This is a genomic window from Ruegeria sp. BHSA163 (assembly GCF_059613365.1).
In genome coordinates, this window is record NZ_JBXWSJ010000002.1 from 170,578 (window position 1) to 223,500 (window position 52,923).

A 52,923-nucleotide genomic window follows, 5' to 3' on the forward strand; every position below is an offset into this window, starting at 1 on the left:
CCTCTAATAGTGAAGCAACTTCGTCGGAAAGACTTTGAACATTTCTTAAAGGAAAAAATACACCAGTATAAACTAAGAATTCCTTTGAGCCATCTTGATCAGCCTCGTCGGCTACCATCAAATACAATTAAATCTCCTTAAACATCCAACTCTTCCACAAACCGCGCGTTCTCCTGAATGTATTGGAACCGCAGTTCGGGTTTTTTGCCCATCAGGCGTTCGACAAGGTCTCCGGTCTCACCGGGTTCGTCCTCGTCTATGGTGACCCGGATTAATTTCCGGGATTTGGGGTCCATCGTGGTTTCCTTCAGGTCCTTGGCATCCATCTCACCCAGACCTTTGAAGCGGGATACGTCAATCTTGCCCTTGCCGCCCAGACCTTTTTCCATCCACTCGTCACGCTCGGCCTCGTCCAGGCAATAGACGCGTTTCGCGCCTTGGGTCAGGCGGTATAGGGGTGGGCAGGCAAGGTACAGGTGGCCTGCATCGATCATCGGGCGCATCTGGGTGAAGAAGAACGTCATCAGCAGAGAGGCGATATGCGCCCCGTCCACATCCGCGTCTGTCATGATGATAATCTTGTCATAGCGCAGGTCATCGACATTGAAACGGGTGCCGAGACCCACGCCCAGCGCCTGCGTCAGGTCATTGATCTCGGCATTTGTGCCCAGTTTCGAACTGGCCGCGCCCAGCACGTTCAGAATCTTCCCGCGTAACGGTAGCAGGGCCTGAGTTTTGCGGTCGCGTCCCATTTTGGCCGAGCCGCCAGCCGAGTCGCCTTCGACAATGAACAATTCCGTACCGTCGCGGGTCTGCGAAGAACAATCCACCAGCTTGCCGGGCAGGCGAAGTTTCTTAGTGGCGGATTTGCGGGCGGTTTCCTTTTCCTGACGGCGTCGAAGGCGTTCTTCGGCCCGAAGGATGAGAAAGTCGAGAATCGATCCGGCGGATTTCGTATCGGCAGCCAGCCAGTTGTCGAAATGGTCACGAACCGAGTTTTCAACAAGCCGCTGCGCCTCGACCGTCGCTAGACGGTCTTTGGTCTGGCCCACAAATTCCGGTTCTCGGATGAAACAGCTGACCAAAGCGCAACCACCGGTGATCAAGTCATCGCGCGTGATTTGACCAGCTTTCTTGTTGTTGATCAGTTCACCGTACGCCTTAATACCCTTAAGGATCGCCGCCCAGAAACCCGCTACATGCGTACCGCCTTCGGGTGTTGGGACAGTATTACAATAGGACTGGATGAACCCATCGCGCGAGGGTGTCCAGTTGATTGCCCACTCGACCTTGCCGGGGGCGCCGAACTTTTCCTGAAAATCCACGGTTCCGGCAAACGGCTGATCGGCATAAGTGGACGATCCGTTCATCGTCTCGTTCAAATAGTCCGACAGGCCGCCAGGGAAGTGAAAGCTTGCCTCGGTGGGGGTTTCGCCATCGTCGATAGCTGATTTCCAACGGATTTCCACGCCCGAAAACAGATAGGCTTTGGAACGTATGGATTTGAAAAGACGCGCGGGTTTGAACCTGTGATGCCCAAAGATTTCTTCGTCCGCGTGGAAGGTAACTGTTGTACCGCGCCGGTTTGGGGCGGCCCCAAGTTTTTCGACCGGGCCCAGAGGGACGCCTCGCGAAAATCTCTGCTCGAACAATTGTTTGTCGCGAGCCACCTGAACAACCATCGAGTCGGACAAAGCATTGACCACAGATGCGCCAACCCCGTGCAAACCGCCTGACGTTTGATACGCTTTGCCTGAGAATTTGCCGCCCGCGTGCAAAGTGCAAAGGATTACTTCCAAAGCTGACTTGTCAGGGAACTTTGGATGCGGATCTATCGGTATTCCCCGACCATTGTCGCGAACAGTCAGTGCGTAATCCTCATGCAGCTCTACTTCGATCCTGTTGGCGTGTCCCGCCACGGCTTCGTCCATCGAATTGTCGAGGATTTCAGCGACCATGTGGTGCAGCGCACGTTCATCCGTGCCGCCGATATACATGCCAGGACGTTTGCGTACAGGTTCAAGTCCCTCAAGGACTTCAATCGAAGAGGCGTCATAGGCGGCAGTGGCTTCGGGCGTCAACAGATCGTCTGGCATGGGTGCTGCTCTTACTTATTTGTTTCCCACATTATGGCAGGTGATGTGGTCTGGGGGAAGGGGGGCGCGAGGTGTTGTGGATTTGTAACCGCAAAACATCATTTTCGACCTATGGGTCGTTTCCTGATAGCTTGGAAGGAACACTTCACCTTGATTGCATCGGAGACTTCATATGAGTACGAACGCTTCTGGATTCATTGGTGACATACCTAATCACTACGACAAGGGTCTGGGTCCAAATATTTTTGAGGATTATGCCAATTACCTTGTCGAAGCGTGTTGCAACGAAACAGTACTATCCGCGATCGAACTGGCGGCGGGAACCGGCATCGTCAGCCGAAAGCTGCGAGACAGCTTGTCTAACGAATGCTCCTTGGTTGTTACCGACCTTAATGGACCGATGCTGGACGTAGCAAAAGCGAAGTTTGGCGCGGGAGAAAGCGTAAAATTTTTAGTGGCAAATGCTATGGATTTGCCAGTTGAAAGCGCAAGTTTCGACCTCGTGGTCTGTCAGTTTGGCGTAATGTTCTTTCCAGACAAGGTTGCCTCGTTTCGCGAAGCCCTGAGGGTTGCGAAACCCGGCGGCCGCTATGTTTTCAACGTTTGGAGTCCAATGGAGGAAAACCCCTTCTCTAAAATGGCAAATGATGTAGCGGCGAGCTTTTTCCCCGATGATCCGCCGGGGTTCTACACAGTACCATTTCACTACGGCGATCCGAAAGTGGTATTGGCGGACCTGGCGAATGCAGGATGGCAAGAAGTCGAATATGAGACCATCCGATTGGAAAAGCTCATAAAGGATCCGGAATCTTTTGCCCAGGCCTTGGTGTTTGGCAATCCATTGATCGATGAGATAAAGGAACGGGGTCGCGTTTCACCCGAAGAAGTAGCCAAGAAAATGCTGGCTTCGATACACCGCAGTTTTGGTGCAACGGATATGAAAATGCCACTGTCTGCTACGACATTCGTGTGTCGCAAACATGGGGCCTGATTGCTTTGCCATCCTGCGAACCAGTAGATAACCTATTGTAAAAGCAGAATTTCAGAGATTGTATTGTCGCTGAATCTTCGGGGCGCAGTAGTGTTTTCTCAAAGCAGGCACTGGGAAAGAAAGGACATAGATTGACTTGGATAGAAACCATTCCTTTTGACAGGGCAACAGGCAAACTTAAGAAGCTGTACGACCGTATCACTGGCCCTGACAACAATGTCGATAATATCATGATGGCGCACAGCCTTCGGCCGCACTCGATGGAAGGTCATATGGCTATTTACAAGTCAGTCTTGCATCATTCTGGCAATAGGGTGCCCAAATGGTTTCTTGAGGTTCTCGGTGTTTGGGTGAGTTCGCTCAACTGCTGTTCCTATTGCGTCGAACACCATTTTAACGGGCTTCGACGTCTGCTAGCGGACGACCCTCGCGTTCGCGAAATTCGGATTGCGATTGAGGCCGGTGAGCCCGAGCAGGCACCGATAGACACGGCGCAGGTCAAGGCTATGAAATATGCGCGCAAGTTGACAACAGATCCAGCTGGAATGACCGAGGCAGACGTCGACGCTCTGCGCAAAGTTGGTTGGGATGATGGCGAAATTCTTGAGATCAATCAGGTTTGCGCTTATTTCGCCTATGCCAATCGCACGGTATTGGGTTTGGGATGTTCGACCGAAGGGGACGTGTTGGGGCTGTCCCCGAACAACTCCGATAACCCGGAAGACTGGGGTCACCGCTGAGCATCTCGTTTTGTTGGCTCAAAATTTACTTCAGCCAGTTAAAAATCTCTTTTGCGACCAAATCTGGTTTTTCGTGGTGAAGCCAATGGTCTGTGCCGGGAATTGAGACGCGAGTAAGGTTTGGCGCAAAAGTTTCCAGCCCTTCAGTTGATTCGGGTAGCAGGGCTATGTCATCGTCCCCCCAGAGCAAAAGATGTGGGCAAGGAACTTGCAGGCGGTTAATTGGCAATTCCGGTATATCGGTCTGCGGCTTTCCCGGTTTTGCAACAACAAGAGGCGAAGCACGGTACCAGTTCAACATAGCCTCAAGTCGACCTGGTCGAGCCCATTCATCGCGGTATTTGACCATTCGATCTTGAGTGAGCCAATCCAATCCCATGCCGTGACGAAAGAAATGTTCGAGTTTAGAAAAATTATCCTCTGACAGCGCAGCGGCGGCGTCGGGAGCCCGCAATCGATTGATGTATTGAGATGCTCGAGTTTGCGCCTTGCCAGCTGCTAATGCGCGTTGAAATGGCGCTGGGTGAACCCCATTCGCTACTATTAGGCGATCCACCAGTTGACCCCTGAACATTGCAAGGCCGTAGGCGACTGAAGCCCCCCAATCATGGCCCAGAACATTTACTGGTGATTTGAGGGTCGAAATCAGAGCCGCCATATCCGCGACAAGATGTGAAAGTGTATAGTTTTCTACGCCGTCGGGTGCCCAGCTTTGTCCATATCCGCGTTGATCAGGAGCAATGCAATAAAACCTATCGGCCAGAAACGGGGCAAGATCAGACCAGGCACCGCCGTATTCTGGAAATCCGTGCAGCATGAGTAGCGGAGGATTGTCTTCGCTTCCCCAAGTTCTGACAAAAAATGGCCGTCCGTTCAGATCGACGAATCTGCTGTCCATTGTTGGCCTTCAAATACTGTGTCGCGGTTCCGACGTTATTTCGTGATGTTAGTGTAAATCAACTTGGTGCAATCAAGCGACAGAACAGGTTCTGGAAAAACATGCTGCCTGTGAAACTTCGCAATAACGTAGTCTCAAATTGAAATTTAATCGATCTGCTCTTGTCCCGCGGTTTGGCCGGGAATATGGCTGAGACGATGAACAAGACCATGACATATCCCGGCCATTTCCGAGCCATTGCCATTTTGGGTTTGCCGTTGGTTGGCGGGCACCTAGCCCAATTCGCCATAGGACTTACAGACACTGTTATGTTGGGGTGGTATGGGGTCGAGGCTTTGGCTGCTGTGACCCTGGCTAGCAGCTATTTCTTTGTGCTTTTTTTATTCGGTGCCGGGTTCGGTTTGGCGGTCATGCCAATGGTGGCAACTGCTGCGGCGGAAGAAAATGAAACTAGTATTCGTCGCTCAACCCGCATGGGGCTTTGGCTTTCCCTTATTTACGCAGCACTAACGATGCCATTGCTCTGGTGGTCTCACCCGATTCTTGTAGCCCTGAAGCAAGAGCCACAGGTGGCACAAACCGCTTCGGAATATTTGCGTGTAGCAGGGTGGGGAATAATTCCCGCTCTACTAGTGATGGTTTTGAAATCGTACCTCGCCGCACTCGAGCGTACTCAGATCGTTCTTTGGATAACCGTCGCAGCAGCGTTGGTGAACGCTGTTACTAATTACGCGTTGATTTTTGGTAATTGGGGCGCGCCGGAACTGGGTGTTATGGGTGCTGCAATTGCCTCAGTCGTAACGCAAATTGTTTCCCTGCTTTGCGTGGTAATCTACGCGGTACGCGTATTGCCCGAACACAGCTTGTTTCAAAGGTTTTGGCGTCCTGATTGGGAGATGTTCGCAAGTGTTCTGAAACTGGGTGTACCCATCGGCCTGACGCTTTTGGCCGAAGTTTCATTGTTTGCGACTTCTGCCTTTATGATGGGGTGGATAGGTAAGGTTCCGTTGGCCGCTCACGGCATCGCGCTAAATCTCGCCTCGGCTACGTTCATGATCCATTTGGGGCTTTCTAACGCGGCTACGATCCGAGCCGGCAACGCTTTGGGTCGTCGTGACCGGGCACATCTGGAAAGAGGTGCAATTGCTGTGACGGTAATGTCATTGGCCGTGTCTATCCTGACGATTATCCTATTTTTGACCTGCGCCGAGCCGCTTATTTCCTTGTTCATGGAACCAGATAACCCGCAGCGCACACAGATTTTGGCGATCGGTTCGGGTCTTTTGGCAATGGCTGCTTTATTCCAGTTGGTGGACGGTGCACAGGTGATCGCGTTGGGTCTGTTACGCGGACTACAGGATGCGAAAATCCCTATGATAATGGCCGCGCTCAGTTACTGGGCTGTGGGTATCCCCTCGTCCTATTATTTTGGATTCGTTCAGGGGATGGATGGTATTGGAATATGGCTGGGTCTTGTGCTTGGGCTGGCATGTGCCGCGGTTTTGCTTATGGCACGGTTTTGGCTGCGCTCTGTCCGCACTGTCGCAGCCTCGGCAGGATAGGTTAATCAGTCTTTCGCAACCGATCCGCTTTTTTCCTTACAAGTACTGAGCGAAGGTCGTGCATCGCCATCAACAAGTTGTCTGTTATTTCTTCAAGCTGATCTTCCGTAGCCTTTGATTGCGCCCATTGCGCCGTCAAGTTCAGGTGATCGACAGCCCGATGGATATCGTCGATGTCCCTTCTTTCCAAAAGGTTCTTGCGGCTTGCCACCCATCGCGCGATTTCTGCGTTATCAGCCTCGGACAATATACGTTGCCCGTGTGGTTTGACCTCACCATTTCGAATGTTGATCACAGCAATCTGGTCCATTTCGATCCGACGCTGGCGATTTTCGGTGTCGATCTTGAAAACCACGGCGCCATTTTCACGTACCCGAAAGTAATATTCTGGCAACTCGGTTGACATAATAATACTCCGTCAGGTCAGTGCTGCGCAAAAGCGTTGAATCCGCAAGCAAGCCTCTTTCAGCGCTTCGTCAGAGGTCGCATAGCTAACCCGGAAATTCGGAGACAGGCCAAATGCCGCTCCAAACACGACCGCTACATCTGCTTCTTCCAGCAGGGCTGATGCAAAGGTTTCATCATCGACGATGACCGTCCCCGCTGGCGTGGTTTTCCCGATTAATCCCGAAATCGACGGGTAAACGTAAAATGCGCCCTCGGGTGTTGGGCACGAGATACCTTCCACTGCATTCAACATCTCCACGACAAGGTCGCGGCGCCGTTTGAAAGTTTCATTGTTCGGCGCCAAGAAGTCCTGTGTCCCGTTTAGGGCTTCGACTGCTGCCCATTGACTGATCGAGCACGGATTCGACGTAGATTGAGACTGAATTTTTCGCATCGCGGCTATGATTTCAACCGGACCAGCCGCATACCCTATACGCCAGCCAGTCATGGCATAGGCTTTGGACACGCCGTTGCACGTGAGAGTGCGGTCATAAAGACGAGGCTCAACTTCTGCCGGTGTGCAGAATTCGAAGCCATCATAGGCCAGATGCTCGTACATATCGTCGGACATGATCCAAACGTGCGGGTGACGCATCAGCACATCAGTCAACTCTTTCAACTCTGCCCTACTGTATCCGGCTCCGGTGGGGTTTGACGGTGAATTGAAGATGAACCACTTGGTTTTGGGTGTGATTGCTGCTTCAAGTTGATCTGCAGTCAATTTGAAATTGGTCTGAAGAGATGTTTCAGCAATCACAGGAGTTCCGCCCGCCAGAAGAACCATATCGGGATAGCTGACCCAGTAAGGGGCGGGAATTACCACTTCGTCTCCTTCGTTCATGGTGGCCATCAGTGCATTATACAGCGTCTGCTTGCCGCCAGTCCCGACTGAAATTTGTGCAGGTGTGTAATCAAGCCCATGATCTCGCTTCATTTTAGCGCAAGCGGCCTGTTTCAGTTCAGGAATTCCGTCAGGAGCGGTGTATTTCGTTTTTCCCGCTGCAATGGCTGCAACTGCTGCGTCTTTGATGTTCTGAGGAGTATCAAAATCCGGTTCGCCGGCGCTTAGACCAATGACGTCGCGCCCAGCGGCTTTCAACTCGGCTGCCTTTGCTGTCATCGCAATGGTGGGCGATGGTTTTACGCGTGACAATGTCGCAGACAGGAAACTCATGGGCGGCCTCGGTTTGTATGTTCAGCCTGACTGTCATAGGGTGCGCCCGAACAACGATCAAGCCAAAGAAAAATACGAGTTGGAGGCTCTGATGAGCACGGAAAACGACTGGTTCGGACCAGACGCAGCGACCTTTGGGGACAGGCTGGCCGGCGCACGTGAGGCTGCGGGAATGACCCAGTCGGATCTCGCTCGTCGGCTGGGGGTAAAAAAGTCGACTATCGCGGCGTGGGAAAATGACTTGTCCGAACCACGCGCGAATCGCCTTTCAATGATGGCGGGCATGGTCAATGTTTCGATCATGTGGCTATTGACCGGCGAAGGTGAAGGAATGGACGAACCCTTCGATGCCGATGAAGAGCGACCGGAACTGGCAGGCGTCGTAGCTGAACTACGTGCGATCCGCGGCGAGATGCGGGCAAGTGCTGAGCGAGCCGCCCGACTTGAGAAAAAACTTCGGCTGATGTTGGAAGAGACAAAGTGAACGAAACCAGAGAGACGCGGATCAAGCGCATGAAGATGCGTTCGATGCGGCGCGGTATTAAAGAGATGGATTTGATTCTGTCTGCTTACGCTGATCGAAACCTGCAAAATATGGATGCTGTGGGGTTGGCGAACTATGACGCGCTTCTGCAAGAAAATGATCAAGACCTTTATCAATGGGTGACCGGACAAACCTCACCACCTGAACAATTTGTCGATTTGGTCGCAGACATTTCAAAGACATTTCAAAAATAATGCAAAATTGGCTTAACTGAATTTTGGGAATTTCCTCTCATCCTGCCTGAAACAGTACGATTGAATCGGAGGGTTAGATGAGTATGGAAATGCAGGTTTCAGTGCCAGGAACTAAAGGGTTCATGACCAGCTATCTTGAGTCGCTTGCTTTGGTAGAGCGTCTGCACCGTTTGCTTTTGGATGTCATCAAGGATGAATTCGAGCGCGTCGGTGTGTTGGAGATCAACGCTGTTCAGGCCTTATTGCTGTTCAACATCGGTGATCATGAGGTAACAGCAGGGGAGCTGAAAAGCCGTGGATACTATCAGGGCAGCAACGTTAGCTACAACCTGAAAAAACTGGTGGAAATGGGTTATATGCATCATCAACGATGCGAGATTGACCGCAGGTCAGTCCGGGTGCGGCTTACGCCTAGAGGACGTGAAATTCGTGACGTTGTTGCAGAGCTTTTTGCCCGTCATGCAGAAGGTCTGCAAAGTCGCGACGTATTGGGCCCCGAGGTGATAGATGAGATCACTGGATCGTTACGCAGAGTCGAACGATATTGGACCGATCAGATCCGGTATATTTATTGATTTGGCAAGCTGAGCTGTGACAGGCTCAGCCCCTTAAGTTCACGGATCAGTTTGCGGGTCATTGCTGCCTCGTAGTCGTCAAATCCCAGCGCCACCTCAATAAACGCGTTGGGACCCAAAATAACCCATGTTTTGTAGTATGCAGAAAGTTCTCCTACTTGAACGTAGCGTTTATCGCCATTGTTCGGATCATCGGCTCCGACCACCAGTCCGTTTATCGTTATTCCGGCCGTTTGAAGTGCAGATTTGACTTCGCGCGGGTGCGGTCCGAGATTGTGCTTGCCGTCACCGGACAGGTCCAGCGTACGTTTCCAACAGTTACCTTGATCTGCAAGAAGGTTGGCTCCGAAAAGCATTGCCGACCCAACAGCAGTGCCAAGCGGTGCGTTGCTACGTGGCGATGCCTCCAGCGTTTGCGCAATTTTCAAAATGTCATCTGGCGATTGAACAGTGGTCCATTCTATCAAAACGCGTTGGTGTCTTGGTTCGCTCCATTCAAAAACCGCCAATCGAACTGGTGCCTCGGGGTTTGACAGGATCAGTTGCATAACCTCTGGCTGTCGCATCGCGGCGGCTAACCCGTTCAGTTGTAAACGATATTCGGACCCATCTACTGAACCTGAAACGTCCAATCCTAAAACCAAGGCCTGGCGGCATTGGGCGGACAGAGATCCGGCCAAAAGGCAGAGGAAAAGAACCATTATCCGCATCATTGAACCGTCGTTTTCCGCATCTCGCTTAGCTGAAAACTCTTCAACTCACGCTCTAATTTGCGGCGCATGGCACGTTCGAAATCTTGAAATCCGTCAGCGATTTCAAGAAAGGCTCCGGCGCCGTGCAGGACGTTTTCCCGAAAGAACGGAATAAGATCGATCTCGCCTTCGAAATCTGCAGCATTTATGACCAGCCCATTGACCGTGATGTTGTGAAATGGAAAGTGTCGATATGCGATTTGCGGCGCATAACCATCGTTATTCTTGCCGTCACCAGAAATATCTATGGTTTGATACAAGCACATAGGTGCGCGCTGCATAAGTGTCGCGCCGTACGCCAAGGCATGGCCCATAGCGGTCGGAGAGTCCTGCGCTGAACGTTCTGACGCGCTGATCTTTTGAGCGACGAATAGAAGGTCATCCTGGGAATCCACCAAATGCCAGTCCAACAGCAAAGTTTGGTTGAAACTCCCTGACCATTCGTAGACTGCCAAAGCTACCGGTGATGGATTCGACAAAAAGGCGTCAACAACCTCCGGAGCGATCAGGGCTGCAGCCAAGCCGTGTCTTTGTAATGCGTCTTCCTGGGCATCTACTGACGTCGAAATGTCAATGGCTAGCGCCAGCGCGAGGCGACATTGTTCGGCTTGGACCGGGCCGGCCAAACCGACCAGCCCAATGGTTATCAATCTGGGAATCACCAGTGGCCGACGCTTTCCATGCTCACCCAAGGCTCGGCCGGTGCTAACGAGTCGCCATTCTGTAATAGCTCGACTGAGATATTGTCAGGCGAGCGAACAAAGGCCATACGCCCATCCCGTGGGGGACGGTTGATTACAACGCCATTGTCCTGAAGATGTTGGCAGGTCTCGTAAATATTATCGACGCCATAGGCCAGATGACCAAAGTGGCGGCTGTCGCTTGGCAAGTCGGCGTCACCATCCCAGTTGTAAGTCAGTTCGATCGGCGCATCCTCTTGCCCGGGTGGCGCCAGAAAGATCAATGAAAAACGGCCAGCTTCGCTGTCGTAGCGGCGTGTTTCCTTCAGGCCAAGCAATTGGTAAAAAGCAAGGGATTTCTCTAGGTCCTTCACGCGAACCATAGTGTGAAGATATTTCAGCCCCATCGTGGCTTTCCTTATGTCAATTTAGATTGGTTGCAGCTTAGCGCGCAGCGGGAGCGTGTCGAGAGGGCAAGGGAAATACAATTTAGATGTTACTTCGCGAGCCGCACATATCGCGGTTTCGAAGGCGCTTGTATCGATATATAGTGGTCGGCGACTCATTTCTGGAAAGGACCGTTTCATGCTGCTGTCTTCCGAGCAATTAGCCGAAATCGAAGAACAACGTGCGCAGGTGACACAAACCCGCCGCGTCGTTTCTGAGGGTATGGAAGACCACCTGTACACAGCGCATCAGGTTCTGGATCACGGATTTGTCCGCGTAATCGATTATATGGGTGACGACGCTGCAATCTGTCAGGCTGCTCGGGTGTCATATGGCAAAGGCACAAAGTCGGTGCAGAATGACGAGGGGTTGATCCGCTATCTTATGCGGCATTGGCATTCGACACCGTTTGAAATGTGCGAAGTCAAGTTGCACGTCAAGCTGCCGGTCTTTGTCGCTCGTCAATGGATTCGCCATCGTACTGCTAATGTGAACGAATACTCAGCGCGGTATTCGATACTTGACCGTGAGTTCTATATTCCGGCGCCGGAGCACATTGCCGCGCAGTCTGCGGTTAACAACCAAGGCAGAGGGGAGATGTTAACCGGCGAGGAAGCCGCACGTGTTCTTGAGATACTCAAAGCCGACAGCTCCCGCTGCTATGATAACTATGAAGCTATGATCGGGCAGAACGGGCAGCAGGGTCTTGCGCGCGAACTTGCTCGGATGAACCTGCCTGCGAACATCTACACGCAGTGGTATTGGAAAGTGGATCTGCACAACCTGTTCCATTTTCTTCGCCTTCGCGCAGATCCGCATGCTCAGTACGAGATTCGGATTTATGCTGAAACCATGTGCAAAATAGTGGCGGATTGGGTTCCTTTTGCTTACCGCGCCTTTGAAGACTACCGTCTCGGGGCGGTGAATCTATCCGCACAGATGGTTTCATGTTTGCGCCGGATGCTGTCAGGTGAAGAGGTTACTCGGGAAAACTCTGGAATGACTGCGCGAGAATGGCGAGAGTTCGAAGATGTGATTCGAGAGAGCTGATTTCGCATATCATTTGTCTATACGTTTTGTCATGAACCTGTTACATTAGGTTTATGAGGACATACAAAGTTTTCACGTGCTTACTCCTTGCGATGATGCTTGGGGACCATGCTCAAGCGAAATCACCAATTGCGGAAATTATCTGTGAGCCTACTAGCCGTATGCATGACAAGTTGACCCGCCAATTCGGGTCGCACAGGGTTGCAACAGGCGTCCGCAGTCCCGAGCAGGTAATGGAAGTTTGGACGAGCAGGTCAGGTGCTTGGACAATGGTTATCACTTATGCAAATGGCACATCCTGCATCGTGGCAATGGGAGAAGATTGGCTCGCTCATAAAATCGAAGAGCCTGCACGCGGTTGAACCCGGGTAAGACGGTTAACGGCCAAATCGGGGCCGCTAACCTTGCTCAAAAATTCTCCGCCAAAGGCGGAAATGCAGTCATAATGGCTTCAAATCAGCCGCCATTTGGCGTCCGTCGCGTCCGTCCTGCAACTCATACGCGACTTTTTGATTGTCTGCGAGCCCGGTCAAACCGGAGCGTTCAACGGCTGAGATATGAACAAACACGTCTTTGCCGCCTTCATCGGGGGCGATAAACCCATAGCCTTTGGTTGTATTAAACCACTTCACGGTGCCAGTTGGCATTTCCCGTGTCTCCTTTTACCTTCACGTTTTCCCCTAAATTGACGGGGTAGTGGTTGACGCTACCGCAACGCATCACTGTTTCGCCCAAACGAGACGGCCCGAATTGCGTGTTTCGTCTTTTTCAACATTGCACGGTAATGTAAAAAATCAAGAATAACTGGGTTAAGATGATATTATTGCCCAATTTTTAACTACCACGGGAACTTCCAAAAAATGCGCCTATACGGTCTGAAAACTTGCGATACTTGCCGCAAGGCCTTGAAAGTTATTTCAAAAATTGAATTTGTAGACGTTCGCGCTCAAGGCGTTCCGGACGAAGTGATGCAAAAGGCCCTCAAAAATTTCGGCAAAGCTTTGCTCAATACGCGATCAACTACCTGGCGTGAGCTGGATGAAAAAGCTCGTCAGCAGCCGATAGAGGTGTTGTTGCAGGAATACCCGACTCTGATGAAACGCCCACTGATCGAGTCAGATGGCAATCTGTTCCTTGGATGGACAGAAGAAACACGCAAGGGTCTTGGCGTTACATAAGCGGTTGCATATGTAGGTCCGACAACTTTGGAGAGTAGTAGATGCGTAACGCCACTATGGTTTTGGGCGTAATAGCTGGGCTTGTCGGTATGATCGTCGGGTTTTTTAGTTATGGGTTTGTCGAATTCATTGACCAGTTTGGCGAGATAGAAGGAATCGCCGAGCAGGTTGAAAACCCGCAATTGGTGCAAACTGCCTCCATCCTGGCACCTTTACTTGCCATCGCAGGTGGGGCCATGGCGCACGCAAGGGCACTGCTAGCTGGGATGTTGTTGCTGATTTCCGCAGCGGGCATGTACTACGCCTTTGGATTTGGCGTTTTTACTATGTTCCCCATAGCTTTTGCTGGTGTAGCAGGGCTCCTTGGGCTGGCCGCAGGAAAACCGGACGAGCCCAAGGCGCATTTCTAAATTATTTAAGGCGTAGGACTCGATCCAGCGAAATAGGACCTGCGCCGTTGATCGCAATCACAAGGAACAAGAAGGTCCACATCACTCTTTGATCCATCAGTGTCACGGCATTGTCGAACAATCCGCCAAGCTTCACGCCGTGTCCGTTAACGTCGACCAATGTTTGGACCCAAACAAACCCGATCATGCCAAGGGCAGCCAGCCGAGTAAGCAGACCAACCAACAGAAGCGCCGGTAAGACAAACTCAGCTACCGTGCCGAAAAAAATCACTATCCTCTGAAAAAAGGTCATTTGGGTGACATCATACAGTACGGCCTCGGCGGCCTTGGGGAAAATCTGACCGAACGCGCCAGCAGACGGAGAGAAGATTGATCCGTCAATCTTCAACATGGCCGAGTTCCAATAATAAACCAACAGAACGGAAATAAAGACCAGCCTCGCCAAGGTCGGCGTCAACCAACCAGAGGCCAAGTCTACCTTTTCCATTGAGTTGTTGTAGCTTGAGATCAGAGCATTCATGTCCCGGGCCTTTCAATATTCACTGATGTTATTGCGCCGCCCTGCAAAAGCAGCGCCAGAGTGCTTCCGAGGTCAAATTCAGGGGTTTCGGTCACGGTGATTTCGAATGCTTCGCCGATTGACGTCCCGTTCTGGATTAGGTCAATCCAAATCACGCCTCCTTCAGATAGAAGGCCCGGTAGGGGGTCGAACTCAGGTCGTGTAACCAGAATATCTTGCGCTTGGGACTCTGGCTTGGCTGCATTTGGTTGCGTATTGTACCGCCAAATCGAATAGATCGGCCAATCTGATGACAGAACCTGAATAGCTGGTGCCAGTGTCAACCTCGCTTGCATCAGGTCTTCTGGTGGAATGGCAAGCGATTGGGGGTCAATGGCCGTGCTGTCAGCGGCATGGTAGGCACGTCGCATGGCCAACTCTAGACGCGCAACATCTGGCAGGTAACCCAGATGAGATAATTGCGCCATTCCACCCAGAAACTCCGGAAACTCCTCGCCGTAGAACATCATCAAAGGTGAGGAGGGCGGGTGTTGCCGCAAGAATATTCCCGCTAGGCCGTCCATATTCTGTTTGCCAAGCAGTTTGGTGACGACAGGAAAAGCTTGTTGCATTGCCTCGGTAAGCGACACTGCCACGTTATTACGATAAACACTGAAACGGCCTCCCGCCGGTTGAGCCTTTGCGTCGATCAAACCCTCGGGTACGGGATGGGTGGCATCCAAGATGGCCGCGCTGAATGCTGTTTGCGAAACACTCATGCCGGAACCCGTTCTAGGGCCGCAAGCGCTCGGTCCGCTTCCGCTTGTAGGATAGGCCAGTCTGGAATGTCAGTGTCCCACTCTACCAAAACCGGTTTCGGACCAGATTTTTCCAAAACGTAGTCAAGCAACTTCCAAACAGGATTGGCAACCTCTCGCCCATGGCTATCGATCAAAAGAGGATGACCGTGGTCGTCTTTGTCTTCGTCATGGCCGCCAAGGTGGATTTCGCCAACTTTATCCAATGGATAAGCGTCGATATATTCTTGTGGTGAAAAATCCAGATTGGTGGCCGATACGAAAACGTTGTTCACGTCTAAAAGCATCCCGCATCCGGTCCGGGATACGATTTCACGTAAAAAGTCAGGCTCGGACCAAGTGCTTTCTTCAAATGCCAGATAGCTGGACGGGTTCTCTAGCAACATTTGGCGTCCGACTGTTTCCTGAACCTGCTCAATGTGTTCGCAGACCCTTGTAAGGGTCGCGCCAGTGTAAGGCAGGGGCAGAAGGTCGTTTAGAAAATGACTGTTATGGGTTGACCACGCTAGGTGCTCGGAAAAGCTGGCTGGGTTTAGCCAACCCACCAGATGCTTCAATCTGGCTAGGTGGTCCAAATCCAATGGGGTTTCTCCACCGATTGATAGGCCAACACCGTGCACGGAAATGGGAAACTGCTTTGATAAATGCCGCAGCTGCGCCAACGGCCTGCCACCATCCCCCATATAGTTTTCGGCGTGTATTTCCAGCCAAGCCACGGGCTGTGCGTTTTCAAGGATTTGCGAGAAATGTTGCGGTTTGTAGCCAACACCAGGCGCGGCGGGCAAACGGTTTGACCTGAGCGCATCATCTAACATAAGCAATTCCCTTGATCACGAAGAAGGGGGCGGACGACGCTGCCCGCCCCCGACAATTCGCTTAGTCGACTTTATGCCGGCAGGTCGCGATCCAGCGGCTCAAGAGAACCCTTACGGTTGTCCGGCAGTTCGATATCTGCACAGGTTCCTGCATCGACCAGAGTCCAGGCGTTACCTTGATAATCAACGGTCGATGTGCCCGCACAAGTCGTGCCGGGGCCTGCGGCGCAATCGTTTTGTCCGGCCAGCGAAACGCCATAGCACTTTTCTTTGGCTTGAGCGGATGCGGTTGTTGCAGCGCCTGAAACGGCTGCTGCTACGGCACTTGCGATAACCAGGGTTTTTGCGGTGTTCGACATCTCGTGTAATCCTTTTGATGACTGCGTATGTCTGCTTGTGACATGACAAAAGTAGTGGCTTAGGCGTGTCAGGTGAATTCACGAGCCCGTGTCTCACAACCCCGTCAAAGATCGTCATGTATTATCGCAGGTTAACACATTGTTTTTTAATTTAAAAATAGAAAATGTTTCAATCCGACCCCAAATTGGGGTCGGAATATTAGCCTATTTCCAGCCGATTGTTACAACAGGTCGGGCGGCGTCGCGGCTTGCGACAACTCATTTGTTACAGTGTCAAGCGGTTGCACATGCGTTTGTTTTTCGCCCAACCGCCGGACGCTTACGGTGCGATCATCCACCTCGCGATGACCGACCGCCAGAATGACAGGAACTTTGCCGACCGAATGTTCGCGAACTTTGTAGTTGATCTTTTCGTTGCGGATATCGGCCTCGGCGCGGACGCCTGCGACTTTGAGAGTGTTGACCACCTCTAACACGTAGTCATCCGCTTCGGATGTGATTGAGGCAACGACAACTTGTCGAGGAGCCAACCAAAACGGAAGCTTGCCAGCATGCTCTTCGATCAAAATACCGATGAAACGCTCGAACGATCCCAGACACGCACGATGCAGCATGTACGGACGGTGCTTGGATCCATCCGCGCCAATGAAAGTCGCATCGAGGCGTTCTGGCAGGTTCGAGTCGACCTGTAGGGTGCCGCATTGCCAGGTTCTCCCGATTGCATCGGTCAAGGTGAACTCAAGCTTTGGTCCATAGAATGCTCCTTCACCTTCGAGTATTTCAAAATCGTACCCGGCAGCCCTGCAGGCATCTCCAAGGGCTTTTTCAAGAAAGTCCCAACTTTCATCGCTGCCAATGCGCTTTTCAGGCCGCGTTGAAAGTTTGATGTTCCAATCGTGGAAGCCGAGATCGGCGTAGACCTTTGATAGGAACGAGATGAATTTCGCGGTTTCGGGTTCAATCTGATCTTCTGCGCAGAAGATATGACCATCATCCTGCGTGAACCCACGCACACGCATAATCCCGTGTAACGCGCCCGACGGTTCGTACCGCGCGCACGACCCAAATTCCGCCATTCTGAGCGGCAGGTCGCGATATGATTTTAAACCTTGATTGAATACCTGAACATGGCAGGGGCAATTCATGGGCTTGAGCGCGTTGATAGCCTTTTCGCGTGCATGTTCTTCGTCGACCTCAACAATGAACATATGCTCTTGGTACTTATCCCAATGGCCCGAAGCTTCCCAAAGTTTGCGGTCGACAACCTGCGGGGTGTTCACCTCGACATAGCCATCACGTTCCTGCATCCGGCGCATATAGTCCTGCAGAGTGGTATAGATTTTCCAACCGTTAGGGTGCCAAAACACCTGACCCGGCGCTTCTTCCTGCATGTGATAAAGGTCCATCTCGCGACCTAGCTTGCGGTGATCGCGTTTGGCGGCCTCTTCCAACATGTGCAGATGGGCCTTGAGCTTTTCCTTACCGGTAAAGGCTACGCCGTAGATTCGCTGTAGCATCGCGCGGTCACTGTCACCGCGCCAGTAGGCGCCGGCAATAGACATCAGCTTGAACGCGTCGCCCGGAACTTGACCTGTGTGCTGAAGGTGAGGGCCGCGACACAGGTCTTGCCAGTCGCCATGCCAGTACATGCGCAGCGGTTCATCCCCGGGAATGGCCTCGATCAGTTCGACCTTATAAGGCTCGTTATTCTGAGTGTAGAAATTCACCGCACGCTGACGATCCCAGACTTCTGTGGTCACGGGGTCGCGTTTGTTGATGATTTCCTTCATCTTTTTCTCGATCAGACCCAGATCTTCTGGTGTAAACGGATCCGCGCGGTCAAAGTCATAGTACCAGCCGTTCTCGATGACCGGACCGATGGTTACTTTGGTGTCGGGCCAAATTTCCTGAACGGCACGGGCCATAATGTGAGCCAAGTCGTGACGAACCAGCTCATTGGCCTGCTCCTCATCCTTCATGGTGTGGATGGCGATCTGAGCATCTGAATTAATAGGCCATTGCAAATCCCAGTGCTTTCCGTTCACCGTTGCCGAAATGGCTTTCTTTGCAAGAGAGGTGGAGATATCGGCAGCGACTTGCGCAGGGGTAACCCCAGCGTCATAGGATCGTGAGTTGCCATCAGGAAAAGTTAGGGAGACTGACTGTGAGTCCAAGGCCATGGCTGGCTCTCCTCGTCGGTTTGGCGCCCACTGAACGCCCGGTTGCGGGTTATGAATGTTCGGCTGATTTGGCAGGCGCACAAGCGCATGTCAAGGGAAGATGCCGATAGTACCCCGACCCGCTATCGCAATCGGACCAATACACCAATCACTCCTCGGGATGTATTTGGGTACAGGTCGCGGATCCCGGCAATTGCACTTAGGGGTAGGGCGTGCATGATGCGGAAAACACAAAGAGGATTTTATGGCAGCTACGGAATTTCTGCAGACGGCGCAAGGAAGGCGATTGGCTTATCACAAAAGTGAAGGGACAGGGCCAACCATTGTTTTCCTTGGGGGCCTCAAATCGGACATGGAAGGCACCAAAGCGGTGCATCTTGAGGCTTGGGCCAAATCGCGGGGGTATCCGTTTTTGCGTTTCGATTATTCAGGTCACGGAGAGAGTTCCGGGGCATTTACGGACGGATGTATTGGGGACTGGCACGAGGATACAATCGCGGCCATGAGGTCTCTGACGGATGGCCCGCTTATAGTAGTGGGATCCTCGATGGGCGGATGGCAGGCCCTGCTTTTGGCGCGCGTGTTACCTGATCGAATTTCTGGAATGGTGACAATTGCAGCCGCACCGGATTTTACCGAGGATGGTTATTGGGCGAGTTTCTCAGATGAGCAAAAAGCCGCGTTGGAAACCGTTGGCCATGTTGAATTGCCGTCGGACTACATGGAACCCTACATTATTACCAAGCGGATGATCGAAGACGGTCGTCAGCATCTGATTTTGCGCGAACCACTTGATCTGACGTACCCAGTTCGATTTTTGCAAGGCACCGAAGATACAGCAGTGTCAATTGAGACCGCAGTCCGACTGTTGGAGCATGCAACCGGACCTGATATGCGGCTGCTCTTAGTCAAGGACGCAGATCATCGGTTTTCGAACATGCGCTGTCTTGCCTTGATAGAACAGGCCGTGGAAGACGTGATGAGGATTGATGCGTGAGGGTTATAGGACGGTCTTTGCTGGCCCTATTTTGCTTGAGTGCGGTAATCTACTTTTTTGGACCGCGCGAACAAGTAGACCTGAACCCCAGCTTCGATCCACGTAAATTTGGCGAAGGCGTTCAAGTTTACTTTGAGAGCATTGAATCAGCTTTCGACGACATAGTGCCGGGTGTCGAAAAGCGGGTGATCTGGCAGCCTGGTTTCAAAGAACAACGAACTCCGTTTTCTGTTCTTTACGTTCACGGTTTCTCGGCTACTTCTGAAGAAATTCGCCCGGTACCGGATATGGTTGCAGACGCCCTTGGCGCAAATCTGGTGTACACGCGTTTGCGCGGCCACGGTCGTAGCGGTCGTGCGATGGGTGAAGCTACGGCTTCAGGCTGGATGCAAGATATGGCCGAGGGGCTGGCTGCCGCCCGAGCTGTTGGAGACAAGGTAATTTTAGTTTCGACCTCGACTGGCGGAACACTTGCCTCGGCCGTTTCAGTGAACCCGGAATTAAGCAGAGATGTGGCCGCCATGGTTATGGTTTCACCGAATTATGGCGTGAACACGGTTGGAGCTTGGATTCCAACTTTACCGTGGGCCAGAAACTGGTTGCCGTTTTTGATGGGGCAGGAACGGAGTGCTTCATCGACAAATTCTGCGAAAGAGAAATATTGGACTCTTACTTATCCGTGGGAAGCTGTGGTGCCTATGTCCGTCTTGGTTGATGCAGTCTACGCTCTGGACTTCGCAAAAGCACAGGTCCCGGCATTATTCTGGTTTTCTACCGACGATCAGGTCGTTCGTCCCGACCTGACGCAAAAAGTTGCCGCAGTATGGGGATCACCTGCAACAATCAATGTGGTACAAATGGGGCCTGAGGACGATCCTTTATCTCACGTTGTTGCAGGTGCTTTGATGTCTCCTGGTCAGACAAACGCTACCGTTGCGGGCATTTTGGATTGGCTTGCAGGATTGGGAATAACCTGAAGGCGCGTTCATGAGAAAACCCGGCAGCATGTGGAGTTTAGAGACGCTGGGCCGCGTTCGATTGTCCCGCCATTTTTTCATGCGGGATTTTCTGTATTCCGAGATCGGTAACTTTCACGAATTGCAGAATATTCCTGAAAATCCAGACCTCGCCATCGAAACGGGCAAAGCTCTGTGTGAAACCCTTCTGGATCCGCTTGAGGAAACGTTCGGACGTATCGCTGTTCGATCAGGGTATCGGTCGCCCTCACTCAATCAGTTCGGAAATGAAAACCGCCTCAATTGTGCCCGAAATGACAATCCGCTGGAATGTCATATATGGGATCGCGGCGAGGGGGACGCGCGGATTGCTGGCGCTTCAATTGTTGTGCCGTGGTTCGCGGACCGTTTTCAGCAGGGGCGCGATTGGCGTGATCTGGCGTGGTGGATACACGACCATTTGACATATTCTGAAATCTGGTTTTTCCCAAAACTCTGCGCCTTTAACCTTGTATGGCGACCTAATCCGCTGCGTCGTATCGACAGCTATATTGCGCCGCGCGGTTGTCTGCTCCGTCCGGGTGCTTTGCCTGATGACAGTCTCGAACAACGGCAGGCCAGATACTCAGATTTCCCTGCATTTCGCGGATTGCCATTGCCTTAAAGTTTCGCATGCCGATCGAACCAAGGACCAACACCCAATATTGAAAACCAAAACGTAAAGTCGTTGTTAAACCGATGCCGCAAGGCTTCGGGCCATTTGCATGCTGTGGTTTAGCACTATTTTTGGTTCCGCCTGTAGCGGCCATCTAAGTAAACTAATCGTAGAGGCCAACACGTTGCTCTTGGCTAAGAACGATCGGCACAACAACCGGAATATTGGATTCAACATCGAAGAACGGGGTTTTCTTCCAACGGCCGGTCAATCGGGACCTAACGACGCGGGTTACCAAGCGCAAAACCGCATGATGCAGACCTTTGTGCGATTGCTTTCCTTCGGGGCCGGGGACAAATCCCCTGGTCAATACTGGCCCTAATGCATCAGAGTTTGCCATTCGCTTTACGATGAAACCCACAAACGGAAATTTTGGCGTTCGTGCTGTTGTGGCGAGGGGTGCGTTGCAGCATTTTGCGTACCAACGGAGCATACCATTGTGGCTGAGCTTCATTAAGGCCAACTGTTCCGACCCTGTGTCAAAGATCACGTCTTCGGGTGTTGTTTGCAAAACTTCGACAGGCCCCGGCGCCGGGTCGGGTTGCCCAAAATACAGTTGCGCGGCCCGGCAATCATGACAGAAGCACTCTGCGTGGGTTCCTGATGCGACACCTTGTGCGGTTATGTGACCGCGCATTGTGCCACATGAGCAAGAAAAAGCGACATCACAAGCCGAAGACCGGCTCATGACTATTATGCAACCTTGTTCTTGTTTGCGGCGCGACGCTTAGGTTTGCGGCTGTTTTCATTCATGAATTCGATGACCAGTGGGCGGATGTTGTCACGCCAGCTGCGACCCGCGAATATACCGTAATGTCCTGCGCCCGGCTCGACGTGGCTGGCTTTTTTGTTTTGGGGAAGACCAGAACACAATTCTAATGCTGCGATACATTGTCCTGGGGCCGAGATGTCGTCATTCGCACCCTCGACAGTTTTGACCGCAACATCGGTGATTTTGCCAATGTCGACCTTGTGACCGTCAACGACAAATTCGTTTTGGGCAATTTCACGTTCTTTAAAGATACGCTCGACAGTGGACAGGTAAAATTCGGCGGTCATATCCATTACGGCTAGGTATTCGTCGTAGAACCGGTTATGCGCGTCCTGATCCGAAGCCTCACCTCGAATAACCCTATGAATTTGATTGGAAAACGCCTTGCTATGACGTTCGGCATTCATTGACATGAATGAAGCAAGCTGCAACAGGCCTGGATAGACCATCCGTCCAACACCCTTGTACTTGAAGCCGACCCTCTGGATCATTGTCTCTTCAAGTTGCCCCATGGTTACGCGCCGTCCGAAATCGGTTACTTCTGTTGGGGTCGCGTCAGGATCGACCGGCCCACCGATCAGGGTCAGTGTGCTGGGTTGAGCCTGTGGATCCAATTCCGCCAGATAGGCTGTGGCCGCGAGTGCTAGGGGGGCAGGCTGACAGACCGCAACAACGTGTGTTTCCGGCCCGAGCTCTTTCATAAAATCGACAAGATAGAGGGTGTAGTCTTCTACATCGAACTTGCCTTCGGACACAGGAATGTCCCGCGCATTATGCCAGTCTGTGATGTAGACCTCGCAATCGACCAGCAAACTTTTGACCGTCGAGCGCAAAAGGGTGGCGTAGTGACCGGACATTGGGGCAACCAGCAAAACCTTGCGTGGTTGTTCCTCTCGGCCATTGACTCGAAAATGGACGAGATCTCCAAAAGGACGTTCAAGTACTGTGGTCGCTTCTACCAAATGGTCTTTTCCGTCCTCGCATGTAAAGGTACGGATCCCCCAGTCCGGTTTTGCGACCATGCGCTGAAATGTTCTTTCAGTAACCTCACCCCACGCCGCCATCCAGTTGAAAGCCGGATTTGGAACCATCGAAAACTGAGGGTACGAGGCAATCGCGCTGGCCGTAGCACCAAGCCATTGATTGGTGTTACGAATGGTTTCCATCATGTCATATGTCATCATGTAGCGCATAAGACGGGCCTCCTGGGTGTCAGCCTGAAAATTCGGGCCATTCGTCGCTTTGCCCTACAACGAGGACGACGTTATTCTGCATGGCAGCAAAGTTAGGGGGGAATTGTTAAAATGACAACTAGCGATGGCCAAACGCCTGAAATGACCGAAGAACATATTGATCGACTTAAAGAAAATTTGGAAAAGGTCGAGGCTTTGTCTAAGCGGCTGGTCGAAGTGATGGCTGGAAAAAAAGGTCACACCTCTGCTTTGGACGGCCCGAATCAAGAGCTTTTTGCAAAGGCAGCAACTGCATATTGGGCAGATGCATGGCAGAACCCCGCCAAGTTGTTGGAACAACAGATAGAGTTTTGGGGAAAATCAGTATTGAATTTTGCTGAGGCGCAGCAAGCTTTGACAACTGGTGAAGTTGAAGACGACGACAATGCCCCAAAAGATCGGCGGTTTTCCAATCCAATGTGGGAAACCAACCCCTATTTTCGCTTTATTCGTCAGCAGTACCAAACCAATGCCCAAGCGATTGAGCAAGCAGTCGCTTCGGTGGATGACCTTGATCAAAAGGATCTTCAGCGCTTGAGGTACTTTTCCCAACAGATAATCGACATGATGGCGCCCACGAATTTTCTGGCGACCAACCCTGACGCGCTGGAAAGGGCGGTCGAAACAGAAGGGCAATCCTTGATCAAAGGTCTGGAAAACTTGGTCTCGGACTTAGAAGCGAATGATGGAGAACTGGTGGTTAAACTCGCGGATGAAACCGCCTTTCAGGTTGGTGGAAACATAGCTACGACACCGGGTGACGTGGTTTTCCGCAATCAAATGATGGAATTGATTCAGTACAAACCGGCAACCGAAATGGTACACGAGACGCCGATTGTTTTGTTCCCACCTTGGATCAACAAGTTCTACATTCTGGATTTAAAGGCGCAAAACAGCCTGATCAAATGGGTGACTGAACAGGGCTATACAATATTTGTTGTCAGCTGGGTAAATGCAGACAGCTCACACGCTGACATTGGGTTGGAAGACTATATTGAAGAGGGCTATCTAACCGCGATTTCCGAGGTCAAGAAGATCTGCAACGTGAAACAGATCAATGCCGTTGGGTACTGCATTGCCGGAACGACGCTCAGCCTGACCCTTTCTCTTATGAAAAAGCGTGGTGACAAATCGATTAAGTCCGCCACTTTCTTCACTACATTGACAGATTTTGGCGAGCAGGGGGAATTCACCCCGTTTCTGCAAAACGATTTTGTGAATGGCATTGAAGAACAGGTTAATCGGGACGGCATCCTAAAGGCTTGGATCATCGGGCGCACCATGTCTTTTTTGCGTTCCACGGATCTAATCTATACCCCCGCGATCCGCAGCTACATGATGGGCGAGACGCCACCTGCCTTCGATCTGCTATTTTGGAATGGTGACGGCGCTAACCTTCCCGGGCGCATGGCGATGCAATATCTGCGGGGCTTGTGCCAAAGCAATGATTTCGTCAGCGATGGATTCAAGATGCTGGGTCATAAACTGCACATCAAGGATGTAGATGTGCCGTTAATGGCGATTACATGCGAAACCGATCACATCGCCGCATGGAAAGATTGCTATCGCGGAGTTCAACAAATGGGGTCCCGGTCCAAGACCTTTGTCGTCTCAGAATCCGGTCATATCGCAGGGATCGTGAACCCACCCAGTAAGAAGAAATATGGTCACTATATCAATCCGGATATGAAGGCCGACGCTGAAACCTGGTTGAAAGAAGCCGACTTTCATGAAGGATCCTGGTGGCCGTTGTGGGAAGCCTGGTTAAAAAAGCGATCCGGAAAACAAGTGCCAGCCCGTGAAGCAGGTGATTCGGAACATCCTTCTTTAGGACCCGCGCCTGGAACTTATGTTTTGGTCAAGGCAAGCCGCTGAATTTATTTCAATATTTTAATATTTTCTGCATCGCAGCAAAAAATACTTGAAATGCTGCGATGCGGCATACATATTGTCCTCAAGCTGATGAAAACCGGGGTGGGCCCGGACCGGCTAAGAGGATTGAGACAATGGCAAAGACCCAAGACTTTACCGCAGTCATGAAAGACATGATGGGCGCATTTCCGGTGGACACCGGCGCTCTGGAAGACGCATTCAAATCGACCGCTTCGTTGAACGAAAAGCTGTCGGGTGTTGCTCTGGACGCGGCTGAAAAGTCGGCAGAGATTTCGAACAAGTGGACCAAGGAAACGCTGGCCAAGCTGACCGAAGTATCCAAAGCAAAGGCTGAGCCTGCTGACTACGCCAAAGCTGCAACAGATTTTGCCAGCGCATCGGCCGAAGTGGCGGCTGAGAACATGGCTGCCTTCGCCGAAATCGCGAAAAAAGTGCAGACCGAAACCGTCGAGCTTCTGATGGCCGCTGGCAAGAACGCAGCAGAAGACGCAACCGCTGCTGTCAAGAAAGCAACAAACGAGGTCACAGCTGCTGCCAAAAAAGCAACTGCTGCCAAGTAAGGTAAGTACGCGATCCGCACCCATCCCTCCCATTCGGTGCAATCGTGCTGGGCAGGTCCTTTGACCTGCCCTTTCTTTTTGTTCTGCACTCGCATAATCTGTGCTGCAATGCATCATCCTTGGGGAGGGTAAACGGTGTCAGAACAAGAAAATCCGCTGTTGATCAAACGGTATGCCAGTCGGCGGCTGTATAACACCGAGACCAGCGATTATGTCACACTCGAAGACATTGCTGGCTTTATCCGCGACGGACGCGAGGTTCAGATCATCGATCTGAAAACTGGTGACGACCTGACGCGGCAGTACCTTCTACAAATCATTGCGGAACATGAAAGCCGCGGCGAAAATGTTCTGCCGGTTAACGTACTAAACGACTTGGTGCGCAGCTACATGCTGCCAGGTGGGGGTATGATGCCGCAGTTTTTACAGAGCTCGTTTGAAATGTTGCGTGAAAGTCAGGCCAAGATGATGGAAAATATGAACGCAATGAATCCAATGTCCCAAATGCCGGGTTTCGAGGCAATGCAAGCGCAGCAGCAGGCCTTTTTGAAAGCGATGACAGGAGGCTTGTCGGGAGGTTGGTCAGGTCCGGGTGACGAAGACTCTTCAGAGGCTCAACCGAAGGAAGACCTGGATGACATTAAAAAGCAACTGGCCGAATTGCAGCAAAAACTGTCCAAGCTTAGCTGAGTTCACGAAGTGCGTCTGCTTGCCCTAATTGCGGCGTCGCTTTTTTCAGGGCCAGCGTTAGCTCAGGGTACATATTCCACGGTTTGGGAACCTGTGTGTACTCTTGGCGCTAACGCGCAAGCAGGGTGCGAAGATATACGCGCCCGTGAGATATTGGATGCTTCGACAGCGCCATGGCGTGCCATTGGACGGGTAAATTTCGCCAGCCAGAGCCAACGATCCCATTGTACGGGTGTTCTTGTATCTGAACGCCACGTCCTAACTGCAGCACATTGCCTGTACAACGGCGCGCGTAAGCGATGGATTCCTCCGGCCAGTATGCGCTTCGCCGCTGGCTATCAGCGCGGGGAGTATTCGGAATTTTCATTTGTTGAAGATTATCGGCTTGCTCCAGATCAAGGTCAGGACGGAGCCTTTGATAATCGCGCCAACCGGGATTGGGCCGTGTTGACGTTACAAGATCCAATCGGGCAGAAGGTGGGATACCTGCCGTTGGTAAAGCCGGAAGCACAGCCGACTTTCGTCGCAGGCTATCCCGGGCTTCGCCCTCATGTTCTAAGTCGAACTCCTGAATGTGTTCATCGTCCGCTGACCAAAGACGTGCTAAGAGCCATTTGTCCTGTGATGATGGGTGATTCAGGCGCGCCCCTATTGGTGCAAACAGAAACTGGATTGGCCGTAGCAGGCATCCTTTCGCGCATAGCGCCAACCCCTCAAGGGATCGACGCTATGTTCTTGTCTGTCGATTTGTTTGCTGTGACCGCGCAATAAGGCTCAGGTACCATAAACTGGCACTGGACCAGTCACCTCGGCCACTGATGCCAACAAAATATCGGCTATTAAATCCAACTCGTCACGAGTTAGGCGCACAGGAAGACGAACGTCACAGGCTTTCATCAGCATTTCCCGTGTTTGAGGCAAGTCCACTTGTTCCGGCAGGAATTTCCAATTCCAAAACGCGCGGGCATTGTCTTCGCTTAGGCCGAAAACCTGAACCTTGACGCCTCGACCTTCCGCCGCAGCAGCAAAGGCACGAATGTCGGCCTCTTCCATACCGACCAGATTGAATTGGATGGAATCCGGCGCGCGTTGTTCTGGCGCGAGCGGAGCCGGCACATCAATGTAAGGCGAACCATTCAGGCGGTGAGCGACATAGTCGTGATTGGCCAAACCATCCCGTACCCGACGGGCAAGTTCGGGCATCTGTGGCCGGATCACAGCCGCGCTCAGGTTGCTCATTCGCAAGTTGTACAGCGGTAAATGATTCTGCCAGTTTGCAAAGGCATGCTCAAGCTCATGAGAGTTTTCGCCGTGCGGTCCTTTGTGCTTTTTCCAATTATGCTCGTAGGCGCCGGACATTATGACTGCACGCGCTATCAGTTCTGAGTCATCGGTGATCATGATGCCGCCTTCACCGGCATTTATCATCTTGTAGGACTGAAACGAAAAACAGCCGATTCTACCGATTGTCCCGATGTTTCGACCGTGCCATGTAGTCCCCAGCGAATGCGCGGCGTCTTCGATTACTGGAATATTGCGTTCGTCGCACAATTCCATAATGGCATCCATATCCGAGGTATGGCCGCGCATATGGCTGATGATGACAGCTTGAACATCGTCTAGTTTGGCGGCGAAATCCGCCATATCTACACGGTAGTTTGCGCCAACTTCGCACAAAACAGGAATACAGTCGGCGTGGACGACTGATGAGGGTACGGCGGCAAATGTAAAGCCAGGGATCAAAACCCGCGCATCACGCGGCAGGTTCAACGCCTTTAGGGACAGAAACAAAGCAGCCGAGCAAGAAGAAACTGCCAGCGCGTACTTTGTACCCAACAGTTCAGCAAACTCTGCCTCCAACAGCGCCACCGGAGCATCTTGTGGCGCTGTGTAACGGAAAAGGTCACCAGACTGCATCAATGCGTCGATTGCGTCTCGGGCTGTGGCTGGGATGGGTTCGGCGTCATGGACGTTTGGAGGAAGCGTCATATTAGGAATTCCCAAATTCTACCTTTGGAAAAGATAAAGCCAGACGGGTCTCAAGCCAAGACCTCATTCACCCACTCGGCGAAATTTCACCTAAATGTAGCATTTGATTGGCTCAAACCCCCAACCGGTCGCGCATCGCGTACCAAGTCATGGCAAGTACCAGCAAAGGGCTGCGTAGCGCGGGACCGCCAGGAAAAGGGAGCGTTGGCACACGGGCCAATGTGTCGAAACCTTCAGCCTGACCCTGGATTGCCAATGCCATCAATTGCCCAGCATGGGTCGCTGTGCCGACGCCGTGACCGGAATATCCGGACGCGGACAAGATATTGTCGGCCAGCCGCGTCAAATAAGGCATGCGTCGCATCGTAATAGCCAATGTCCCGCCCCAGGCATATTCGATACGAACGTCATGAAGATGGGGAAATATCTCAGTCATTGGTTTGCGAACCTTGCCTGCGATGTCGTTTGGAAACCGATAACCATAGCTTTCGCCGCCGCCAAACAGCAAACGCCCGTCAGCGCTAAGCCGGAAATAATTCACCACGAATTTTGTGTCCGCAACTGCTACATCACGCATTAGAACTTTTTGAGTGTCGGCACCCAAAGGCTCTGTGGCGGCGATGAAGTTGTTGATCGGCATTACACGTGATGCGACCCGATGGTTCAGATTTCCGAGATACCCATTGCACGCGAGGATTACGTTATCCGCCTTAATCTGCCCAGTTTCAGATTGGACAACTACGCGACTGCCTTCACTGATATTCTGCACCTCGGTTTCTTCATGAATCCGTGCGCCGGCTCTGGCAGCAGCTTGCGCGAGTCCGAGGGCATAGTTCAGTGGATGAAGATGCGCGGCGCCCATATCCAAATAGCCGCCTTTGTATGTTGGTGAGGGACACAGTGCATGCCCGGCATCCGCATCCAGCAACTCGATCTGGTCGTAACCGTATTTCCCGGACAGGTGCGCAGCATGGTCGTGCAGGTCACGACGTTCTGAATCGCTAAATCCCAGCGCCGCAATGCCAGGTTTGAGATCACAGTCAATTTTGTGTTTTTTTATCAGTGATTTGACTAGTTCTTTGGCATCTTCCGCCAGGTGCCAGAGCTTTGCAGCGTCCGATTCCCCGACTAGATTTTCCAGGTCTTCCTGATCCATCCGCTGAGCGCTTCCCAATTGACCACCGTTGCGGCCAGATGCGCCAAAGCCAACACGATGAGCCTCCAGAAGAACTACGTCATATCCGGCCTCGGCCAAGTGAAGCGCGGCTGACAGTCCAGTGTACCCGCCGCCAATGACGCAGACATCCGCGGTGGTGTCGCCTTTTAGCGCAGGAAAACGTTGGATCTGGTTGGCTGTTGCCGAATACCAACTGGGCGGAAACTCAGCCTTGCGATCATTCGAATAAAGAAGGTTCAGGGAGGACATGGTTATACATTCAACAACAGGTGCTCTCGTTCCCAAGGAGAGATAACCTGCAGGAACTCTTCGTATTCCGAACGCTTGACGATCCCATAAACCCGCGCGAATTCAGGGCCTAAAACCTCGTGCAACGCTTCGGCCCCGTCAAAAAGGTCCAGCGCATTACCCATGACTTGGGGGATGTCACCTTCACCTTCGTAAGCATCGCCATAGAACTGCTTGCGCGGACGTTCCTGATTGACCAGACCTAAGTAGCCGCAGGCCAGCGATACGGCGATGCCCAGATATGGGTTGCAGTCCATTCCGGCGATGCGGTTCTCAATCCGTCGCGCTTCGGGGCCGGAAAGCGGGATACGAATTCCTGTAGTACGATTATCTCGAGCCCATTCCAGATTGATGGGCGCGGCGTGATCCTTAACGTATCGGCGATATGAATTAACATAAGGTGCCATGACTGCGAGACCTGCGGGCAGGTGGTTTTGAAGGCCTGCGATAAAGTTATAGAAGGCATCTGTTTCGCCCCCCTGTGGTCCCGAGAAAATGTTCTGGCCGGTATCAACGTCTGTAATCGAATGATGAATATGCATCGCCGAACCCGGCTCATCTTCGATTGGTTTGGCCATAAAGGTGGCAAAACAATTGTGGCGCAGTGCTGCTTCGCGGATCAGGCGTTTGAAGTAAAAAACTTCGTCTGCCAGCTTTACCGGATCGCCGTGGCGCAGGTTGATTTCCAACTGACCAGCGCCGCCCTCTTGTGTGATGCCATCTATTTCGAACCCCTGATGTTCGGCAAAATCATAAATATCGTCGATTACGGGGCCAAATTCATCAACGGCGGTCATCGAATACGCCTGACGTGCCGCAGCAGGTCGCCCCGAACGGCCCATCATTGGTTCGATACCCTGCGCAGGGTCGACATTTCGGGCCACAAGAAAGAACTCCATCTCGGGCGCTACGATAGGGTTCCAACCCTTGTCGCGATACAGTTGCACGACCCGCTTTAGGACATTGCGGGGGCTGTATGGGATTGCCTCTCCTTCGCGGTCATAAGCGTCATGGATAACTTGCAATGTCCAGTCGCCCGTCCAAGGAGCGGCAGAAGCGGTGGAAAAATCAGGTTTCAGGATCATGTCCCGCTCGATGAACCCATCTTCTCCTGCGGCTTCGCCCCAGTCGCCGGTTATAGTCTGATAAAAAATGCTATCGGGCAGATAAAAATAGGATTGCCGCGCGAATTTTGTCGCAGGAACGGCTTTACCTCTTGCGATGCCGGGAAGGTCGGAAATGATGCATTCGACTTCATCCAGACGTTTGCCATCCAGATAATTGCGGGCTGCCTGCGGCAGCTGGTCTGTCCAATCGGCCATCAGGCCCTCACTTTCTTCAGGAACGAGGCCATATGTTGTCCGATTTTCGCGTTATCATCTGGCCCGCCTGCTCGATTTGCAGCGGCTATCATCAATTCATCAGGGACGAGGCCCTTGCCGCGGGTTTCTATTAAACCCTGGATAAAGTCATCGCCATATTCCGGGTGTGCTTGAACCGTCCAGATAGTGTCACCGTAAGCGACCATCGCGTATTTGCAGAACTCATTGGCACCGGTCGCACGCGCACCGCTGGGAAGTTCTACCACCTGATCCTGATGCCACGCATTTAGTGTTACGGTTTGTCCGTCGTGGTCGTATTCCGTTCGTCCAACGGACCAGCCTCCGTTAAATTTTTCAACTTTACCACCTAAAGCCTGAGCTATGATTTGATGACCAAAACAAACGCCAATCAAAGGCTTGCCCATGTCGCGGATTTCACGGATCAAATTCTCCAATGGCGGAATCCAAGGGTGATCTTCGTATGCACCGTGCCGCGAACCAGTGATGATCCAGCCATCTGCCTGTTCTGCTGATTTTGGAAATTGGTTGTCGACTACGTTGTAGGTTGCAAACTCAAAGTTATTGCCGTCCAGCAAGGCGCGGAACATTCCATCATATTCGCCGAATTGGTCGTAGAGTTCGTCCGGGGGGTGGCCTGTTACCAGAATGCCAATTTTCATGGGTCACCAAATTTGATCAAATTTATTCTAACCGACTCCCATTGGTCGGGCAAGGGGATCATACGGCTTCAAGATAGCTGAGCCAGTGCTCGTCCGAAGGCCGGTCCGAAAAGCGGGCTATTTCCTGTCGTTTGGTCATTGCCAAATTGCGCACCAGTTCCTTGGAAAAGATACGGGTGATGATCGGATCGGTTTCGAACGCGGCGATGGAGGATTTCCAATCACCTGCCAATTGTGGAACGCCGTCCAGTTCATAGGCGTTGCCTTTGATCGGGGGAGGGGGACGAAGATCATCCTCGATACCAACTAAGGCTGCACCCAGCACAGCGGTTAACATCAGGTAAGGGTTTATATCGCCACCCGCGACACGATGTTCTATCCGTCTCGCCGCAGGGGCTCCGCCCGGTATGCGGATCGCCGCTGTTCGGTTTTCATAAGCCCAGCTGGCCCCGGTCGGTGCATGTGCACCTGGGACAAGCCGAGTATATGAATTTCCGTGAGGTGCAAAAATCAGCGTGCTTCCAGGCATTGCCGAGAGACACCCCGCCACAGCCGCACGTAGGATTTCAGTACCGTCAGGTCCTCCATTATCGAAAACATTGCGCCCGCTCCCGTCGGTGACCGAGAAATGGACATGCATACCATTGCCTGCGTCGTCAGCGTACGGTTTTGCCATGAACGTAGCGGTAAACCCGTGTTTCCGTGCAAGACCACGTGTCAAGGCTTTGAAAAGCCACGTATCATCTGCACAGCGCAATGCATCCTGATGGCTCAGGTTGATCTCGAATTGGCCAATTCCACTCTCTGAGATAGCGGTTTGCGCCGGGATGCCCATCGCCGCACATCCATCGTATAGATCGGTGAAAAAGGAGTCGAAGGCATCCATCTGCGCTATGGATAGAACGGCTTCGTCACTGAGGCGACGTCCTGTCACCGGGTTCAGTGGAGGCTTTGGTTGAGAGCCCGAAGCGTCAAGTAGGGTAAACTCTAACTCCGTCGCAGCGATAACCGACCAACCTCGCTTTGCATAACGAGACAGGATACTCGCCAGGGCGTGTCGCGGGTCGCCGGAAAATGGAGTTCCATTGTCGTCATACAATCCCATCGGGATAAGCGCTGTCGGCGTATCGAGCCAGGGCATCGGCACCGGCCCACGGTCCGTGGGCAGCAATACACCATCGGCATCCCCGCTTTCGAATACCAGCGGGCTTCCATCTATGTCGGCTCCCCAAAGGTCGACATTAAGGGCTGAAAACGGCATACGCACCACGCCCTTTTCCAATTTGGGCGCATAAGATGGGGGAACACGCTTACCGCGCATCTGACCGTTCAGGTCACAAGCCGCCACGCGGAAAGTGTGCAGGCTGCTCAGGTCCATAGAAACCTCCGTCGGACTTCTTTTGACTGGTTTAAAGGAGCCGACGAGGGATGTCACGGAATTTGATCAAATTTTGGATACGGTAACTGAATGGACCTGACTAAATGAATTTCCTCTCAGTCTAGCTCGGTCTATGGTTTGTGCATGTACGTTGTTCTTGTCATATTAATGCTTATCGGGGCTTTCTCGAGCTATCGGTATTGGTCCAGATCGCAAATCAGGTCGCGGCTGCTGTCGACACCGCTTTCTGATCGCGATCAGGCGATTATCCAAGCTCATGTGCCTATAGTCCGAAAGCTACCATCAGATCTACGTGCCAAATTGGACGGCAAAGTGAACCTGTTTCTGGAACAAGTCGATTTTTACGGCTGCGATGGGCTGGAAGTTACCGAAGACATGCAGCTTTCGATCGCAGCGCAAGCCTGCCTGCTAATTGTTAACAGTGACCTATGGTACGACAATCTAACGACGGTTCTTATTTATCCAAATGCCTTTAAATCGCGCCAACGAAGACATTCAGGATATGTCGTAACAGAAAAGGAGATCGTCAGAACCGGAGAAAGTTGGGATCGCGGACCAGTGATCCTGTCATGGGCTCACAGCGAGCAGGGTGCGCTGAACGACCACGATGGGCACAACGTCGTATTTCACGAATTCGCCCACCAAATCGATGATCTTTCCGGTGGCACTAATGGAGTTCCGGTGCTCGCCAAAGGACAAAGTTTTGCCGAGTGGGAGCGGGTATTTTTGACCGCGTACAAAGCGCATGTTCAAGCAGTTGAGAAAGGTTCATCCACTGTTATCGACCCTTATGGTGCCGAAGGCCACGAGGAGTTCTTTGCAGTTTCGGTAGAGGTTTTCTTTGAGCGACCATTGGCCTTAAAGAAGTCCGTGCCCGAGGTGTATGCTCAGCTGTCGCAGTTGTTTCACCTTGATCCGGCCACATGGCAATAAAGATCGCTTGCAAAGTATGTTCAGCGCGCAAGATTTAGCCGAAGGCGCATCTTTGCTTTTTTGGCAGCTGGCAGATGTCGGTTCAGGCGTTTGTTCACTAATCCAAAGCACCAGATAACGACTAACGTCATCAAGATAAAGTAAAACGCCAGGATTGGGTAAGGGATGAAAGGATTGAATGTCTTATCCGCAAAATAGCTGGCGTAATACAACGCGTCTCCGCGCTGTTGCCACGCTGGGAATGCCGAGAAAAACACCAAAGTCGTCGCGTGAAACAGAAAAATCGCTTCATTTGTATATGCGGGCCAGGCAAGTCGCAGCATGGTTGGCCAGACGACCCTTCGAAACCGTGACCATCCGGACATTCCATATGCGTCCGCTGCCTCGATATCACCTTTGGGGATTGAGCGCAGCGCGCCGTAAAAAATTTCACCTGAATAGGCCGCTGTGTTCAGAAACAACACGATCAGTGCGCCCAGCCAAGCTGAAGTAAACGCATCGAAAAGAGGATATGTTTTCTTCAAAGACAGAAAAAAGAAATATGCAAAAAAGAACTGGATAAACAGTGGCGAACCCCTGAACAGGAATATGAACCACTCAGACGGCTTGCGCAGCCACTTGTTTTGCGAAGCCTTGCCCACGGCCAGTGCCGTCGCCAAAAAAAATCCTGTCGCCAGTGCCATGAGCCCGAAGTACACATTCCAGATCATCCCGGAACCGATCAGCGTAAATTGTTCACACAGTGTGAAATCGGTTTTTGGCAGCAGGCGTTCTCCGATACCGATCGAACGGAGGCCGTAATCCTGAATGGTTTGCAAACAGCTCATGCGGTGGTCTCCTTGCGCAAAAGCTCACCGCCAGATGTGGCCTGACCGTGCGACAGACGACGCATAAGCTTTTCCAGGCCGAGTTCTGATACACGGGTCATCCCAAGGTAAAAAATCAGGAGAAACAAAAAGTACCACATGCGCCAGTCGCCGTGGGGGTATTGCGTAAATTTCGACGTTTTCGTTCCTCCCAGCTCCCTCGCCCAATAGACGATGTCCTCGATGCCCAGAAGGAACAGCAAGGGCGTAGCCTTAATCAAAACCATCCATAAGTTTGACAGGCCGGGCAGGGCATAAACCCACATCTGTGGCACGAGAATACGCCAAAAGGTTTGGCGTCGCGTCATCCCATACGCTTCAGCTGTTTCCAATTGGGCGTGCGGCACGGCACGCATACCGCCGAACAAGACGTTGGCGGCAAAAGCGCCGAAAACAATGGAAAACGTGATGACAGCCAGGAAGAAGCCATAAGTTTCGTGAACCCATTCAGGGGCTGTGCCCAAGGGCAATTTCGCGGCCTGACATACAAGGAAATCGTTTCCCTGCCGAACCGAATCGGTCCAATCAGGGCAAAGAACCTTGTGGCGTATCCATTCAAAACCCTGATCCAAGGCAATAACAAAAAAGAGGAAAAAAGCGATGTCCGGGACACCACGTACAATCGCGATGTAGCCTTTTCCAAGCCAACTGAGCGGTGGAAAATGTGAGCGGGCAGCCATTGCGCCGACGAAACCAAAGCTAAGCGCCACCGGTGCAGTCACCGCGAGCAAGAGCAGCACCTTTAAAAAGGATACATAAAACGACCAATGAACGCCTGTTGTCAGGTAACACGAAAACCAGCGGAGTGTGCCGAGCGTATCGGGATCAGTGCAATAGGAAAACATTCACAAGCCTCTGCAGGCGGGTATAAAAACTGGGCACTTCGAATTGTACAATGGCCTGTGCCCGAACCGGGCACAGGCCGGTTGTTAAGTATCAGTCATAAACGACAGCGTTTTCGCCGAACCATTTTTTGATCATGGTGTTTAGCGTGCCATCAGCTTTCATCGAGTCGATCGCGGTGTCAAACTTGCCACGCAATTCTCCGTCGGATTCGCGAAGCCCCATTCCGACGCCACCACCCAATGGAACGTCATCCCCAACAAAAATCAGGTCTCCACCGGATTCTTCGACGATCGGAACCAGGTAGTCTTTATCGGCGAACACGGCGTCAGCTTCGCCGTTGCGAACTGCGGCAATTGTTTCTTCAGGCGTTGCGAACTCAACAAGAGTTGCGCCACCTTCTGCGACATGGCCTGCCTGAATCGTTGCAGTCTGGGCTGCAATCACGCCGCCCTCCAGATCGGCCGCGTCGGATGCAGCTACGTAAGCGGAAGCAGCTGGTGGGATATAGTTCTGGGTGAAGTCGATGACTTCATCGCGCTCATCAGTGATGGACATGCCAGCGATGATCGTGTCGTAGTTTCCCGAAACCAGGTTTGGAATAATCGAGTCCCAATCATTCTTTACCCACTCGCATTCTAGCTCGGCACGTTTGCACAACTCGTCGCCCAACTCACGTTCGAAACCGTCGATTTCGCCCGCGTCATTGATGAAGTTGTACGGAGGATACGCGCCTTCGGTACCCATGCGCACAGTATCTGCCATGGACATACCGGCAGTCAGCGCAAGCGCCGCAGTGGTCAGAATCAGGTTTTTCATTTGTTACTCCCCTATTTGGTTCTGTCCTGAAGTTATGCCGCCTTGGTGGCGGAGAGAAAACCCTGAAGCCGTTCGGATTCGGGGTTCGTAAAGATGTTTTTGGGAGGTCCTTCCTCTTCGATTTTGCCTTGGTGGAGGAACACCACATGGCTAGAAATGTCAGCAGCCATCTGCATATCATGGGTCACGATCAGCATCGTGCGCCCTTCAGCAGCCAGATCCTTGATTACTTTGATGACTTCCTGTTCAAGTTCTGGGTCCAAAGCAGAAGTCGGTTCGTCAAACAACAATGCTTCGGGCTCCATGCAAAGCCCCCTTGCAATTGCCGCGCGCTGCTGTTGTCCGCCGGACAATTGCGCTGGATATACGTCGCATTTGTCACCGATGCCCACTTTCTCCAAGTACTTTCGCGCGCTGGTTTCAACTTCCGACTTGTCGCGACCCAGAACGGTAACTGGTGCTTCCATAACGTTTTGAAGGATGGTCATGTGAGCCCAAAGGTTGAACTGTTGGAACACCATCGACAGATTTGTGCGAATTCGCAGAACTTGTTTGGGGTCTGCTGGTCGGCGATTGTTGCCGCTACCGCTCCATCGCACTGGTTCGCCCTTGAAAAGAATTTCACCTTCCTGACTGTCCTCCAGCAGATTGCAGCATCGCAACAGCGTGGATTTGCCTGAGCCCGAAGATCCGATCAAAGAAACTACGTCGCCCCGATGAGCTGTGATATCTACGCCCTTGAGGACTTCGAGATGTCCAAAGCTTTTGTGGAGGTTTCTGATCTGGATAACGGGGTCGGTTTCTGTCACTGGCAATCTCGGAGTGGTTTGTGTTGATGCGGTACTAGGGCCGAAAAAACGAGCCAATGCAATGCGCAAATAAGAATATGTACCGCGTAAACCACCAAATTGACCAAACGTTTTGCTCAAAATTGTCAGTTTCGCGCCATCAACGTCTTTGGTTTGGGCGGGTTGGGAACGGCCAAATACTCTGCGGGCGTTACTTGTGTCAGCCGCTTCAGGTGCAGAAGCCGCCGATCGGATGCAGCAAGGTCGTTGATGGCTGCACTTACTGCCGTCGCGACGCATGCCGCGTCCTGCCCGATGGCCGTGATGTAGGGTAACGCGGGGGTAGGAGGCGTTATTGCAACTTCCCGCAGGGTTTGCCCCAGGTTTGAGTGTTCGGTCAGCAGCGCCCATGTCAGTGCGTCCAAAGACGCGAAATCTGCACGACCTTCGACCACAGCCTGAGCTGAAAGAGCGTGCGCTCCTGTTTCCAGCAGTTTCTCTGGTTTTAGGTTTTGATCCAAGAGATAGGTAATAGGCGCGGCCCAGCCTGATTGTGAAAGCCCTTCGTTATACGCAAATGTACCCGAAACAAGTTCTCTCATTTCCCGGCCGTCTTTTGTACGGGCAACCAGAACCGAGTAATAATGACCCCGTGGACAATGCGGTAGCGCATAGTCTGGTGTGCCCACAAGCTTTACCTGTTCATGCAGGCGCGTCCGGTATGGCATTCCGCAAGTTTGGGCAAACAGTAATTCCGGGTCCAGCCAAACATCCCAAAAGTCGCGGTCCCGGGTCAGATATTGCGGGCCGAAACCAAGATGACCTTGGATCAGCTTCCAGAAACGGTCATTTGCGTCTTTCGTGGCGGGCATGTCGTACATGCCCAGCATCGCGATCACGACTTGGCCGCCTTTTGCCTGGCTAGAGCAGAGTCAACGTCGCTAACGCCCAGCAGACTAACCACCAAACGCAGCAGCGAATCCTCTTCGCCGGTGCGCTGTCCATCTGCCAGCACAACAGACCACATGGCTTGAACTACGCCGAGGCGGTCGCTGTAAGCCACTGCTTCTTTTATCGCGCGAGTGAAACGAACCGTGTCAGGCGCTTCGGCCTCAAGATCTTCCGCCTGCGAACGCAATGCGGCGGCCTCGAACGGAGATAGACCAAATCGCTCGGCCGATATGCGATCAATACGCGCCATTTCGGTGTCGGCATAATCATTATCAGAGCGTGCGATGCGCACCAAAAGAGCCGTCAGGGCCAGACGAGCGTCATCGTCGACCAGCGGATCAGGTTTTGGCTGAGTAAGCCGAGATAGAAAATCACTGAACATGGGCGAGATATAGATCCGGTTTAACTTGCTTCCAACCGCGATTGCACCCTTTCACGCGCGGCCTTGCTGTCGTTGAAACTCAACCCCATTGCAATACGGGCTTCTTCTACAATCTTGACCTCGCCCTCGTCGGTGTCGCCGTCGGCCAACACAATCTCCCACAAGGCATCCAGTGCGGCCAAGCGTTCCTTTTCCCCCGTCATCTCGCGGATCAACTTACCGAATGTGTCGGTTTCGGGCGCAGCGGCGTGAAGCTTTTCACACGTCGCGCGAACCTTGGCAGCTTCGATGGCGTTATGTTGGTAAAGGCGAGCCAAAATGCGGTCAATAAGGCTGATTTCTTCAAGCTTATAGTCACGGTCAGCTTGCGCGACGCGCACCATCAACGCGCCTAATGCCAGTTCAGCGTCAGGGTCCGGCAGATGTGAGTGCTCTGGCGGGCGAAAAGCCTGAAAGAACTTTTTCAACATAGGGTCAGGTTATCCCATATTTTGTGTTCCGCCAAGTGTTTGCTACACGTCATAGCCTCGGATTATAACTAGATCACCAGTAGACACTGGATCACGCAAAGCTTTTGCGCTTTGGTATCCGACGCTATTGTAGCAGGCCAAGGCGCTTTCGTAGCTGGGGAATTCTATCACAACCGTGCGGTTGCGCGTAGTGCCTTCCATTAAAGTTTGTTCGCCGCCCCTAACCAAGAATTTTGCGCCGTATTCGGCAAAAGGCGCAGCGTTTGCAGCAATGTACTTCTTATATGATTCCATATCGTCAACATCGACATGGGCAACCCAATATCCTTTGGCCAAAAGGTATCCTCCCGCAAATTTTCAGCAGGTTGAGGATGAATGAACTTAAAAGCAATCCCCTATTATGATTGAAATGCAGAACGCGCTTTGTCTTGAAGCCACACTAACATTTCGCGATAGGGCACAGGGCCGTAACTAATCCGCGCTACACCCAATTCCGCCAATTTGGGAGTATCAGGGGTACCAGGCAGGGCAATGATGTTTACCGGTAGCTCCGTGGAATCACACAGGCGAGCGATAAGCCTTTCATCCCTCAGACCCGGAGCGAAAAACCCGCTGGCTCCTGCATCGGCATATGCCTGAGCTCGTGCCATAGCGTCTTCCAGCATAACCTCGTCATGGGTGTCGGGGTGCGCTTCAAGGAAAATGTCAGTGCGCGCGTTTATGAATGCGGGAATCCCTGCCGCGTCACATCCCTCGCGCATTGCGGCAACGCGCGCTGACTGGGTTTCAATGTCGTATAAATCCTTGGTGCCCACGATTTGGTCTTCAAAGTTGAAACCAACGACCCCTGTTTCAAGTGCGCGTTGGACATTTGCTAGGATACCCAATGGCTTTTCGGCATAAGCGCCTTCAAAGTCCATCGTAACTGGTATGTCGACCGCGTCGACTATCCGGCCTGCGTTGTCCAGAGCCATGTCCAAAGGGATTTTTTGCCCATCCGAAAAACCTTGCGCCATTGCGACAGGGGCGCTGCCTGTTGCCAAGGCTTTGGCGCCTGCGTCCCGTACAGCAGTAGCGCTTCCTGCATCCCAAATGTTATACAGGATGACTGGATTCCCCTTTTCGTGCAGCGAAGTAAATGTTTCTGCATGCGTAATCTGTTTGTTCATAACCGACCTCCTGAAGAATGCAGCGGAAACCTCTAACCATGTATTTGACGTATCGCACAGAAGTGCGTGCCCAAGCCGTCACATTAGGGTGAACTAAAAAATAGAGATCATACCAGCCTGGATGTGTCTTTCGCAGCTCGCACGAAGTCCCTGAACAATGGATGAGGATCGAAGGGCTTTGACTTTAACTCTGGGTGATATTGCACGCCGATAAACCACGGGTGATCCGACCACTCAACGATTTCTGGCAAGCGACCGTCCGGTGACATACCTGAGAAGTTCAAACCCGCTTGTTCCAGCTTGTCACGATATTTTATGTCCACCTCGTAGCGGTGGCGGTGACGTTCTTCAATTGCAGTGCTTCCGTAAACTTCGGCCACCTTGGAACCTTCGCTGAGGACCGCGTCGTAGGCGCCAAGTCTCATGGTGCCCCCTTTGTCGTCGCCTACTTTGCGCTCGACTTTGTGATTACCTTGCACCCATTCCTTTAGGTGATAAACAACTGGTTCAAAACGCCTTTTCCCGGCTTCGTGGTCGAACTCCTCGGACCCGGCCTCGGAAATACCGGCGGCGTTCCGGGCTGCCTCGATGACAGCCATCTGCATACCCAGACATATACCAAGGTAGGGCACTTTATGCTCGCGCGCATATTGTGCTGCTTTAATTTTGCCCTCTGTACCGCGCTCACCAAACCCTCCGGGAACAAGAATAGCGTGGAATCCTTCAAGATGCGGCGCGGCATCCTCGGTGTCAAAAATTTCGGCATCCACCCATTCAACCTTTACCTTGACCCGGTTTGCCATGCCTCCGTGTGTAAGCGCCTCGGCAATCGACTTATAGGCGTCTTCGAGCTGAGTGTATTTGCCAACGATGGCGACCTTCACTTCGCCTTCGGCATTGTGGATACGGTCACTGACGTCTTCCCATTTTGCTAAATCGGGTTTGGGGGCTGGGCTGATTTGGAAAGCGTCCAGAACGGCTTGATCCAAACCCTCTCGGTGATAGGCAAGCGGTGCGTCGTATATCGTAGACAAATCCTGTGCGGCGATCACTGAATCAGGGCGCACATTACAGAACAGTGCCAGTTTCTCGCGTTCTTTAGTCGGAATCGGGCCTTCGGACCTGCAGACCAGAATATCGGGCGCCAGACCGATCGAGCGTAATTCCTTAACAGAGTGTTGAGTGGGCTTGGTTTTTAATTCGCCCGAAGCTTTGATGTAGGGCAGCAGGGTAAGATGCATGAAAATACACTGACCACGTGGTTTGTCCTGGCTGAACTGCCGGATTGCTTCGAAAAAGGGCAGGCCTTCGATATCGCCTACCGTACCGCCGATTTCACACAGCATGAAATCCACTTCGTCCTCGCCGATGGCGATGAAGTCCTTTATCTCATTGGTAACGTGAGGGATCACCTGAATCGTCTTTCCAAGGTAGTCGCCTCGACGTTCTTTTTCGAGCACGTTTGAGTATATCCGTCCGGAACTAACCGAGTCGGTCTTGCGAGCGGCGACCCCGGTAAAACGCTCATAGTGCCCAAGATCCAGATCGGTTTCGGCACCATCGTCGGTCACGAAAACTTCGCCATGTTCAAATGGGGACATGGTTCCGGGATCAACGTTGAGGTAAGGGTCGAGTTTTCGCAATCGGACAGAATATCCCCGCGCCTGCAACAAGGCTCCAAGCGCCGCCGAAGCAAGTCCTTTACCCAAAGATGAAACCACACCACCAGTGATGAAAATAAAACGCGCCATGTTTTTTCGGCTGCTCCCGTGAGACGTCATTATTAGCTGCCCGGCGGTTTAAAAAACCGCAGCACCACGGGACTTCACATATAAAGGATTCGCGTCAAAAGCGCAAGAGAACCGCAAGATGCTGTTGCTGTTCTTCTTTAGGTTTCTAGGTTTTGTGGCTTAGTCGGCCTGTGGGATCAGCGGTGCGTTATCGCCTTGCGCAGGAGGCAGCAAGTCATCGGCCAACGGAACCGCCGGTGTGCTTTCTTCGGTCGGAGCCGATGCGGGTACGCCAAGACGATCAATCACCGAGCTGCCCGAACTTTTCTGGGCCGCGAGAATGGTAAGCGTGATTGACGTAACAATGAAACACGCAGCAAGTATCCAGGTCAACTTGCCCAACGCGGTTGCAGCAGCGCGACCGGTCATGGCACCGCCACCGCCGCCGCCCATGCCAAGGCCACCGCCTTCGGACCGCTGCATCAAGACAACAGCAATCAGGCCAAGGGCCAAGAGGAGGTGGATGATGAGAACGACGTTTTCCATGGTCTTCCTGTGCGGCGTGACGTGTATCGCGTGGTACTTATGCAAGTTTGCAGTCGGGGGCAAGTGATGAGTTGGCCTCCAATTGCGTAATGGGTCAGATCACAGCAAAGGGGCTGGACAGCGTAGCAGGGACTCGCGCATGTTTCGGCCATGCCTCATGATGATCACGATCACCCGCACGCCCTTTTACCGCCCGAACCTGCGCTTCGTGTAAGGGCGCTCGAGACTGTTTTGATCCGCAAAGGTTTGATCGACCCCGCGGCGCTGGATGAAATCATCGACACCTATCAGAACAAGATAGGGCCGCAGAACGGTGCGCACGTGATTGCAAAAGCTTGGACTGATCCTGAATTCAAGCAGGCATTACTGGAAGATGCGACCTCTGTGGTGGCAGAATTAGGGTACCATGGGCGCCAGGGCGAGCACATCGTAGTGGCGGAAAACACTCCGGAACAGCATAACATGGTCGTCTGCACGTTATGTAGTTGCTACCCTTGGCCTCTGTTGGGCATACCACCGGGCTGGTACAAATCCGACGCCTATCGTGCAAGGGCGGTCCGAGAACCTCGTAAAGTGCTCTCCGAATTCGGTGTAACCTTACCCGTAGAAACGGCGGTGCGCGTGTGGGACTCAACCGCCGAAATACGATATCTCGTTTTGCCAATTCGCCCGGAAGGAAGCGAAAGTTTGAACGAAGAGGAGCTTGCTGCGCTTGTAACTCGGGACAGTATGATAGGTACCGGAATGCCAAGGGTGCCGTCATGACAAGAGTGCATGACATGGGTGGTCGTTTTGGCGATGGCGCGGTGACCCCAGAAGCTGTGGATGCCCCTGTTTTTCAACATGACTGGCATGCGCGGGCTTTGGCGGTAACCCTTGCCGCTGGATCGTTGGGGCAATGGAATATCGACATATCGCGCCACGCCAGAGAAAAACTGTCACCAAAGGATTACACCCGGTTTTCTTATTATGAAAAGTGGATTTCAGCGCTTGCAGATCTCTTGGTCGAAAGCGGAGTTTTAACAGAGAATGATCTAAAAAATGTCGAAGAGGCTGGGGAACACCCGCTGGCAGACCGGAAATTGAAAGCCGAAGCTGTTGCAAAAGTACTGGCAAGTGGCGGCCCCGCAGATAGACCCTCAGATATACCATTTGCTTTTGATGTAGGGCAGGCAGTCCTTACAACGCGGCCTGCCGCTAATAGGTTGGTTGATGGCGGCCATACCCGTTTGCCTGCCTATGCTGCCGGGGCAAAAGGAAGAATACTGATGGTCCATGGAACTCATGTGTTGCCTGATTCCAGCGCGCATCGATTGGGGGATGCTCCAGAGCCACTCTACGCGGTTGCCTTCCCCGCTGCTGAACTTTGGGCGGATCCGGAGCATCCGAAAGATGAAGTAGTATTGGACCTTTGGCAAAGTTATTTGGAACCCGCATGAGCGGATGCATGTCGCACTCTGCCCCGGAACCAGCCTTTGCTGAGCCATGGCATGCACAGCTGTTTGCAGTGACAGTTGCGTTGAACGAAGCTGGACAGTTTGATTGGCCTGACTGGGCGGTGCGTTTTTCGCAAACACTAAAACGACATGGTTTGGATCGTGAATTGAATGGCGGCAATGACTATTTTTTTGCTTGGTTGGAAACTCTTGAGGCTTTGCTTGAAGAGCAGGGTGCCGCCAGCTCCAACGAAGTTGTTGAACTGCGAGTCGCCTGGGAAGACGCCTACCTTAGTACGCCGCATGGCCAACCCGTTCAGTTGAATGGCGAGTGAGATCTAAAACTCGTCAACTGCGGCGAAAAATCGGTTTCCCTGCTGCGCGAGCCTCGTTATATCAGCCGGGTTTGATATCTCAGCGCAAAAGGACCGGATATGGCCAATGTGGTTGTTGTCGGCGCCCAATGGGGTGACGAAGGAAAAGGCAAGATCGTGGATTGGCTCAGCGAACGGGCTGACGTGATCGCTCGCTTCCAAGGTGGACACAACGCCGGGCATACTCTGGTCATCGACGGTGAAGTTTACAAACTGCATGCGCTGCCATCGGGTGTTGTGCGCGGCGGAAAGTTGAGCGTCATCGGCAATGGTGTCGTGCTGGATCCATGGCATCTGATGAAGGAAATTGGCACGATCCGAGAGCAAGGAGTCGAAATCACACCGAATTCCTTAATGATTGCCGAGAATACCCCTTTGATCCTTCCGATCCACGGAGAGCTAGACCGAGCGCGTGAAGAAGCGGCCAGCAAAGGCACCAAAATTGGAACAACCGGCCGAGGTATTGGTCCTGCCTACGAGGATAAAGTAGGGCGCCGTTCAGTAAGGGTGGCTGACCTAGCCGACGAAGCAACATTGGAAGCTCGCGTAGATCGGGCATTGCAACACCATGATCCGCTTAGAAAAGGACTTGGTATTGTGTCTGTGGATCGCGACGCTTTGGTAGCGCAGCTAAAAGAGATTGCTCCGCAGATATTGCCATTTGCGGCACCGGTTTGGAAGGTTCTGAACGAAAAGCGCAAGGCGGGAAAACGCATCCTTTTCGAGGGAGCGCAAGGAGCTTTGCTCGACATCGATTTCGGTACTTACCCGTTTGTTACCTCGTCCAACGTAATCGCGGGTCAGGCAGCAACGGGCGTGGGAATCGGCCCGGGCTCGATTGATTTCGTACTCGGCATCGTTAAGGCCTATACAACGCGCGTGGGTGAGGGACCTTTCCCAACGGAACTTCACGATTCGGATGGGCAGCGATTGGGTGAACGGGGTCATGAGTTCGGAACAACGACCGGTCGTCAACGCCGTTGTGGTTGGTTCGATGCCTGTTTGGTCCGCCAAACTTGTGCGACGAGCGGTGTAAATGGCATCTCACTTACCAAACTGGACGTGTTAGACGGTTTTGAGACATTGAAAATCTGCACTGGATACGACTTGGATGGAGAGCGGCTGGACTATCTTCCGATTGCGGCTGATCAACAGGCACGCTGCACTCCGATATACGAAGAAGTGCCGGGTTGGAGCGAATCCACAGAAGGCGCGCGCAGTTGGGCGGATTTACCCGCAAACGCGATAAAATATGTCCGTCGAATTGAAGAGTTGATTGAATGTCCAGTTGCATTGCTTTCGACCAGCCCGGAGCGGGACGACACCATTTTGGTGACAGACCCGTTTGCTGACTGATGGGCGGTGATCAGAAACCGGGCCTAAGTTATAAGGCGCGACGGAGATGGTCGCTGATGATCCTTGTGATCGGCTTGCCGCTTTATATCGTGGCTGTTGTGACTGTTGTAAACCTTCTCAATCGTCCGCCAATTTGGGTCGAGTTGCTGGTATATATCGTGCTGGGAATTTTGTGGGCACTGCCGTTCAAGTTTGTTTTCCGTGGTGTCGGCAAAGAGGACCCAGATCAAAACGGCAAATGACCGATCTGATTGTTTTTCAATAGTATCTTAAACGAAAATGGGCCAGAGAATGCTCTGGCCCAATAGGGATAAAATTGATTTGCGAGTTGCCTTAGCCTGCGGCGCGCGTGTCGTCCGGGCGGAACCCAATTTCGTTTGATGCAGCAAACCGGCCGCCGCCAGCCTTTTCAATCTTTCCATCGCGCAGCAGCTGTCCAAAGGTACGAAGGCTTTCCTCACGATTGAACGACTCTTGCTTTAGCGACCGCACCTTGTTCATCAATTGTGGACGCGAAAACTGTTCCTGTCCCTCGATAAACGAAAGATATGCAGCGGCCGCCTCCAGAAGATCCGGCAGCGACTGGGCGCCTTGTTCCCGTGCAAAGTGAGCAAATCCGCCTTCTTCTTCATCCACCTCCAGTTCATCTGAAGTAACGCGGCGGGGAGTTACAGGACCCGTATCGCGGTCATCCGTATCTATGCGCTGTTCGGCAACGAGTTTCAGCGGAGCCACAGTAGATCCTGGACGAGGGCTCTTTACCTGAACCTCAGGGCGTCGCGGACTGACAACCGATTCCAAATCGTCGCGATATTCCTTGTCGCTCTTTTCCATACCCTCTGCACCCTTGCTGGCGCGTTCTGCCTCGGCCGCAGCCACGGCAGTCCGCAGATGTGAATAAGTTTCACGCTGATCCGAGGTTGAAGGATCGTCAAAACGTTCGTCCGCCTTGTCCATAAGGCGCGAAACGTCTTCTTCCAGGCCGGTTTCCTCGTGGTAAGCGGTACGAATTGCTAGTTCGGATTCTACCAAAGAGATTTCGTCCAGCAGCCTTGCTTCATCTGCCGCAGTAAGGATGTTCTGATTTGCTTCAGGTTCATCACTTATAGCTTCATCCTGATCTTCAGAAGTATCCTGATCAGCCTCGAGAGTGGTCACAACTTCATCGGGTTCAATTTCCAAGGCTGCGTCGTCTTCGAGATCGGTGAACAGCACGTCACTTGATGCAACTTCGACCTCTTCTTCAGGCTCTTTCTGCTCAGGAATCTCGGCAGCTACCTCAATGGTCTCAGTTATTTCTACGTCGGTTTCTTCAATCTCGCCTTCAAGAAGTACGTCATCCTTAGCATCGACTTCGTCGGGAGCATTGATTTCTTGGATCAGCTCGGCCAAATCCTCGGCAGACGCTTCAGAGATTGGTTCTTGAATAGATAGTTCGTCAGTTTCGGCGACTTCGACTGATGGCGCTTCGGCTGTGGTCGGTTCTTCCTCAACATTTTCCTGCAGATCGCCCGCGCTGAGTGCGCCAGCCTCGAAAGCAGCAGAGATCGCATCGACCGGAGGTTGTGCAGGGGAAACGAATCCGCCGCCGTCTTCTTCGTCTTCACTGTATCGCGATGTGGTCTCACCAGAATGCGAAACAACAGCGCGAATGCGCTGCAACTTAGCTGCGATACTGTCTTCTTCGGCGGATTCACCCGCTTCGGAATCTGCAAAAAACTCTGCAGTGTCGTCAGCTGACGGCGTTTGTTGTGAAACAGTGGTGGGGGCCACAACCGAAGGCGACGCTGGGCCCGGCACTTCGTCAGCTGCGCGCAGCAGCAAACCGTCGTCGCTTTGGCTGGCTTCAATGTTTCGGGCGCGATTGCGTTGTGCAATTTGGGTCAACATTTCAGCGTCTGGCTGGGGGGGCTCGGAACCGAAATAACGGTCATCCGCTGCAAGATCGCGGAAGTATTCGGCAATCGCTTTCATTGTCTCAAACGAATCGTCGAAACCTTCCAATGTGCAGGAGAATGTACCGTAAGAAACGGTTAACACCTTGTTGTTCTGTACCATCAGACGCAGGTCCTCTACAAACTACCAAGTCACATTGTTGGGCGGAGTGCCCACCAATCGACTCTTAACTTTGCCTATGAGTCTATCATTTTGTGGTCTCATTATGTCCAAAACCGGGAATTATGGTCAATCTTGCCAAAATCAAACCAATTGTACGCGCTGAGGAGCCAATAGCGCTATTCGGCGGTGGCAAGATCGGCCCGCAAGATTTGAGTTTGGCGCTGAGTCGCGTCGATCGCTTGGTGGCCGCGGATGGCGGCGCGGCAATTCTTATCGATTCGGGTCACATGCCGGAGGCAGTAATCGGCGATCTGGACTCACTGGAACCACGACACCGAGATCGGATCCCTCCGGACCGTCTATTTCCGATCACCGAACAGGACAGCACCGATTTTGACAAGTCACTGCGTCATATTCAGGCACCCTTGGTTTTGGGTTTGGGGTTTCTTGGCGAGCGAGTGGATCATAAACTGGCGACTTTTAATTCTCTTATCAGGCGCCAAGACCGTCCCTGCGTTCTGTTGGGTTCCAAAGAGATCGTGTTTCATGCTCCGCCACAGATTGAGTTGCCAATTGAACCTGAGCAAACCGTTTCGCTGTTTCCTCTGCGTCGCGTAACGGGGAGCAGCAAGGGGCTGGAGTGGCCGATTGACGAACTGGTAATGGAACCCGATGGTTTGGTAGGAACTTCGAACAAAGCGGTTGCGAATGTCGAGCTGCGGATCGACGGTCCTGGGCTACTTGTGATCCTCCCGCGTAGCGCGCTGGATATCGTTATGCAGGCGTTTCTGTCGGGCCAGACTGGACGCTGGCCCGCTCCCGTAGAATGACGTAAAGCCCTGCGGCGATCGTGATTAATATGCCAATTGCAGCGATTCCATTGGGTAGATCATTGAAGACCAGCCACCCGATCAGGGTTGCGACAGGAATTTCCAAGTACTGCATGGGGGCTAGCGTGGCGGACGGCGCATACCGCAAAGACCACGTCATCATTAGGTGGGCAAGTGTTCCGAGTAGGCCAATTGCAAATAAAAGCCAGTGAACATCCCTGTCGGGAATGATCAAGGAGATTTCCCAGATTTCACTAAAGGTACCAATAGCAAGCATTGGCATTAGAACGACGCTCGCCATTAGGCCTGAGACAGCTTGAAGAGCTATTGGGTCGGTGTCCTTGGCAATCTGTCGTGTCACGAGCATGAACAACGCAAAGACTACTGCTACAAACAAAGGCAGTAGCGCCGGAGCCCCGACTTCGGCAAAGCTGGGTTGGATGACAAGCAATGTACCGAGGAAACCGACAATACATGCGATCAACCGGCGCGGCCCAACCTCTTCGTTCAAAACATATCGGCCCAACAGCAACAATATAAAGGGCATGACAAATGCGATGGCGATTGCATCCGCCAATGGCAGGTATTGCAAGGCGCTGAACATCGCCGCGATACCGAGAATATGCAAAACGGTACGAAGAACCGTCAATCGCAACACGCGCCCATGCATGCGGAACGATCTACGGGTCAGCACTACTAATGGAACTAATATCACAGCCTGAGCAGCAAAGCGGACAAACACAAGGAGGCCGACAGGGGTCGACTCTGCCAACAGCTTGGCCATGGCGTCGCCCCAAGGGGCGAGTACACAAAAACCTAGCATCAGAAAGATGCCGAATACGGGCCGATCTTGAGTCATTACGGAGACGCTAACTTCTTACCAAGTAAGTGAAAAGGTGCCTCGCGCATTAATTTTCAACTATTGGTTGATACTTGGTGTAATCCGGTCCGATACAGCCGGGTAACTCGTCGCTCAGCGCCAACCAACTTAGTTTTTCTTCAACTGCTACGTTGAGCGAAGGTTCCAACAGACCGGGATTTTCGAGTGTGGCAACATACAAATGCATGACGTCCGACATTTTGACGGATCTAAATGAAATCGGAGTGCCGCAATGTGAGCAAAACGAACGCTCTACTCCGGGTGACGAAGCAAAACGCTTTGGTTCCTCACCCGTCCATCTCCACTGGCCGTCCCGAACTCCGAAATAGGTGGTCATCGGAGCTGCGCATTGGCGTCGGCAACTGTCGCAATGGCAATTCACGCAAGAAAGTATTGGCAGATCGACTTCGAAGCGGACTGCGCCGCATAAACAATGTCCTTGCATGGAATTCCTCGGATTTTGAAGTTTAAGGTTGGTGTCAGCAATTAGGCACGTTGACTGCCAGACCACCCAATGAGGTCTCCTTGTACTTCTCGTGCATGTCAAGCCCGGTTTGGCGCATGGTCTCAATGACTGCGTCCAGCGGCACAAAATGCTTTCCATCGCCGCGCAGTGCAAGTGATGCGGCAGAGACGGCCTTTATCGCGCCGAGACCATTGCGTTCGATACACGGTACCTGAACAAGACCCGCGACTGGATCGCAGGTCATACCTAAATGATGCTCGAGAGCGATTTCGGCCGCGTTTTCCACTTGCTCGGGAGAACCACCTAAAACTGCACACAAGCCGGCTGCAGCCATCGCAGAAGCGCTGCCGACCTCGGCTTGGCAGCCCGCCTCGGCGCCTGAAATCGAGGCATTGAACTTCACCAAACCACCAATGGCCGCAGCGGTGAGCAGGAAATCTTCAATCTTATTTTCTGACGCTCCCGGAACATGATCAAGATAATAGCGTATCACCGCAGGCAAAACGCCCGCTGCGCCGTTTGTCGGGGCAGTGACGACTTGACCCCCGGCGGCGTTTTCTTCATTCACCGCCATGGCATAAACGCTCATCCAATCGTTTATGGTATGCGGTGCATTCAGGTTCATTCCTCGTTCGCCTTGCAAAGCGTCATAGATACCCTTGGCGCGGCGGCGTACGTGCAATCCGCCTGGCAGAATGCCATCGGTTGTCAGTCCTCTTTCGATACAATCGTTCATTACTTGCCAAAGCCGCGCCGATCCTTTCGCGAAACCGTCGGCGCATCCACGGGCTATTTCGTTGTCCCGCTTCATTTGAGCTATGCTTTTGCCGCTATCTTTTGCCATCTGCAACATTTCGACCGCAGATTTGAAAGGGAAGGGAACCGGGGCTCCTTCTTCCGTTGCCTTGCCTTCGGCCAACTCTTCTTCGGTCAACACAAAACCGCCGCCGATCGAGTAATAAACCTGCCGTAAGATGACATCGCCCTGAGCATCGGTCGCCATTAGGATCATTCCGTTGGCGTGACCGGGCAAGGTGTTGTCGAAATCAAAGGTCAGGTCAGTCTTTGGGTCGAATGTGAGAGTGGGTAGTCCTTCGGGCGACACGGACTGGGTTTCGGCTATGTTTGCAAGAGCGATTTCAGCCTTTTCGTGATTGTAGGTATCGGGAACAAAGCCGGCTAACCCGAGAATTGTCGCCCGGTCTGTCGCGTGACCCACGCCTGTAAATGCCAGTGAACCGTGCAGCGAACCGCGCAGACCAGTGAATTCGAATGGTGAGGAACGCAGCAACTCCAAAAACCGTGCAGCTGCCACCATCGGTCCCATGGTATGCGAAGATGACGGGCCGATGCCCACTTTGAACATATCGAAGACAGAAAGAAACATTTCAGGTTGCAGACCCTTCTGGAGGATTGGCGTAATTTGGCGCAGTAAAAGGTGTGGCTCCCAAGCCCTCTGCAGCGACAGCTGCTCGTGTCGCTGGACGCGACTCCAGTTGCATCAGAATAGACTGCAGGTGGGGTGTGTCGGATAGCTGGAGCCAGCTACGATCCTCGCCAGAAGGATAAAGCGCCATCCAGCGCATCATGCAGGCAATGTAATAGGTTAAGATCGAAGGTTGTTCCGCTTTCAGCCAGTCCGGTTTAGTTTTCGCAAGAGCATCCAGCACACTTAGATGCCGCCGCAAACGACGCTGTACTCCCGAACGTAATGCTTGGGCGTACGAGGGATCGATATAAGCGTCGGCGTAGAAAACAAGGCGTAGGTCGGCGTGCAATGTATTTGATGCAAAGAACAGCCATTTCAAAAACGCCGCGCGATCCAGACTTTCTGGGCTTGGGGCCAATTGCCCGTGTCTGTCGGAAAGCCATAGCAAGATTGCCGCAGTTTCAAAAATCGGCCCCTGTTCGGTTTCCAGCACGGGGATCAAACCATTTGGATTGAGATTTCGGTAAGTTTCACTGTTTTGTTCGTTGCTGCGGCGGTCAACCAAAACAGTTTCAAAGGGCAGGCCCATCTCTTCTAGTGCCAGTCGGATCACCAGCGATGCATTGTCGGGCGCGTAATGTAGGCGGTAGCGTGTTTTCATGTCTCCTATGTAAGCGAAGTGATTGCATAGCGAAGACCTGATTGCGACGCTTCCCATTGGAAACGCGTATTGGGTTGGACAGTTAATATTGGTGCAAGCAAGATTGGCTCTCGCAGTTGCTGAAAGCTTTCCGTATATAACCCGCAGAAGACTGAGGGGAAGTTGCCATGACTGGTGAAATGTCGCCGATTGAACAGGCTAAATTCGTTGCGGCCAACCGCGCGGCTGAACTCGTTCAGGACGGGATGCGTGTCGGGCTTGGAACCGGATCAACGGCCGCATGGTTGGTTCGACGCCTGGGAGAGCGTGTGTCGAAAGAAGGGCTGAAAATTCGGGGTGTGCCAACTTCGACCGCGACAGCCCAACTGGCGCGAGAGGTCGGAATAGAAGTCGTTTCACTGGACCAAGCAGGATGGTTGGATCTGACTATCGATGGTGCCGACGAGTTTGATGGCGAGTTAAACCTGATCAAGGGCGGCGGGGCGGCTTTGTTGCAGGAAAAGATTGTGGCCACTGCAAGCGATCAAATGGTGGTAATCGCAGATGCTGGCAAAGAAGTGGAAACACTGGGCGCCTTCCCTTTGCCTGTGGAAGTGATCCCTTTCGGATGGCAAACAACAAAATTGCTGATCGAAGAGGCGTTGGACACAATGGATGTGCTTGGTAACTCAGTCACGTTACGCATGAACAGTGAGGCTCCCAAGGTCACGGATGAGGGCAACCACATTCTGGACCTGCATTTGAAGCGAATAGGTAACGCTCGGCAATTGGCGCTTGTTCTCAATCAAATCCCAGGCGTTGTGGAGAATGGTCTTTTTATCGATATCTGCGACAAAGTTGTTATCGGCCACGGGGAT

Annotated in this window: 62 protein-coding genes (1 of these 62 only partly in view); 25 read left to right on the plus strand and 37 right to left on the minus strand. The window is 52.5% G+C overall.

The genetic code is table 11. The features are described 5' to 3' along the window. Window positions 1-127: the 5' portion of a hypothetical protein gene (locus tag AC2FNV_RS02115; RefSeq protein ID WP_496772260.1), read on the minus strand. Its footprint begins 464 nt before the window's first position; the window shows 127 of its 591 coding nt (coding positions 1-127); its start codon is at window positions 125-127; its stop codon lies beyond the left edge, outside the window. A gap of 10 nt (window positions 128-137) precedes the next feature. Then, a complete protein-coding gene (gene parE, locus AC2FNV_RS02120) occupies window positions 138-2,096 on the minus strand; it encodes a DNA topoisomerase IV subunit B (RefSeq protein WP_170475897.1) in 1,959 nt (652 codons plus the stop codon). Between the two features lie 172 nt (window positions 2,097-2,268). Between parE and AC2FNV_RS02125 the strand changes: the two genes are divergently transcribed. Beyond that, a complete protein-coding gene (locus tag AC2FNV_RS02125) occupies window positions 2,269-3,087 on the plus strand; it encodes a class I SAM-dependent methyltransferase (protein ID WP_170603844.1) in 819 nt (272 codons plus the stop codon). 131 nt (window positions 3,088-3,218) lie between these two features. After that, window positions 3,219-3,827 carry a carboxymuconolactone decarboxylase family protein gene (locus AC2FNV_RS02130; protein ID WP_170475893.1) on the plus strand — a complete coding sequence of 203 codons (609 nt, stop codon included), beginning with the start codon at window positions 3,219-3,221 and terminating at the stop codon, window positions 3,825-3,827. Between the two features lie 25 nt (window positions 3,828-3,852). On the opposite strand, the gene AC2FNV_RS02135 is transcribed toward AC2FNV_RS02130, so the two are convergent. Continuing rightward, complete coding sequence (locus AC2FNV_RS02135; protein ID WP_170603843.1) at window positions 3,853-4,725, minus strand: alpha/beta fold hydrolase; 873 nt, start codon at window positions 4,723-4,725, stop codon at window positions 3,853-3,855. A 197-nt stretch (window positions 4,726-4,922) separates the two neighbouring features. Between AC2FNV_RS02135 and AC2FNV_RS02140 the strand changes: the two genes are divergently transcribed. Beyond that, complete coding sequence (locus AC2FNV_RS02140; protein ID WP_170603842.1) at window positions 4,923-6,287, plus strand: MATE family efflux transporter; 1,365 nt, start codon at window positions 4,923-4,925, stop codon at window positions 6,285-6,287. Window position 6,288: 1 nt separating this feature from the next. Here the strand turns inward: AC2FNV_RS02140 and AC2FNV_RS02145 are convergent, their stop codons facing one another. Continuing rightward, window positions 6,289-6,693 (minus strand): hypothetical protein, encoded by a 405-nt coding sequence (locus tag AC2FNV_RS02145; protein ID WP_170475887.1) that lies wholly within the window; start codon window positions 6,691-6,693, stop codon window positions 6,289-6,291. A gap of 12 nt (window positions 6,694-6,705) precedes the next feature. Then, entirely contained in the window at window positions 6,706-7,908 is a 1,203-nt protein-coding gene (locus AC2FNV_RS02150; RefSeq protein WP_170475886.1) for a pyridoxal phosphate-dependent aminotransferase, read from the minus strand. A 91-nt stretch (window positions 7,909-7,999) separates the two neighbouring features. On the opposite strand from AC2FNV_RS02150, the gene AC2FNV_RS02155 reads away from it, so the two are divergent. The 3 genes from AC2FNV_RS02155 (at window position 8,000) to AC2FNV_RS02165 (ending at window position 9,221) form a co-directional block, all read left to right on the plus strand. Continuing rightward, window positions 8,000-8,392, plus strand: coding sequence for a helix-turn-helix domain-containing protein (locus tag AC2FNV_RS02155; RefSeq protein ID WP_170603841.1), 393 nt, complete (start codon window positions 8,000-8,002; stop codon window positions 8,390-8,392). After that, window positions 8,389-8,646, plus strand: a complete 258-nt coding sequence (locus AC2FNV_RS02160) for a succinate dehydrogenase assembly factor 2 (RefSeq protein WP_367648104.1) — start codon at window positions 8,389-8,391, stop codon at window positions 8,644-8,646. Before AC2FNV_RS02155 ends, AC2FNV_RS02160 begins: the two co-directional genes overlap by 4 nt. Before the next feature lie 77 nt (window positions 8,647-8,723). Next, window positions 8,724-9,221, plus strand: coding sequence for a MarR family winged helix-turn-helix transcriptional regulator (locus tag AC2FNV_RS02165; RefSeq protein WP_170603840.1), 498 nt, complete (start codon window positions 8,724-8,726; stop codon window positions 9,219-9,221). On the opposite strand, the gene AC2FNV_RS02170 is transcribed toward AC2FNV_RS02165, so the two are convergent. Genes AC2FNV_RS02170 through AC2FNV_RS02180 form a run of 3 tightly spaced genes read right to left on the minus strand, consistent with a single transcriptional unit; the run spans window position 9,215 to window position 11,060 of the window. After that, window positions 9,215-9,934 (minus strand): DUF1194 domain-containing protein, encoded by a 720-nt coding sequence (locus AC2FNV_RS02170; RefSeq protein WP_170603839.1) that lies wholly within the window; start codon window positions 9,932-9,934, stop codon window positions 9,215-9,217. The genes AC2FNV_RS02165 and AC2FNV_RS02170 overlap by 7 nt on opposite strands. Beyond that, complete coding sequence (locus AC2FNV_RS02175; protein WP_437436808.1) at window positions 9,931-10,635, minus strand: DUF1194 domain-containing protein; 705 nt, start codon at window positions 10,633-10,635, stop codon at window positions 9,931-9,933. The genes AC2FNV_RS02170 and AC2FNV_RS02175 overlap by 4 nt, the downstream gene beginning before the upstream one ends. Then, window positions 10,632-11,060: a VOC family protein gene (locus tag AC2FNV_RS02180; protein ID WP_170603838.1), complete on the minus strand. Its 429-nt coding sequence runs from the start codon at window positions 11,058-11,060 to the stop codon at window positions 10,632-10,634. Before AC2FNV_RS02180 ends, AC2FNV_RS02175 begins: the two co-directional genes overlap by 4 nt. Before the next feature lie 178 nt (window positions 11,061-11,238). Here AC2FNV_RS02180 and thyX point away from each other — a divergent pair, with 178 nt between their 5' ends. Both thyX and AC2FNV_RS02190 read left to right on the plus strand, forming a co-directional pair. Next, window positions 11,239-12,150 carry an FAD-dependent thymidylate synthase gene (thyX, locus tag AC2FNV_RS02185; protein ID WP_170603837.1) on the plus strand — a complete coding sequence of 304 codons (912 nt, stop codon included), beginning with the start codon at window positions 11,239-11,241 and terminating at the stop codon, window positions 12,148-12,150. Window positions 12,151-12,383: 233 nt separating this feature from the next. After that, on the plus strand, window positions 12,384-12,512 hold the full coding sequence (locus tag AC2FNV_RS02190; protein WP_302478001.1) for a hypothetical protein: 129 nt from the start codon (window positions 12,384-12,386) through the stop codon (window positions 12,510-12,512). 78 nt (window positions 12,513-12,590) lie between these two features. Here the strand turns inward: AC2FNV_RS02190 and AC2FNV_RS02195 are convergent, their stop codons facing one another. Continuing rightward, a complete protein-coding gene (locus tag AC2FNV_RS02195; RefSeq protein WP_170475872.1) occupies window positions 12,591-12,797 on the minus strand; it encodes a cold-shock protein in 207 nt (68 codons plus the stop codon). 213 nt (window positions 12,798-13,010) lie between these two features. On the opposite strand from AC2FNV_RS02195, the gene AC2FNV_RS02200 reads away from it, so the two are divergent. Then, on the plus strand, window positions 13,011-13,328 hold the full coding sequence (locus AC2FNV_RS02200) for an ArsC/Spx/MgsR family protein (RefSeq protein WP_170603835.1): 318 nt from the start codon (window positions 13,011-13,013) through the stop codon (window positions 13,326-13,328). Between the two features lie 41 nt (window positions 13,329-13,369). Beyond that, window positions 13,370-13,738, plus strand: coding sequence for a hypothetical protein (locus tag AC2FNV_RS02205; protein WP_496772271.1), 369 nt, complete (start codon window positions 13,370-13,372; stop codon window positions 13,736-13,738). 1 nt (window position 13,739) lies between these two features. On the opposite strand, the gene AC2FNV_RS02210 is transcribed toward AC2FNV_RS02205, so the two are convergent. From AC2FNV_RS02210 to thrS, 5 genes are all read right to left on the minus strand, one after another. Next, the gene (locus AC2FNV_RS02210; protein ID WP_170603833.1) at window positions 13,740-14,258 is read right to left on the minus strand and encodes a DoxX family membrane protein; all 519 of its coding nucleotides are present in this window, start codon (window positions 14,256-14,258) and stop codon (window positions 13,740-13,742) included. Then, window positions 14,255-15,016, minus strand: a complete 762-nt coding sequence (locus AC2FNV_RS02215) for an HvfC/BufC N-terminal domain-containing protein (RefSeq protein WP_170603832.1) — start codon at window positions 15,014-15,016, stop codon at window positions 14,255-14,257. Before AC2FNV_RS02215 ends, AC2FNV_RS02210 begins: the two co-directional genes overlap by 4 nt. Then, window positions 15,013-15,870, minus strand: a complete 858-nt coding sequence (gene bufB, locus AC2FNV_RS02220) for an MNIO family bufferin maturase (protein WP_170603831.1) — start codon at window positions 15,868-15,870, stop codon at window positions 15,013-15,015. Before bufB ends, AC2FNV_RS02215 begins: the two co-directional genes overlap by 4 nt. Window positions 15,871-15,941: 71 nt before the next feature. Then, the gene (locus tag AC2FNV_RS02225; protein WP_039531480.1) at window positions 15,942-16,229 is read right to left on the minus strand and encodes a BufA1 family periplasmic bufferin-type metallophore; all 288 of its coding nucleotides are present in this window, start codon (window positions 16,227-16,229) and stop codon (window positions 15,942-15,944) included. Between the two features lie 221 nt (window positions 16,230-16,450). Next, window positions 16,451-18,409 carry a threonine--tRNA ligase gene (thrS, locus tag AC2FNV_RS02230; RefSeq protein WP_170603830.1) on the minus strand — a complete coding sequence of 653 codons (1,959 nt, stop codon included), beginning with the start codon at window positions 18,407-18,409 and terminating at the stop codon, window positions 16,451-16,453. 244 nt (window positions 18,410-18,653) lie between these two features. On the opposite strand from thrS, the gene AC2FNV_RS02235 reads away from it, so the two are divergent. From AC2FNV_RS02235 to AC2FNV_RS02245, 3 genes are read left to right on the plus strand one after another with little or no spacing between them, the layout of a single operon-like run. Further along, the gene (locus AC2FNV_RS02235; RefSeq protein ID WP_170603829.1) at window positions 18,654-19,406 is read left to right on the plus strand and encodes an alpha/beta fold hydrolase; all 753 of its coding nucleotides are present in this window, start codon (window positions 18,654-18,656) and stop codon (window positions 19,404-19,406) included. Further along, window positions 19,403-20,383 (plus strand): alpha/beta hydrolase, encoded by a 981-nt coding sequence (locus tag AC2FNV_RS02240; RefSeq protein ID WP_170603828.1) that lies wholly within the window; start codon window positions 19,403-19,405, stop codon window positions 20,381-20,383. Before AC2FNV_RS02235 ends, AC2FNV_RS02240 begins: the two co-directional genes overlap by 4 nt. A gap of 28 nt (window positions 20,384-20,411) precedes the next feature. Next, on the plus strand, window positions 20,412-21,026 hold the full coding sequence (locus AC2FNV_RS02245) for a hypothetical protein (RefSeq protein WP_170604302.1): 615 nt from the start codon (window positions 20,412-20,414) through the stop codon (window positions 21,024-21,026). 154 nt (window positions 21,027-21,180) lie between these two features. Here the strand turns inward: AC2FNV_RS02245 and AC2FNV_RS02250 are convergent, their stop codons facing one another. After that, entirely contained in the window at window positions 21,181-21,765 is a 585-nt protein-coding gene (locus tag AC2FNV_RS02250; protein ID WP_170603827.1) for a DUF6151 family protein, read from the minus strand. Window positions 21,766-21,770: 5 nt separating this feature from the next. Further along, window positions 21,771-23,042: a polyhydroxyalkanoate depolymerase gene (phaZ, locus tag AC2FNV_RS02255; protein WP_170603826.1), complete on the minus strand. Its 1,272-nt coding sequence runs from the start codon at window positions 23,040-23,042 to the stop codon at window positions 21,771-21,773. A 111-nt stretch (window positions 23,043-23,153) separates the two neighbouring features. Here phaZ and AC2FNV_RS02260 point away from each other — a divergent pair, with 111 nt between their 5' ends. From AC2FNV_RS02260 to AC2FNV_RS02275, 4 genes are all read left to right on the plus strand, one after another. After that, window positions 23,154-24,956, plus strand: a complete 1,803-nt coding sequence (locus tag AC2FNV_RS02260) for a PHA/PHB synthase family protein (RefSeq protein WP_170603825.1) — start codon at window positions 23,154-23,156, stop codon at window positions 24,954-24,956. Between the two features lie 131 nt (window positions 24,957-25,087). Continuing rightward, window positions 25,088-25,534, plus strand: a complete 447-nt coding sequence (locus AC2FNV_RS02265) for a phasin family protein (protein WP_170475848.1) — start codon at window positions 25,088-25,090, stop codon at window positions 25,532-25,534. Window positions 25,535-25,669: 135 nt separating this feature from the next. After that, window positions 25,670-26,224, plus strand: a complete 555-nt coding sequence (gene phaR / locus AC2FNV_RS02270) for a polyhydroxyalkanoate synthesis repressor PhaR (RefSeq protein WP_170603824.1) — start codon at window positions 25,670-25,672, stop codon at window positions 26,222-26,224. Between the two features lie 9 nt (window positions 26,225-26,233). Then, window positions 26,234-26,995: a trypsin-like serine peptidase gene (locus AC2FNV_RS02275; protein WP_170603823.1), complete on the plus strand. Its 762-nt coding sequence runs from the start codon at window positions 26,234-26,236 to the stop codon at window positions 26,993-26,995. A 3-nt stretch (window positions 26,996-26,998) separates the two neighbouring features. On the opposite strand, the gene AC2FNV_RS02280 is transcribed toward AC2FNV_RS02275, so the two are convergent. From AC2FNV_RS02280 to AC2FNV_RS02300, 5 genes are all read right to left on the minus strand, one after another. Further along, window positions 26,999-28,213, minus strand: a complete 1,215-nt coding sequence (locus AC2FNV_RS02280; RefSeq protein ID WP_170603822.1) for a DegT/DnrJ/EryC1/StrS family aminotransferase — start codon at window positions 28,211-28,213, stop codon at window positions 26,999-27,001. 112 nt (window positions 28,214-28,325) lie between these two features. Continuing rightward, window positions 28,326-29,630: an NAD(P)/FAD-dependent oxidoreductase gene (locus tag AC2FNV_RS02285; RefSeq protein WP_437436811.1), complete on the minus strand. Its 1,305-nt coding sequence runs from the start codon at window positions 29,628-29,630 to the stop codon at window positions 28,326-28,328. Window positions 29,631-29,641: 11 nt separating this feature from the next. Continuing rightward, window positions 29,642-31,000: a glutamine synthetase family protein gene (locus tag AC2FNV_RS02290; protein WP_170475841.1), complete on the minus strand. Its 1,359-nt coding sequence runs from the start codon at window positions 30,998-31,000 to the stop codon at window positions 29,642-29,644. Then, window positions 31,000-31,680: a type 1 glutamine amidotransferase gene (locus AC2FNV_RS02295; RefSeq protein ID WP_496772279.1), complete on the minus strand. Its 681-nt coding sequence runs from the start codon at window positions 31,678-31,680 to the stop codon at window positions 31,000-31,002. The genes AC2FNV_RS02290 and AC2FNV_RS02295 overlap by 1 nt, the downstream gene beginning before the upstream one ends. Before the next feature lie 58 nt (window positions 31,681-31,738). Next, window positions 31,739-33,058, minus strand: a complete 1,320-nt coding sequence (locus AC2FNV_RS02300; RefSeq protein ID WP_170603819.1) for a glutamine synthetase family protein — start codon at window positions 33,056-33,058, stop codon at window positions 31,739-31,741. A gap of 144 nt (window positions 33,059-33,202) precedes the next feature. On the opposite strand from AC2FNV_RS02300, the gene AC2FNV_RS02305 reads away from it, so the two are divergent. Then, the gene (locus AC2FNV_RS02305; protein ID WP_170603818.1) at window positions 33,203-34,012 is read left to right on the plus strand and encodes a M90 family metallopeptidase; all 810 of its coding nucleotides are present in this window, start codon (window positions 33,203-33,205) and stop codon (window positions 34,010-34,012) included. A 20-nt stretch (window positions 34,013-34,032) separates the two neighbouring features. On the opposite strand, the gene AC2FNV_RS02310 is transcribed toward AC2FNV_RS02305, so the two are convergent. From AC2FNV_RS02310 to secG, 11 genes are all read right to left on the minus strand, one after another. Continuing rightward, on the minus strand, window positions 34,033-34,839 hold the full coding sequence (locus AC2FNV_RS02310) for an ABC transporter permease (protein WP_170475833.1): 807 nt from the start codon (window positions 34,837-34,839) through the stop codon (window positions 34,033-34,035). Next, window positions 34,836-35,723 carry an ABC transporter permease gene (locus AC2FNV_RS02315; RefSeq protein WP_170603817.1) on the minus strand — a complete coding sequence of 296 codons (888 nt, stop codon included), beginning with the start codon at window positions 35,721-35,723 and terminating at the stop codon, window positions 34,836-34,838. The genes AC2FNV_RS02310 and AC2FNV_RS02315 overlap by 4 nt, the downstream gene beginning before the upstream one ends. A 91-nt stretch (window positions 35,724-35,814) precedes the next feature. Beyond that, window positions 35,815-36,540, minus strand: coding sequence for a transporter substrate-binding domain-containing protein (locus AC2FNV_RS02320; protein WP_170475829.1), 726 nt, complete (start codon window positions 36,538-36,540; stop codon window positions 35,815-35,817). A gap of 32 nt (window positions 36,541-36,572) precedes the next feature. Further along, on the minus strand, window positions 36,573-37,349 hold the full coding sequence (locus AC2FNV_RS02325; RefSeq protein ID WP_170475827.1) for an ABC transporter ATP-binding protein: 777 nt from the start codon (window positions 37,347-37,349) through the stop codon (window positions 36,573-36,575). A 125-nt stretch (window positions 37,350-37,474) separates the two neighbouring features. Then, complete coding sequence (locus AC2FNV_RS02330; protein ID WP_174823122.1) at window positions 37,475-38,218, minus strand: phosphate/phosphite/phosphonate ABC transporter substrate-binding protein; 744 nt, start codon at window positions 38,216-38,218, stop codon at window positions 37,475-37,477. A gap of 5 nt (window positions 38,219-38,223) precedes the next feature. Beyond that, window positions 38,224-38,661, minus strand: coding sequence for a tellurite resistance TerB family protein (locus AC2FNV_RS02335; RefSeq protein WP_170603815.1), 438 nt, complete (start codon window positions 38,659-38,661; stop codon window positions 38,224-38,226). A gap of 20 nt (window positions 38,662-38,681) precedes the next feature. Next, on the minus strand, window positions 38,682-39,131 hold the full coding sequence (locus AC2FNV_RS02340) for a tellurite resistance TerB family protein (protein WP_170475821.1): 450 nt from the start codon (window positions 39,129-39,131) through the stop codon (window positions 38,682-38,684). A gap of 42 nt (window positions 39,132-39,173) precedes the next feature. Then, window positions 39,174-39,467 carry a DUF1330 domain-containing protein gene (locus tag AC2FNV_RS02345; RefSeq protein WP_170475819.1) on the minus strand — a complete coding sequence of 98 codons (294 nt, stop codon included), beginning with the start codon at window positions 39,465-39,467 and terminating at the stop codon, window positions 39,174-39,176. Window positions 39,468-39,529: 62 nt separating this feature from the next. Beyond that, window positions 39,530-40,300 (minus strand): isocitrate lyase/PEP mutase family protein, encoded by a 771-nt coding sequence (locus tag AC2FNV_RS02350; RefSeq protein WP_170603814.1) that lies wholly within the window; start codon window positions 40,298-40,300, stop codon window positions 39,530-39,532. Window positions 40,301-40,407: 107 nt separating this feature from the next. Continuing rightward, window positions 40,408-42,051, minus strand: a complete 1,644-nt coding sequence (gene pyrG / locus AC2FNV_RS02355; RefSeq protein WP_170475815.1) for a CTP synthase — start codon at window positions 42,049-42,051, stop codon at window positions 40,408-40,410. A gap of 159 nt (window positions 42,052-42,210) precedes the next feature. Beyond that, window positions 42,211-42,576 carry a preprotein translocase subunit SecG gene (gene secG / locus AC2FNV_RS02360; RefSeq protein ID WP_170476577.1) on the minus strand — a complete coding sequence of 122 codons (366 nt, stop codon included), beginning with the start codon at window positions 42,574-42,576 and terminating at the stop codon, window positions 42,211-42,213. Between the two features lie 150 nt (window positions 42,577-42,726). Here secG and nthA point away from each other — a divergent pair, with 150 nt between their 5' ends. From nthA to AC2FNV_RS02385, 5 genes are all read left to right on the plus strand, one after another. Continuing rightward, a complete protein-coding gene (gene nthA / locus AC2FNV_RS02365) occupies window positions 42,727-43,341 on the plus strand; it encodes a nitrile hydratase subunit alpha (protein ID WP_170603813.1) in 615 nt (204 codons plus the stop codon). Beyond that, entirely contained in the window at window positions 43,338-44,015 is a 678-nt protein-coding gene (gene nthB, locus AC2FNV_RS02370; RefSeq protein ID WP_170603812.1) for a nitrile hydratase subunit beta, read from the plus strand. The genes nthA and nthB overlap by 4 nt, the downstream gene beginning before the upstream one ends. Next, window positions 44,012-44,347, plus strand: a complete 336-nt coding sequence (locus AC2FNV_RS02375) for a nitrile hydratase accessory protein (protein WP_170603811.1) — start codon at window positions 44,012-44,014, stop codon at window positions 44,345-44,347. The genes nthB and AC2FNV_RS02375 overlap by 4 nt, the downstream gene beginning before the upstream one ends. A gap of 99 nt (window positions 44,348-44,446) precedes the next feature. Continuing rightward, window positions 44,447-45,742: an adenylosuccinate synthase gene (locus AC2FNV_RS02380; protein ID WP_170475807.1), complete on the plus strand. Its 1,296-nt coding sequence runs from the start codon at window positions 44,447-44,449 to the stop codon at window positions 45,740-45,742. Next, window positions 45,742-45,984: a DUF2842 domain-containing protein gene (locus AC2FNV_RS02385; RefSeq protein WP_170475805.1), complete on the plus strand. Its 243-nt coding sequence runs from the start codon at window positions 45,742-45,744 to the stop codon at window positions 45,982-45,984. Before AC2FNV_RS02380 ends, AC2FNV_RS02385 begins: the two co-directional genes overlap by 1 nt. 91 nt (window positions 45,985-46,075) lie before the next feature. Here the strand turns inward: AC2FNV_RS02385 and AC2FNV_RS02390 are convergent, their stop codons facing one another. Beyond that, a complete protein-coding gene (locus AC2FNV_RS02390) occupies window positions 46,076-47,800 on the minus strand; it encodes a putative sodium/potassium/calcium exchanger (RefSeq protein WP_170610299.1) in 1,725 nt (574 codons plus the stop codon). Window positions 47,801-47,922: 122 nt separating this feature from the next. Between AC2FNV_RS02390 and AC2FNV_RS02395 the strand changes: the two genes are divergently transcribed. After that, complete coding sequence (locus AC2FNV_RS02395) at window positions 47,923-48,630, plus strand: thiamine diphosphokinase (protein ID WP_170475801.1); 708 nt, start codon at window positions 47,923-47,925, stop codon at window positions 48,628-48,630. On the opposite strand, the gene AC2FNV_RS02400 is transcribed toward AC2FNV_RS02395, so the two are convergent. Genes AC2FNV_RS02400 through AC2FNV_RS02415 form a run of 4 tightly spaced genes read right to left on the minus strand, consistent with a single transcriptional unit; the run spans window position 48,575 to window position 52,066 of the window. Beyond that, window positions 48,575-49,489, minus strand: coding sequence for a DMT family transporter (locus AC2FNV_RS02400; protein WP_170603809.1), 915 nt, complete (start codon window positions 49,487-49,489; stop codon window positions 48,575-48,577). The two genes, AC2FNV_RS02395 and AC2FNV_RS02400, sit on opposite strands and share 56 nt — an antisense overlap. Window positions 49,490-49,538: 49 nt before the next feature. Further along, complete coding sequence (locus AC2FNV_RS02405) at window positions 49,539-49,955, minus strand: GFA family protein (RefSeq protein ID WP_170475798.1); 417 nt, start codon at window positions 49,953-49,955, stop codon at window positions 49,539-49,541. A 34-nt stretch (window positions 49,956-49,989) separates the two neighbouring features. Continuing rightward, window positions 49,990-51,363, minus strand: coding sequence for an L-serine ammonia-lyase (locus AC2FNV_RS02410; RefSeq protein ID WP_170603808.1), 1,374 nt, complete (start codon window positions 51,361-51,363; stop codon window positions 49,990-49,992). 1 nt (window position 51,364) lies between these two features. Continuing rightward, window positions 51,365-52,066, minus strand: coding sequence for a glutathione S-transferase family protein (locus AC2FNV_RS02415; protein ID WP_170603807.1), 702 nt, complete (start codon window positions 52,064-52,066; stop codon window positions 51,365-51,367). Between the two features lie 167 nt (window positions 52,067-52,233). Between AC2FNV_RS02415 and rpiA the strand changes: the two genes are divergently transcribed. Next, window positions 52,234-52,923, plus strand: a 690-nt coding sequence (gene rpiA, locus AC2FNV_RS02420; RefSeq protein ID WP_496772289.1) for a ribose-5-phosphate isomerase RpiA, incomplete at its 3' end; no start/stop codon positions are given.

Coding starts and splice junctions, on each gene's coding strand:
- parE (WP_170475897.1), bottom strand. CDS start 2,096: ATGCCAGACGATCTGTTGACGCCCGAAGCCACTGCCGCCTATGACGCC.
- AC2FNV_RS02125 (WP_170603844.1), top strand. CDS start 2,269: ATGAGTACGAACGCTTCTGGATTCATTGGTGACATACCTAATCACTAC.
- AC2FNV_RS02135 (WP_170603843.1), bottom strand. CDS start 4,725: ATGGACAGCAGATTCGTCGATCTGAACGGACGGCCATTTTTTGTCAGA.
- AC2FNV_RS02140 (WP_170603842.1), top strand. CDS start 4,923: ATGAACAAGACCATGACATATCCCGGCCATTTCCGAGCCATTGCCATT.
- AC2FNV_RS02145 (WP_170475887.1), bottom strand. CDS start 6,693: ATGTCAACCGAGTTGCCAGAATATTACTTTCGGGTACGTGAAAATGGC.
- AC2FNV_RS02150 (WP_170475886.1), bottom strand. CDS start 7,908: ATGAGTTTCCTGTCTGCGACATTGTCACGCGTAAAACCATCGCCCACC.
- AC2FNV_RS02155 (WP_170603841.1), top strand. CDS start 8,000: ATGAGCACGGAAAACGACTGGTTCGGACCAGACGCAGCGACCTTTGGG.
- AC2FNV_RS02165 (WP_170603840.1), top strand. CDS start 8,724: ATGAGTATGGAAATGCAGGTTTCAGTGCCAGGAACTAAAGGGTTCATG.
- AC2FNV_RS02170 (WP_170603839.1), bottom strand. CDS start 9,934: ATGATGCGGATAATGGTTCTTTTCCTCTGCCTTTTGGCCGGATCTCTG.
- AC2FNV_RS02180 (WP_170603838.1), bottom strand. CDS start 11,060: ATGGGGCTGAAATATCTTCACACTATGGTTCGCGTGAAGGACCTAGAG.
- thyX (WP_170603837.1), top strand. CDS start 11,239: ATGCTGCTGTCTTCCGAGCAATTAGCCGAAATCGAAGAACAACGTGCG.
- AC2FNV_RS02190 (WP_302478001.1), top strand. CDS start 12,384: ATGGAAGTTTGGACGAGCAGGTCAGGTGCTTGGACAATGGTTATCACT.
- AC2FNV_RS02195 (WP_170475872.1), bottom strand. CDS start 12,797: ATGCCAACTGGCACCGTGAAGTGGTTTAATACAACCAAAGGCTATGGG.
- AC2FNV_RS02200 (WP_170603835.1), top strand. CDS start 13,011: ATGCGCCTATACGGTCTGAAAACTTGCGATACTTGCCGCAAGGCCTTG.
- AC2FNV_RS02205 (WP_496772271.1), top strand. CDS start 13,370: ATGCGTAACGCCACTATGGTTTTGGGCGTAATAGCTGGGCTTGTCGGT.
- AC2FNV_RS02210 (WP_170603833.1), bottom strand. CDS start 14,258: ATGAATGCTCTGATCTCAAGCTACAACAACTCAATGGAAAAGGTAGAC.
- AC2FNV_RS02215 (WP_170603832.1), bottom strand. CDS start 15,016: ATGAGTGTTTCGCAAACAGCATTCAGCGCGGCCATCTTGGATGCCACC.
- bufB (WP_170603831.1), bottom strand. CDS start 15,870: ATGTTAGATGATGCGCTCAGGTCAAACCGTTTGCCCGCCGCGCCTGGT.
- AC2FNV_RS02225 (WP_039531480.1), bottom strand. CDS start 16,229: ATGTCGAACACCGCAAAAACCCTGGTTATCGCAAGTGCCGTAGCAGCA.
- thrS (WP_170603830.1), bottom strand. CDS start 18,409: ATGGCCTTGGACTCACAGTCAGTCTCCCTAACTTTTCCTGATGGCAAC.
- AC2FNV_RS02235 (WP_170603829.1), top strand. CDS start 18,654: ATGGCAGCTACGGAATTTCTGCAGACGGCGCAAGGAAGGCGATTGGCT.
- AC2FNV_RS02245 (WP_170604302.1), top strand. CDS start 20,412: ATGTGGAGTTTAGAGACGCTGGGCCGCGTTCGATTGTCCCGCCATTTT.
- AC2FNV_RS02250 (WP_170603827.1), bottom strand. CDS start 21,765: ATGAGCCGGTCTTCGGCTTGTGATGTCGCTTTTTCTTGCTCATGTGGC.
- phaZ (WP_170603826.1), bottom strand. CDS start 23,042: ATGCGCTACATGATGACATATGACATGATGGAAACCATTCGTAACACC.
- AC2FNV_RS02260 (WP_170603825.1), top strand. CDS start 23,154: ATGACAACTAGCGATGGCCAAACGCCTGAAATGACCGAAGAACATATT.
- AC2FNV_RS02265 (WP_170475848.1), top strand. CDS start 25,088: ATGGCAAAGACCCAAGACTTTACCGCAGTCATGAAAGACATGATGGGC.
- AC2FNV_RS02280 (WP_170603822.1), bottom strand. CDS start 28,213: ATGACGCTTCCTCCAAACGTCCATGACGCCGAACCCATCCCAGCCACA.
- AC2FNV_RS02290 (WP_170475841.1), bottom strand. CDS start 31,000: ATGGCCGATTGGACAGACCAGCTGCCGCAGGCAGCCCGCAATTATCTG.
- AC2FNV_RS02295 (WP_496772279.1), bottom strand. CDS start 31,680: ATGAAAATTGGCATTCTGGTAACAGGCCACCCCCCGGACGAACTCTAC.
- AC2FNV_RS02300 (WP_170603819.1), bottom strand. CDS start 33,058: ATGGACCTGAGCAGCCTGCACACTTTCCGCGTGGCGGCTTGTGACCTG.
- AC2FNV_RS02305 (WP_170603818.1), top strand. CDS start 33,203: ATGTACGTTGTTCTTGTCATATTAATGCTTATCGGGGCTTTCTCGAGC.
- AC2FNV_RS02310 (WP_170475833.1), bottom strand. CDS start 34,839: ATGAGCTGTTTGCAAACCATTCAGGATTACGGCCTCCGTTCGATCGGT.
- AC2FNV_RS02315 (WP_170603817.1), bottom strand. CDS start 35,723: ATGTTTTCCTATTGCACTGATCCCGATACGCTCGGCACACTCCGCTGG.
- AC2FNV_RS02320 (WP_170475829.1), bottom strand. CDS start 36,540: ATGAAAAACCTGATTCTGACCACTGCGGCGCTTGCGCTGACTGCCGGT.
- AC2FNV_RS02330 (WP_174823122.1), bottom strand. CDS start 38,218: ATGCTGGGCATGTACGACATGCCCGCCACGAAAGACGCAAATGACCGT.
- AC2FNV_RS02335 (WP_170603815.1), bottom strand. CDS start 38,661: ATGTTCAGTGATTTTCTATCTCGGCTTACTCAGCCAAAACCTGATCCG.
- AC2FNV_RS02340 (WP_170475821.1), bottom strand. CDS start 39,131: ATGTTGAAAAAGTTCTTTCAGGCTTTTCGCCCGCCAGAGCACTCACAT.
- AC2FNV_RS02350 (WP_170603814.1), bottom strand. CDS start 40,300: ATGAACAAACAGATTACGCATGCAGAAACATTTACTTCGCTGCACGAA.
- pyrG (WP_170475815.1), bottom strand. CDS start 42,051: ATGGCGCGTTTTATTTTCATCACTGGTGGTGTGGTTTCATCTTTGGGT.
- secG (WP_170476577.1), bottom strand. CDS start 42,576: ATGGAAAACGTCGTTCTCATCATCCACCTCCTCTTGGCCCTTGGCCTG.
- nthA (WP_170603813.1), top strand. CDS start 42,727: ATGCCTCATGATGATCACGATCACCCGCACGCCCTTTTACCGCCCGAA.
- nthB (WP_170603812.1), top strand. CDS start 43,338: ATGACAAGAGTGCATGACATGGGTGGTCGTTTTGGCGATGGCGCGGTG.
- AC2FNV_RS02375 (WP_170603811.1), top strand. CDS start 44,012: ATGAGCGGATGCATGTCGCACTCTGCCCCGGAACCAGCCTTTGCTGAG.
- AC2FNV_RS02380 (WP_170475807.1), top strand. CDS start 44,447: ATGGCCAATGTGGTTGTTGTCGGCGCCCAATGGGGTGACGAAGGAAAA.
- AC2FNV_RS02385 (WP_170475805.1), top strand. CDS start 45,742: ATGGGCGGTGATCAGAAACCGGGCCTAAGTTATAAGGCGCGACGGAGA.
- AC2FNV_RS02390 (WP_170610299.1), bottom strand. CDS start 47,800: ATGGTACAGAACAACAAGGTGTTAACCGTTTCTTACGGTACATTCTCC.
- AC2FNV_RS02395 (WP_170475801.1), top strand. CDS start 47,923: ATGGTCAATCTTGCCAAAATCAAACCAATTGTACGCGCTGAGGAGCCA.
- AC2FNV_RS02400 (WP_170603809.1), bottom strand. CDS start 49,489: ATGACTCAAGATCGGCCCGTATTCGGCATCTTTCTGATGCTAGGTTTT.
- AC2FNV_RS02405 (WP_170475798.1), bottom strand. CDS start 49,955: ATGCAAGGACATTGTTTATGCGGCGCAGTCCGCTTCGAAGTCGATCTG.
- AC2FNV_RS02410 (WP_170603808.1), bottom strand. CDS start 51,363: ATGTTTCTTTCTGTCTTCGATATGTTCAAAGTGGGCATCGGCCCGTCA.
- AC2FNV_RS02415 (WP_170603807.1), bottom strand. CDS start 52,066: ATGAAAACACGCTACCGCCTACATTACGCGCCCGACAATGCATCGCTG.